Annotated in this window: 57 protein-coding genes (1 of these 57 only partly in view); 31 read left to right on the top strand and 26 right to left on the bottom strand. The window is 38.9% G+C overall.

Annotation, left to right across the window (positions count from 1 at the left end; translation table 11 throughout):
- The 4 genes in view from IEX65_RS14020 to IEX65_RS14035 are tightly spaced (at most 31 nt apart) and all read left to right on the top strand, a layout consistent with a single transcriptional unit that may run on beyond the window.
- On the top strand, positions 1 to 636 hold the 3' portion of the coding sequence (locus IEX65_RS14020; protein WP_188766710.1) for an ABC transporter ATP-binding protein. It extends 192 nt beyond the left edge of the window; only the last 636 of its 828 coding nucleotides appear in the window; the start codon falls outside the window, past its left edge; it ends in the stop codon at positions 634 to 636.
- Between the two features lie 31 nt (positions 637 to 667).
- Positions 668 to 1,489, top strand: a complete 822-nt coding sequence (locus tag IEX65_RS14025) for a hypothetical protein (protein WP_188766711.1) — start codon at positions 668 to 670, stop codon at positions 1,487 to 1,489.
- Between the two features lie 26 nt (positions 1,490 to 1,515).
- Positions 1,516 to 1,896, top strand: a complete 381-nt coding sequence (locus tag IEX65_RS14030) for a GntR family transcriptional regulator (protein ID WP_188766712.1) — start codon at positions 1,516 to 1,518, stop codon at positions 1,894 to 1,896.
- A 22-nt stretch (positions 1,897 to 1,918) separates the two neighbouring features.
- Entirely contained in the window at positions 1,919 to 2,422 is a 504-nt protein-coding gene (locus tag IEX65_RS14035) for a hypothetical protein (protein ID WP_188766713.1), read from the top strand.
- A 94-nt stretch (positions 2,423 to 2,516) separates the two neighbouring features.
- Here IEX65_RS14035 and IEX65_RS14040 read toward each other — a convergent pair whose 3' ends face one another.
- The 4 genes from IEX65_RS14040 to IEX65_RS14055 form a co-directional block, all read right to left on the bottom strand.
- Positions 2,517 to 2,675, bottom strand: coding sequence for a hypothetical protein (locus IEX65_RS14040; protein WP_188766714.1), 159 nt, complete (start codon positions 2,673 to 2,675; stop codon positions 2,517 to 2,519).
- Between the two features lie 51 nt (positions 2,676 to 2,726).
- Entirely contained in the window at positions 2,727 to 3,638 is a 912-nt protein-coding gene (locus tag IEX65_RS14045) for a DUF4349 domain-containing protein (RefSeq protein ID WP_188766715.1), read from the bottom strand.
- Between the two features lie 110 nt (positions 3,639 to 3,748).
- Positions 3,749 to 4,240, bottom strand: a complete 492-nt coding sequence (locus tag IEX65_RS14050) for an NUDIX hydrolase (RefSeq protein WP_188766716.1) — start codon at positions 4,238 to 4,240, stop codon at positions 3,749 to 3,751.
- Positions 4,241 to 4,296: 56 nt separating this feature from the next.
- Positions 4,297 to 6,798 carry a bifunctional YncE family protein/alkaline phosphatase family protein gene (locus tag IEX65_RS14055; protein WP_188766717.1) on the bottom strand — a complete coding sequence of 834 codons (2,502 nt, stop codon included), beginning with the start codon at positions 6,796 to 6,798 and terminating at the stop codon, positions 4,297 to 4,299.
- 146 nt (positions 6,799 to 6,944) lie between these two features.
- On the opposite strand from IEX65_RS14055, the gene IEX65_RS14060 reads away from it, so the two are divergent.
- The 4 genes from IEX65_RS14060 (at position 6,945) to IEX65_RS14075 (ending at position 9,772) form a co-directional block, all read left to right on the top strand.
- Complete coding sequence (locus IEX65_RS14060) at positions 6,945 to 7,265, top strand: hypothetical protein (RefSeq protein WP_188766718.1); 321 nt, start codon at positions 6,945 to 6,947, stop codon at positions 7,263 to 7,265.
- 19 nt (positions 7,266 to 7,284) lie between these two features.
- Entirely contained in the window at positions 7,285 to 8,001 is a 717-nt protein-coding gene (locus IEX65_RS14065) for a helix-turn-helix transcriptional regulator (protein WP_188766719.1), read from the top strand.
- Between the two features lie 64 nt (positions 8,002 to 8,065).
- Positions 8,066 to 8,575 (top strand): DinB family protein, encoded by a 510-nt coding sequence (locus IEX65_RS14070; protein WP_188766720.1) that lies wholly within the window; start codon positions 8,066 to 8,068, stop codon positions 8,573 to 8,575.
- Between the two features lie 126 nt (positions 8,576 to 8,701).
- A complete protein-coding gene (locus tag IEX65_RS14075) occupies positions 8,702 to 9,772 on the top strand; it encodes a winged helix DNA-binding domain-containing protein (protein ID WP_188766721.1) in 1,071 nt (356 codons plus the stop codon).
- A gap of 238 nt (positions 9,773 to 10,010) precedes the next feature.
- On the opposite strand, the gene IEX65_RS14080 is transcribed toward IEX65_RS14075, so the two are convergent.
- From IEX65_RS14080 to IEX65_RS14105, 6 genes are all read right to left on the bottom strand, one after another.
- Positions 10,011 to 11,450, bottom strand: a complete 1,440-nt coding sequence (locus IEX65_RS14080; protein ID WP_188766722.1) for a TolC family protein — start codon at positions 11,448 to 11,450, stop codon at positions 10,011 to 10,013.
- The gene (locus IEX65_RS14085) at positions 11,437 to 14,595 is read right to left on the bottom strand and encodes an efflux RND transporter permease subunit (protein WP_188766723.1); all 3,159 of its coding nucleotides are present in this window, start codon (positions 14,593 to 14,595) and stop codon (positions 11,437 to 11,439) included. The genes IEX65_RS14080 and IEX65_RS14085 overlap by 14 nt, the downstream gene beginning before the upstream one ends.
- 14 nt (positions 14,596 to 14,609) lie before the next feature.
- Entirely contained in the window at positions 14,610 to 15,743 is a 1,134-nt protein-coding gene (locus IEX65_RS14090; RefSeq protein ID WP_229250678.1) for an efflux RND transporter periplasmic adaptor subunit, read from the bottom strand.
- A gap of 202 nt (positions 15,744 to 15,945) precedes the next feature.
- Positions 15,946 to 16,260 (bottom strand): hypothetical protein, encoded by a 315-nt coding sequence (locus tag IEX65_RS14095; protein WP_188766725.1) that lies wholly within the window; start codon positions 16,258 to 16,260, stop codon positions 15,946 to 15,948.
- A 297-nt stretch (positions 16,261 to 16,557) separates the two neighbouring features.
- On the bottom strand, positions 16,558 to 17,343 hold the full coding sequence (locus IEX65_RS14100) for a S1/P1 nuclease (RefSeq protein ID WP_188766726.1): 786 nt from the start codon (positions 17,341 to 17,343) through the stop codon (positions 16,558 to 16,560).
- A 147-nt stretch (positions 17,344 to 17,490) separates the two neighbouring features.
- Positions 17,491 to 18,867 (bottom strand): Gfo/Idh/MocA family protein, encoded by a 1,377-nt coding sequence (locus IEX65_RS14105; protein WP_188766727.1) that lies wholly within the window; start codon positions 18,865 to 18,867, stop codon positions 17,491 to 17,493.
- Between the two features lie 306 nt (positions 18,868 to 19,173).
- Between IEX65_RS14105 and IEX65_RS14110 the strand changes: the two genes are divergently transcribed.
- From IEX65_RS14110 to IEX65_RS14130, 5 genes are all read left to right on the top strand, one after another.
- Entirely contained in the window at positions 19,174 to 20,304 is a 1,131-nt protein-coding gene (locus IEX65_RS14110) for a glycoside hydrolase family 88/105 protein (RefSeq protein WP_188766728.1), read from the top strand.
- Between the two features lie 100 nt (positions 20,305 to 20,404).
- Entirely contained in the window at positions 20,405 to 23,254 is a 2,850-nt protein-coding gene (locus tag IEX65_RS14115) for a glycosyl hydrolase (protein WP_188766729.1), read from the top strand.
- A 50-nt stretch (positions 23,255 to 23,304) separates the two neighbouring features.
- Positions 23,305 to 24,162 (top strand): DUF5829 family protein, encoded by an 858-nt coding sequence (locus IEX65_RS14120; RefSeq protein WP_188766730.1) that lies wholly within the window; start codon positions 23,305 to 23,307, stop codon positions 24,160 to 24,162.
- 93 nt (positions 24,163 to 24,255) lie between these two features.
- A complete protein-coding gene (locus IEX65_RS14125; RefSeq protein ID WP_188766731.1) occupies positions 24,256 to 24,930 on the top strand; it encodes a response regulator transcription factor in 675 nt (224 codons plus the stop codon).
- A 115-nt stretch (positions 24,931 to 25,045) separates the two neighbouring features.
- Positions 25,046 to 26,419, top strand: coding sequence for a sensor histidine kinase (locus tag IEX65_RS14130; RefSeq protein ID WP_188766732.1), 1,374 nt, complete (start codon positions 25,046 to 25,048; stop codon positions 26,417 to 26,419).
- A 4-nt stretch (positions 26,420 to 26,423) separates the two neighbouring features.
- Here the strand turns inward: IEX65_RS14130 and IEX65_RS14135 are convergent, their stop codons facing one another.
- Together IEX65_RS14135 and IEX65_RS14140 are read right to left on the bottom strand one after the other, a co-directional pair.
- Positions 26,424 to 26,825, bottom strand: a complete 402-nt coding sequence (locus IEX65_RS14135; RefSeq protein ID WP_188766733.1) for a putative toxin-antitoxin system toxin component, PIN family — start codon at positions 26,823 to 26,825, stop codon at positions 26,424 to 26,426.
- 2 nt (positions 26,826 to 26,827) lie between these two features.
- Complete coding sequence (locus IEX65_RS14140) at positions 26,828 to 27,037, bottom strand: DUF8507 family protein (protein ID WP_188766929.1); 210 nt, start codon at positions 27,035 to 27,037, stop codon at positions 26,828 to 26,830.
- Between the two features lie 174 nt (positions 27,038 to 27,211).
- Here IEX65_RS14140 and IEX65_RS14145 point away from each other — a divergent pair, with 174 nt between their 5' ends.
- A complete protein-coding gene (locus IEX65_RS14145; protein ID WP_188766734.1) occupies positions 27,212 to 28,168 on the top strand; it encodes a DUF8428 domain-containing protein in 957 nt (318 codons plus the stop codon).
- Between the two features lie 120 nt (positions 28,169 to 28,288).
- Complete coding sequence (locus tag IEX65_RS14150) at positions 28,289 to 29,443, top strand: endonuclease/exonuclease/phosphatase family protein (protein WP_229250680.1); 1,155 nt, start codon at positions 28,289 to 28,291, stop codon at positions 29,441 to 29,443.
- 87 nt (positions 29,444 to 29,530) lie between these two features.
- On the opposite strand, the gene IEX65_RS14155 is transcribed toward IEX65_RS14150, so the two are convergent.
- The 4 genes from IEX65_RS14155 to IEX65_RS14170 form a co-directional block, all read right to left on the bottom strand.
- Complete coding sequence (locus IEX65_RS14155) at positions 29,531 to 30,670, bottom strand: DUF4097 family beta strand repeat-containing protein (RefSeq protein WP_188766735.1); 1,140 nt, start codon at positions 30,668 to 30,670, stop codon at positions 29,531 to 29,533.
- Positions 30,645 to 31,214 carry a hypothetical protein gene (locus tag IEX65_RS14160; protein ID WP_188766736.1) on the bottom strand — a complete coding sequence of 190 codons (570 nt, stop codon included), beginning with the start codon at positions 31,212 to 31,214 and terminating at the stop codon, positions 30,645 to 30,647. The genes IEX65_RS14155 and IEX65_RS14160 overlap by 26 nt, the downstream gene beginning before the upstream one ends.
- A gap of 53 nt (positions 31,215 to 31,267) precedes the next feature.
- Complete coding sequence (locus tag IEX65_RS14165; RefSeq protein ID WP_188766922.1) at positions 31,268 to 31,834, bottom strand: RNA polymerase sigma factor; 567 nt, start codon at positions 31,832 to 31,834, stop codon at positions 31,268 to 31,270.
- 367 nt (positions 31,835 to 32,201) lie between these two features.
- On the bottom strand, positions 32,202 to 32,828 hold the full coding sequence (locus tag IEX65_RS14170; protein ID WP_229250682.1) for a hypothetical protein: 627 nt from the start codon (positions 32,826 to 32,828) through the stop codon (positions 32,202 to 32,204).
- Between the two features lie 362 nt (positions 32,829 to 33,190).
- Here IEX65_RS14170 and IEX65_RS14175 point away from each other — a divergent pair, with 362 nt between their 5' ends.
- Entirely contained in the window at positions 33,191 to 33,910 is a 720-nt protein-coding gene (locus tag IEX65_RS14175) for a GNAT family N-acetyltransferase (protein ID WP_188766737.1), read from the top strand.
- A 143-nt stretch (positions 33,911 to 34,053) separates the two neighbouring features.
- Complete coding sequence (locus IEX65_RS14180) at positions 34,054 to 34,935, top strand: DMT family transporter (protein ID WP_188766738.1); 882 nt, start codon at positions 34,054 to 34,056, stop codon at positions 34,933 to 34,935.
- A 103-nt stretch (positions 34,936 to 35,038) separates the two neighbouring features.
- Here the strand turns inward: IEX65_RS14180 and IEX65_RS14185 are convergent, their stop codons facing one another.
- Positions 35,039 to 35,284, bottom strand: a complete 246-nt coding sequence (locus tag IEX65_RS14185) for a type B 50S ribosomal protein L31 (protein WP_188766739.1) — start codon at positions 35,282 to 35,284, stop codon at positions 35,039 to 35,041.
- A gap of 267 nt (positions 35,285 to 35,551) precedes the next feature.
- Between IEX65_RS14185 and IEX65_RS14190 the strand changes: the two genes are divergently transcribed.
- The 4 genes from IEX65_RS14190 (at position 35,552) to IEX65_RS14205 (ending at position 39,287) form a co-directional block, all read left to right on the top strand.
- Positions 35,552 to 36,139, top strand: a complete 588-nt coding sequence (locus IEX65_RS14190) for an RNA polymerase sigma factor (RefSeq protein ID WP_188766740.1) — start codon at positions 35,552 to 35,554, stop codon at positions 36,137 to 36,139.
- Entirely contained in the window at positions 36,117 to 36,977 is an 861-nt protein-coding gene (locus IEX65_RS14195) for a hypothetical protein (protein ID WP_188766741.1), read from the top strand. Before IEX65_RS14190 ends, IEX65_RS14195 begins: the two co-directional genes overlap by 23 nt.
- A 68-nt stretch (positions 36,978 to 37,045) precedes the next feature.
- Positions 37,046 to 38,101 (top strand): hypothetical protein, encoded by a 1,056-nt coding sequence (locus IEX65_RS14200; protein WP_188766742.1) that lies wholly within the window; start codon positions 37,046 to 37,048, stop codon positions 38,099 to 38,101.
- 76 nt (positions 38,102 to 38,177) lie between these two features.
- A complete protein-coding gene (locus IEX65_RS14205) occupies positions 38,178 to 39,287 on the top strand; it encodes a glycoside hydrolase family 18 protein (RefSeq protein ID WP_188766743.1) in 1,110 nt (369 codons plus the stop codon).
- A gap of 94 nt (positions 39,288 to 39,381) precedes the next feature.
- On the opposite strand, the gene IEX65_RS14210 is transcribed toward IEX65_RS14205, so the two are convergent.
- Positions 39,382 to 40,581 (bottom strand): PQQ-dependent sugar dehydrogenase, encoded by a 1,200-nt coding sequence (locus IEX65_RS14210; RefSeq protein WP_188766744.1) that lies wholly within the window; start codon positions 40,579 to 40,581, stop codon positions 39,382 to 39,384.
- 35 nt (positions 40,582 to 40,616) lie between these two features.
- Entirely contained in the window at positions 40,617 to 41,612 is a 996-nt protein-coding gene (mgrA, locus tag IEX65_RS14215; protein ID WP_188766745.1) for an L-glyceraldehyde 3-phosphate reductase, read from the bottom strand.
- A gap of 208 nt (positions 41,613 to 41,820) precedes the next feature.
- Here mgrA and IEX65_RS14220 point away from each other — a divergent pair, with 208 nt between their 5' ends.
- A complete protein-coding gene (locus IEX65_RS14220) occupies positions 41,821 to 42,402 on the top strand; it encodes a Crp/Fnr family transcriptional regulator (protein ID WP_188766746.1) in 582 nt (193 codons plus the stop codon).
- A gap of 87 nt (positions 42,403 to 42,489) precedes the next feature.
- On the opposite strand, the gene IEX65_RS14225 is transcribed toward IEX65_RS14220, so the two are convergent.
- Together IEX65_RS14225 and IEX65_RS14230 are read right to left on the bottom strand one after the other, a co-directional pair.
- Positions 42,490 to 43,473 (bottom strand): pyruvate dehydrogenase complex E1 component subunit beta, encoded by a 984-nt coding sequence (locus IEX65_RS14225; protein ID WP_188766747.1) that lies wholly within the window; start codon positions 43,471 to 43,473, stop codon positions 42,490 to 42,492.
- 268 nt (positions 43,474 to 43,741) lie between these two features.
- Positions 43,742 to 44,302 carry a hypothetical protein gene (locus tag IEX65_RS14230; RefSeq protein WP_188766748.1) on the bottom strand — a complete coding sequence of 187 codons (561 nt, stop codon included), beginning with the start codon at positions 44,300 to 44,302 and terminating at the stop codon, positions 43,742 to 43,744.
- A gap of 252 nt (positions 44,303 to 44,554) precedes the next feature.
- Between IEX65_RS14230 and IEX65_RS14235 the strand changes: the two genes are divergently transcribed.
- Positions 44,555 to 44,998 (top strand): NUDIX domain-containing protein, encoded by a 444-nt coding sequence (locus tag IEX65_RS14235; RefSeq protein WP_188766749.1) that lies wholly within the window; start codon positions 44,555 to 44,557, stop codon positions 44,996 to 44,998.
- An 87-nt stretch (positions 44,999 to 45,085) separates the two neighbouring features.
- On the opposite strand, the gene IEX65_RS14240 is transcribed toward IEX65_RS14235, so the two are convergent.
- Positions 45,086 to 46,270 carry an MFS transporter gene (locus IEX65_RS14240; protein WP_188766750.1) on the bottom strand — a complete coding sequence of 395 codons (1,185 nt, stop codon included), beginning with the start codon at positions 46,268 to 46,270 and terminating at the stop codon, positions 45,086 to 45,088.
- A gap of 324 nt (positions 46,271 to 46,594) precedes the next feature.
- Here IEX65_RS14240 and IEX65_RS14245 point away from each other — a divergent pair, with 324 nt between their 5' ends.
- The 7 genes from IEX65_RS14245 (at position 46,595) to IEX65_RS14275 (ending at position 52,023) form a co-directional block, all read left to right on the top strand.
- Positions 46,595 to 47,533, top strand: a complete 939-nt coding sequence (locus IEX65_RS14245; protein ID WP_188766751.1) for a hypothetical protein — start codon at positions 46,595 to 46,597, stop codon at positions 47,531 to 47,533.
- Between the two features lie 164 nt (positions 47,534 to 47,697).
- Complete coding sequence (locus IEX65_RS14250) at positions 47,698 to 47,988, top strand: YciI family protein (RefSeq protein ID WP_188766752.1); 291 nt, start codon at positions 47,698 to 47,700, stop codon at positions 47,986 to 47,988.
- Between the two features lie 34 nt (positions 47,989 to 48,022).
- Positions 48,023 to 48,490 carry a GNAT family N-acetyltransferase gene (locus IEX65_RS14255; protein WP_188766753.1) on the top strand — a complete coding sequence of 156 codons (468 nt, stop codon included), beginning with the start codon at positions 48,023 to 48,025 and terminating at the stop codon, positions 48,488 to 48,490.
- Complete coding sequence (locus IEX65_RS14260; protein ID WP_188766754.1) at positions 48,487 to 48,945, top strand: hypothetical protein; 459 nt, start codon at positions 48,487 to 48,489, stop codon at positions 48,943 to 48,945. The genes IEX65_RS14255 and IEX65_RS14260 overlap by 4 nt, the downstream gene beginning before the upstream one ends.
- A 12-nt stretch (positions 48,946 to 48,957) precedes the next feature.
- Positions 48,958 to 50,055 carry a DUF695 domain-containing protein gene (locus IEX65_RS14265; protein WP_188766755.1) on the top strand — a complete coding sequence of 366 codons (1,098 nt, stop codon included), beginning with the start codon at positions 48,958 to 48,960 and terminating at the stop codon, positions 50,053 to 50,055.
- Positions 50,056 to 50,061: 6 nt separating this feature from the next.
- Positions 50,062 to 50,691 (top strand): LysE family translocator, encoded by a 630-nt coding sequence (locus tag IEX65_RS14270; protein WP_188766756.1) that lies wholly within the window; start codon positions 50,062 to 50,064, stop codon positions 50,689 to 50,691.
- 66 nt (positions 50,692 to 50,757) lie between these two features.
- Entirely contained in the window at positions 50,758 to 52,023 is a 1,266-nt protein-coding gene (locus tag IEX65_RS14275) for a Xaa-Pro dipeptidase (RefSeq protein ID WP_188766757.1), read from the top strand.
- Positions 52,024 to 52,105: 82 nt separating this feature from the next.
- Here the strand turns inward: IEX65_RS14275 and IEX65_RS14280 are convergent, their stop codons facing one another.
- The 3 genes from IEX65_RS14280 to IEX65_RS14290 all read right to left on the bottom strand — a co-directional run bounded on the left by IEX65_RS14280 (position 52,106) and on the right by IEX65_RS14290 (position 55,387).
- On the bottom strand, positions 52,106 to 53,092 hold the full coding sequence (locus IEX65_RS14280; protein ID WP_188766758.1) for a 2-hydroxyacid dehydrogenase: 987 nt from the start codon (positions 53,090 to 53,092) through the stop codon (positions 52,106 to 52,108).
- Between the two features lie 48 nt (positions 53,093 to 53,140).
- Positions 53,141 to 54,007, bottom strand: a complete 867-nt coding sequence (locus tag IEX65_RS14285) for a PorV/PorQ family protein (RefSeq protein ID WP_188766759.1) — start codon at positions 54,005 to 54,007, stop codon at positions 53,141 to 53,143.
- A 117-nt stretch (positions 54,008 to 54,124) separates the two neighbouring features.
- Positions 54,125 to 55,387 carry a DUF8457 domain-containing protein gene (locus tag IEX65_RS14290; RefSeq protein ID WP_188766760.1) on the bottom strand — a complete coding sequence of 421 codons (1,263 nt, stop codon included), beginning with the start codon at positions 55,385 to 55,387 and terminating at the stop codon, positions 54,125 to 54,127.
- Between the two features lie 144 nt (positions 55,388 to 55,531).
- Between IEX65_RS14290 and IEX65_RS14295 the strand changes: the two genes are divergently transcribed.
- Positions 55,532 to 56,107, top strand: coding sequence for a thymidine kinase (locus IEX65_RS14295; protein ID WP_188766761.1), 576 nt, complete (start codon positions 55,532 to 55,534; stop codon positions 56,105 to 56,107).
- 48 nt (positions 56,108 to 56,155) lie between these two features.
- Here the strand turns inward: IEX65_RS14295 and IEX65_RS14300 are convergent, their stop codons facing one another.
- Positions 56,156 to 57,634 (bottom strand): xylulokinase, encoded by a 1,479-nt coding sequence (locus IEX65_RS14300; protein ID WP_188766762.1) that lies wholly within the window; start codon positions 57,632 to 57,634, stop codon positions 56,156 to 56,158.
- Positions 57,635 to 57,671 lie beyond the last annotated feature (37 nt).

The following is a 57,671-nucleotide window of genomic DNA, read 5'->3' on the forward strand; positions in this document are numbered from 1 at the left end:
AATCCACAGAAACGACAGCCTTCGTTTTTACAAAATGTCTATTTTATTTCAGAAGATGTAGCCCTTCCTTCTATTTCTATTCACACTTACTTAGAACTTTACGCTCCGTTTTACCCGAAATTCAATGAAAATCAGTTTTATGAGTATTTGAAAGAATTTGAGGTACCGAGCGACCAAAAACTTAATAAAATGTCGTTTGGGCAACAGAAAAAAGCCGTCATTGCATTTGGTTTGGCTTGCAATACGCAGGTTTTAATCATGGACGAACCAACGAATGGTTTGGATATTCCTTCAAAAAGTCAGTTTAGGAAATTGGTTGCGGCAGCTCTGACCGAAGAACGATTGTTTATTATTTCTACGCACCAAGTACGTGATTTGGATAATCTGATTGACCAAATCATTATCATTGATGAAAGTGAGGTTTTGCTCAAGGCATCTATCATAAGTATTAATGAGAAACTGTGTTTTAAAACAGTTGCCGAACTCGACGAAAACGTACTTTATGCCGAAGATTCTCTGAAAGGAAAAACGGTAGTGGCGGCGAATGTAATGGGTGAAGACAGTAAAATAAACATAGAGCATTTATTTAATGCTGTGATTGCCAACCCGAATCGGGTGAAGGAAATTTTCAATTAAACTACTTGATTACTAAATCATTACAAACAACATGAATAATACTTTTAACTTTCGTCGATTTGGTCTTTTACTCCGAAAAACAATTTATGAAAAAGGATTGGTCTTAGGTGGATTTTTTGTTCTTTCAGTAGTATTGATAATCTTCTCATACAGTTCGTCTGGTACATTGAGACAAAGTGCATTTGCACAGAGTATGGGATTCACGATTGGGTTATTTGGTGTTACTATATTTGTAAATATTTTACTTAATAATTTTTCAAAAAAATCTACTGCTGCGTCTTATCTCTCGCTACCCAGTTCGCATTTCGAGAAATGGCTTGTAGTTTTTGTTAGTACATTTTTGATATTCTTACCAATGTTTTTGATTATATTAAAGGTAATTGATACACTATTTATTGATTATTACCGAGAATTGGCTATTACAAAGTATCATTATTCAGCCGCACAGTTAGAAACATCCTTAACATATCTGACTTACGCCTTTGAGGAAAAAGACAACCTTAGTCGTATGTCATTTGGGTCTTTTTTGCCTACTTTTTTTGGGTTGAGCGGAGTATCGGTAGTTGGAAGCTTATATTTCAATCAGAAATCCTACATCAAATCTGCTTTAGTATTTTTGGGTTTAGCAGTTATTTTGAGTCTTTCTGTGAATATGCTTTTTGGAACCGTTATTGGTGAAAAAACAGCTATTATGAATTTCACTAAAGCCTTTATCACTACCCAAAAAGAGAAGCATTACACGGTCAGTGCCAGCGAATCAGTTCAAAGCCTTATTAAATATTTTATGATGATTTTCATTCCTGCTGCTTTGTGGTTGATTGGATTAGTTCGGCTTAGTGACAAGGAAGTATAACAAACTGATTTTCAATTATTTACAACATGGATTTTAGAGATAAACAAGCAATATATTTGCAGATTGGGGAGTATATTTTTGAGCAAATATTGCTTAAAAAATATCCGATGGGCGAGAAAATTCCATCAATCAGAGATTTGGCGGTGGCTTTGGAGGTAAATCCGAATACGGTTCAGCGAACATATGATTTTTTGCAACAAAAAGAAATTATTCAAATGAAAAGAGGGATTGGCTATTTTGTGGCCGATGATGCAGAAGATAAAATTTTGCGGTTTCGGAGAGAGCAATTCATCGAAACCGAACTACCAAATGTCTTTCGGAATTTGCATTTATTAAAGATTGATTTTGAAGATTTAAAAGCTCAATATCAGCAATATATTCAAGATAATTTTAATACAAATATTTAATAATCAACAACTTATTATCAACATGAAGCTCAGCACTAAATTACTATTAGGCCTTTCGGGAGTTTTTCTGATGATGATGCTCATTAGTGCATTTTCGGTAAAATCAGAATTTGAGAAAATTAATCAAAACGACGTTTATTGGGATTTTCAAAAGGTTTCCGACAAGGCATTTAAGCATATAAAAATCATTGGTCAAAAAGATGCTACTGGCAAAGTAAATATCATCGAAAATAAGGATTTTGCGGTAAATGTCTCAAAAAAATGGACCGATGACGTCAAAGTTAGTTTTGAAGGAGATACTGTGGTCGTAAGATTTCTGTTGAATCCTGCTAAAAAAAGAATTGAAGAATATCCAATTTATGAAAATATTGTAACGATTCTTTGCCCAGATTTGAGTTCAATAAAGGGCGAATTGACCAATATTAAAATTGACAGCTTGAACCAAGATAAGCTAAAAATTGAAGCTAATAAAATCACTTCAATTGATATTAGAAAACTTAGTAGTCAGCACTTAGTATTAGCTTAGATGCAAACTCTAACTGTGATTTTCGTAATGATATACTTTATAAACTCGAAAACTTAGAAGCAAATGTAGCATCAAGTGGAGTTCTGAAAATGCGTCAGGTATATCCAAATAATTTTGTACTCAATACTTCTGAAAAGTCAATTATCGAGATGAACGGAACGGCTTTGAAGGCAATAAAAAAGTAATAGATTTCGGTGGGTGAGCGTATCGGACAGCCGAAGTTGTCGAACCCCACCGAAAATCTCAAAATCATTGCCTTACAGCGTTGGCTGCCCAGTCTGCTCAGTCAACGATTTTAATACTTTTATGAAACCTTTAGTGTTTTTCTTCTTACAAAATAATAAACGACTCCGCCAACTGTCCAAAGTGGCCAAAACTTCATGAGAAATACTAATAAATCTTCTAAAACCAACCAGCCATCTTTTAGAGAATCTCCGACTTGAAGGAAAATATTGGGGTGATATGGCTCTATATTTTTTATATCGGGAATGGCGGTCTTTTGAATGGATTCGGCTTGGTAGATTTGAAGATTTACAACGCTGAAATTCACTCGGTCTTCTATGCTTTGTTGGTCAACTTTATAATTATCGGCTTGGTTTTCGTAGTTTAAGACTTCTTTCTCAGCTTCAGATGCTATCGTGATATTTCCTTTTTTCTTGTCGATATTAGCTTTATTTCTATCCGAAAAGCTTTCTAAACGTTTGGCTTTCATAGAATTAGCCAACAATAATAACGAGGCATCATCAGTTTTTAATTCGCAGTTGTCCCAATAATCTACCATTTGGAATATATCTCTTAGTAAGCTATCGAGTTGCTGGTTAGGCACTCTGATGGTGAGTTCATTACAAACTATAAATCTTTCAACCTTTGCCAACGAATCGGCACTTATCTGAACCTTTTTACTTTTGGTTGGCTCACTTTTCAAGCTCATACTGCTCACATAACCGCCGTATTTATTGGTAAGGTCGTGGATTCTTTGAGTAGTTTGCTTGACGTCTTTCACCCTAAACTTGCTTTCGGCGGTGCGAATAAATTTTTTATTTTTGAGAGCTTCGTTTTTGGTAAGGTTTGAGTTATCGGGAATAATTGAAGAAGAGTCGGCCATCATTTCTGATGCAATGTTGGCACTTTCTTTTTCAGTACCGTTGGTACATGAAATCGAAAAAATACTTGTTGAAAACAAAAAAAGAGCGATGTAAACAAAAGATGGTTTCATAGTTAGACTGTGTTTTAGTTTCACAGAAAACGTATGAAGCCATCTTGTTATTTTATAATTTTAAGAATATTTTAAGCTTATTTTAAGAATATTTTAAATTAACTTGTTCTTTATGTACCAAACACCAAAATATCTTCGATTTCTTCGTGCATAGTGAGTAAATTTAGGTCGGCATCATAATCAGCACTAAAAGCAAAGGTTTTGTTTTGGAGCAGATATTGATAGATAAACCAGTCGGTTTTGGGAGTAGGCACATCAAGTACTTGCTCGAACGCAATCCATTCTAAATCTCCCTCGTTGCACGGTGGCGGTGGAATGAAATCAATTTCGGCCAGATAAACATAACTTGTCCAATTATACTTAGCAGGTGAGCTTTCAGTGAGCATTCCACAAAACTTCATTTTCTCTACTTTGATACCCGTTTCTTCGTAAGTTTCTCGCAATGCTGCTTTATAAGGACTTTCGTAAGGGTCGATTTTTCCTCCTACTGGTGTATATGTTTCTTTATTAGGTTCTTTTAGTCGCTTGAGTAACAAAAAATTATTGCCATTTTTCAGTACACAAATTACGGCGGTACGTTTTAAACCTTCGGGAACTGTCATAAAAAATCAATAACTATTTTTGAATTTTACACTTTTGCGATTTTGTTTAAACCTTATCAATTGTCGTCGTCATCATCTTCTTCACCTTCTTCCTCCTCATCATCGCCTTTACCCAGTCTTACGAACGCACTGCGTTTTGGGGCTGGCATTTTACTGTTGAGTCCTTTAACTGTTTGCCAAACTATTTGACTAAACTCTAAGTCATTAATGGCATCGGGTTGAGCTAAATTAAGCTGTCCCGAACGAATTGAGTTGCGATTGATAGCTACGTTTTTTGCATTAATATCCACCTGTGGTTCGGCGGCCACAAATGGTGAAACATTGACATTTTTACTAAAACAACGATACATCGGTCGAGCCGCAGCATCGTACTGGCTCATAGGTTTTATGCCTAAAATTAACTCAATCGTGCGGAGCATCGACGAAGTGGAGTACATTGTATGGTCAACGAAGCCACGTTTTACAAAACCACCTGCTACATAAGCTGTCGAGCGGTGAGCATCTATGTGGTCGGGGCCATTTTGGGCATCATCTTCTAAGATAAAAACCACCGATTCTTTCCAAATTTTTGATTTAGAGAGGTGTTCAACGAATTTTCCCACAGCCAAATCATTGTCAGCCACCGCCGCAAATGGCGAATAAGCTCCCACTCTTGCACCCGAAGTGTGGTCATTGCCCAAACGAACGGTATTTAGTCGTGGCAAAGCGTTGATATTGAGCAAGGAATCGAAATCGGCTTCCCATTCTTTTTCACGTTTGATGTCTTGGTACGCTAAATTATATCCTCTAAATTTTTTACATACATTATCTCCCGATGCCAAAGCAGGTACATTTTTGCTTGCTTCGGCAAACTCACCATAAGTTCGGTAAGTCACTCCTGCCCGCTTGGCGTGGTCCCAAATAAAACCATTTTTAGGATGAGCAATATCTCGGCTTCCTTCGTAGTCATAGCTACCTCCTCTTCCACCGTAACTTATTACCCACGTTTTTTCTACGTAATCGTTGGCATAGGCAGCCATCGACCAATTATGACCATCGGCACTTACCTCGGCATCGACGTAGAAATTATCCAAAAGCACAAAGTCTTTTACCAATTTATGTTGGTTAGGTGTAACTTTTTCAGGAAAAATACACAAGTTAGGGTCGCCTTTTCCAGTTTTTACATCACCCAAAACTTGGTCGTAAGTCCGATTTTCTTTAACTATATAAAACACATATTTGATGGGCGAAGCCTCACCAACTTTCATAGGAATCGGATTTCCAGCTTCGCCCTCGGCCAATAATTCTTTTTGCTTGCTATAAGGTGAGTTTTCGTAAACCAATTGCGAGTATGCCGCTAAAGTTCGTTCATCGGGCATTTCGATAATTGAAAGAGTTCCTTTAAATAGTCCACCAATATATTCGGTTTCGTCACGATTGGCTTCAAAATTAGGGCCTTTGTATTGCGGAGCTTTCGATAAATTCGGATTTGGCCCTTTTGGATTGGGCAACGAACTCATGCCTTTTCCGTTTGTAACGTAGATTTTATTACCAATAACCTTTACAGATGTTGGATACCAGCCCGTTGGAATAAAACCCAACGAACGGCTTTTTCCTTTTTCGGTTACATCAAAAACTGCCAAACAATTATTATCAGCATTGGCTATGAAAAGTTTGGTTTCATCATCGCTCAAAGCTACGCCATTTGGTGTCGTACCCAGAGGTGAATCGGGATAAATCGAAGCTGATAATGTTTCAATTTTGCGACTCGAAGCGGTTTCGATGACAGAAACTGTATTGTCATTGCCATGCGAAGTGAATAGATACTTTCCGTCTTTGGTCAATAAAATATCGTTGGGGTTTTTATCTACTTCAATTTGTGTAGTAATCGTTTGTTTTTGCGTATCAAAAACTGCAATTTTTGCTCCACCCCAAAGCGAAATATAGAGTTGTTTTTTATCGGGTGAAAGCACACAGGTATAGGCTTCGTTAGGCAGTTCGATTTGTTTAATAACCTTACGTTCTTTGGTATCGCAGATATAAAGAGCGTTGTTTTCTTTCGTGACAACGTAGAGTAAGTTTTTGTCAGAATCAACGCACAGTCCAGTAGGCGAAATTTTGTTTGGCCAAGGTTTACCCAAAACTATGGCAGAATCTTTTGTTAAAGTCTGATTTTTGGTTGAATAGATAACTATTTTATTGTCGTTTCCGCCCGAAGCATAGAGATTTTGTTCGTCGTTGCTAAATGCCAAACCGACCCACGACTTGGCAATTTCTTCGTCGTCTAAGATGGTTTCGGTGGCAAGGTCAATTAAAGCAACGCTTTGTTTACTTTGACCGTTATTGGTGATTGCCAAATACTTTTTTGAGGGAGAAACTACCATGTTTAGTGGCAAATCGTGGTTTAATTCGATGGTTTTGCCAACGGGAGTAAGCGACCAGCCATTGGGTAAATTAATACGTTTAGCAGCGAGCTGTTTAATGATGGCCGACTCGACATTTTGTGATGAAGAAGAGGGTTTCTTACACGCATAAAGCAAGCCGAAACCAAGGAATAGGAAAAGGGCGATTTTTTTCATAGTTTTTTGATAAGGTAGATGATACAAATTAATAGCTTTTTTTGTGATTCTAAGTTGATTTACTCGTAAAGATTTCGTTATGCTTTTCGTAATCGCATTTATGTAACTACCTTTATATCTGAATTTAGGATAAAATAGAATCAAGGATGTCGAAAGAAGAACGTATCGAGCAGTTAGAGGCCTACAAACTCAAAGAAAGATTTATTTTGGATGACTGGGAAGACCGAGAAATAGAAATGCCTATTCCAGAAATAGTGCAGTTGATGCGATTGGAAGTAATAAAGTTTGCGAATTTTCTGATTGCTCAACTAAAAGCTGATGTAAGTAATTTACAAACCCAAACGCAGCTATATTTCAATGCTTGGGACAATGAGTTTTATGACCAAGACCAAACCGAATTTATTGTCGAGGTCGAATACGAAGCCATGCGAATTGCGGGTGTTGATGGTGATAAGATGATGATTTAGCAATATTTACAGGAATCTGATGGAAGATAATAACCTTCAAAGGCTTTCACGGCTAACTGCCATACTGACGACTCTACAAACCAAGCGTTTGATAACAGCTACTGAGTTATCCCGAAAATTTGGGGTGAGTGTTCGTACAATTTACCGAGACATTCGAGCTTTGGATGCCTCGGGCGTTCCGATTTTTACCGAAGAAGGTAAAGGTTATTCGCTCGTGGAGGGCTACCGTTTACCACCCGTTTCTTTTTCTGAGAGCGAAGCCAACGCCTTGATAACGGCCGAACATTTGGTTTTAAACAATCAAGATAAATCATTTATTGAAAATTATTCGAGTGCCGTTGCCAAAATTAAAGCCATTCTCAGATACGACACCAAAGACAAAGTAGAATTACTCTCAAATCGTGTGCATATCTGGCAAAGTTCGCCCGAACAAGCCAAAAGTCAGCACCTTGCTACACTACAACTTGCCCTTACGCACTTCAACTTGGTCAAGATTACCTATCAGACCGTAAATAATGAAGAAACAACGCAACGAATTATTGAACCTTTTGCCACCTATTGCCTCGGAAAAGACAACTGGTTGTTGCTTGCGTGGTGTCGCCTACGTGAAGATTTTAGAAATTTTAGAATTGATAAAATACGCCAATTGGAGGTATTAAATGAGAAATTTCAGCCTCATCCGATGACCCTTGATGAATATTATGAAAAATTTGTTCAGCCACAAATCAACCCCTGACATAGGGCTGTCATAGACCACTCCGACCTTTGTACCATTCTTTTAAATCTAAACTTTTTTAATCATGGAGAATGTACAAGAATTAGCCGTAGTAACTACCTCAGAAGCACTTTTAGAACACTGGCAAGGACACCGCCGTTTGACAAGAAAAGTTATTGAAGCCTTTCCTGAAAAAGATTTTTTCAATTTCTCGGTTGGAGGAATGCGAACATTTGCATTTTTGGCAATGGAAATCGTTGACCTCACCGAACACGGTATCAAAGGCCTTGCAACGGGGATTTACCCTAACATAAGTGAGCTTCCACATCACGGAAAAAATCCAGCTTTAATTCCCACAACAAAAGCAGATTTCTTGAAAAAATGGGACGAAGTAACAGCGATTCTAAATGAATATTGGGAACAAATTCCCGAAGAACGTTTTCAGGAAATAAATGTGGCTTTCGGGGCTTATGAGAACAAAAATATTGATACGATTTTGTATTTTATTGATAATGAGATTCATCATCGAGCTCAAGGAACGGTCTATCTACGAGCATTAGGTATTGAGCCACCAATGTTTTGGGATAGAAGCTAATAAACAAATGGGGCATATCATTCGCAGGTATGCCCCTTCTTTTTATATTTCAAAAATAATCTATACTTTGAGCAAAAAACGCTCTCGTTGAATTTATTTAGTGCCAAAACCATCAACCTTTCAACTATGAATCTTCCTGCCATTCGTCTTTCTCAACAAAAAATCAAGCGTCAAGACTTATCAACTCCGCAAGAAGTTGTGGCCTATATGGGAGCAATGCAAGCTCAAGATTTAGAGATGTCAAAATGGGCAGTCGGGCTTCGTTTGTCAAATTCGACTAAAACCCTCATCGAAAATGCGTTGAATGATGGGTCGTTAGTTCGTACGCACATTCTTCGCCCTACTTGGCACATTGTTTCTGGGCAAGATGTACGCTGGATGATGGCACTTACTGGCAAAAATATCAAAACATTGGCAGCTACGTATGAGCGTAAGTTGGGAATGGATGCTGCATTATTCACCAAAGCCAATGATTTGATAGTGAAAGCATTGGAGGGTGGCAAAAGCCTAACTCGTCAAGAAGTCATGAAAGAATTAGAAAAGAGAGGCATAAAAACAGATTCCAGTCGAGCCGTGCATTTTATGATGAATGCCGAAACCGATGCCATTGTTTGCAATGGTACACCCAAAGGAAAAGAAATAACTTATGCTCTACTTGACGAAAAAGTACCCAAAGGATTGATACTGAACAAAGAAGAAAGCCTTTTTACCTTAGCTCAACGTTATTTTAGAAGCCATTCACCTACTACTTTACAAGATTTTCATTGGTGGTCAGGCTTATCAATGACCGACGCACGAGCGGGATTGCAGAACATCCAAAGCGATTTAGAGCAAATGGAGTATGAGGGGAAATCATACTTTATACACAAAGAAATCGAAGTTTTGAACTTAGACGATTCAATATTTATGCTGCCTGCTTTTGATGAATACTGCGTTAGTTATAAAGACCGAAGTACTATTTTTGATAAACATTTGCAAGGGCAAGCCATAACGAGCAACGGAATTTTTAAGCCAATCATTGTTGTAAATGGTAAAGTCGAGGGTATTTGGAAGCGAACTATTCAGAAAAATAAGGTTTTAATCGAACCTACTTTTTTTGATGCTTCTAAAAAATTTGATGTTGAGAAATTGCAGTCAGCCGCTCAAGGTTTTGGCGATTTTTTGGAATTGGAGGTTGAGGTTAAAAAAACTTGGTAGAATATAATTACTTCATTGCCGTCTGCTTTAGCTGACGGATTTTTGAATATAAACAAAATTGACTTTAGTCAAACTCAAATGGTTCGACTAAAGTCTAATCTGATTATCTATAAGTATCCGTCAGCTAAAGCAGACGGCAATGAATTTTTTCCAATACAATTTTCAAAGCACCATTTTCAAATAGTACTGCTGAACCATCAAAAATCAACAATTCGCAATCGCTACTCTTCAATCAAAATCACCGCCAACCGCCACCAAGCGATTTATAAAGACCGATAACTGCTCCGTATTGGCGTTTTTTGAGGTTAATTAATTCAATTTGTGACTGCAAAGCATTTTTTTGTGCCGTAATTACCTCCAAATATGTAGCTCTTCCTGAGCGAAATAACTCTGAAGAATTATTGATAGATTGCCTCAAAACATCTACTTCTTGGGTTTTAAGGTCGTACATATCATTGGTATTTTGAATCAAATTTAACTGATTATAGACTTCCGTGAAGCTATTAACAATCGTTTTCTGATAGTTGGTGTAGGCCATTTTTTGGTCGGCCTTGGCTGCCATTAAGTCAGAAATAATTTGACGACGGTTGAGCAACGGAGCAGTCAATCCACCAAAAGTATTCATCGCAAAAGATGATGGATTAAGGAACAAAAGTGCTTTAAATGCCTGTAAACCAACCGCTCCAGTAATATTGAGCGATGGATAAAAAGCCGCTTTTGCTGTAAACAAATTGGCATTGGTTGATAGTAACTCGTATTCGGCTTGCTTAATATCTGGTCGATTTTCGAGCAGTCTTGATGGCACGCCTGAAGTAAGTTTTGGCGGAATCACATTTGCCCAAATCACCTTCGGACGAGCAATTGGCTGGGGATAACGCCCCACCAAAAAATTGATTTTACTTTCGGCATCAATGATTTCTTGTTTCACATCAATTTTTAAGGCTTTTGAACTCAGCAATTGGGCATTTAATAAATCGACACCCAATTGGTTGGCTTGCCCTGCCTGTTTCAAAATCCTTGTTAATTCAACGGCTCTCTCTTGCAAAACAATATTTTCTTCCAAGAAATCTAATTCATTATCGAGAATCAACAATTCATAATAAGCCGAAGCAATTTGAGCCACTAATTCGCTCACTACTAAGCTTTTACCCGATTCACTGGCCAGTAATTTAGCGGCAGCCGATGCTTTCTGACTTTTCAATTTTCCCCAAATATCAATTTCCCACGAAGATTGTACGCCCAAATAAAAATCAGGCACAATTGGCTGCGGTATTTTCTGTTTATCGGTAATATTTGGTGAAAAATTAGTATCGTAGTTTCCAACACCATCGAATGTATATTTACCAAATTTTTGTTGTCCGATAGCAAAATTTCCTGCTAAATCTGGCTTTCCGAGTCCTTGCGTAAATCTTACGCCTGCACGAGCCATTTCGATTTTTTGCAAGGCCATTTGCAAATCAAAATTATTATTGATGGCCGAGTCAATGAGCGTAATAAGAACTGAATCTTTAAAAAATACACGAGCCACTGGCAAACCCACCTGCAAACTATCCGATTGCTGAGTAAACTTCTGAGGCATAGCCAACATTGGACGATTTTGGGGTATTTCTTTCTTTACTTTACACGCTCCCAACAAACCAACGATGGCCAGCAAACAAACATTTCTATATTTCAACATACGCTTCTTCGATAACTTTTTTAGTTTTTTTCTTTCGTTTTCCACTACCAATTCCCGCAAAAATGACGTACAAGCCTGGAATAATAATTACCCCGAACACTGTTCCGAACAACATTCCGCCTGCGGCAGCCGTACCAATTGTTTTGTTTCCGATTGCTCCTGCACCCGATGCCACCATGAGCGGAATCAAACCCGCAATAAATGCAAAGGATGTCATCAAGATTGGTCGGAAACGTGCTACTGCACCGCCAACGGCTGCTTCGAGTACACTTTTACCTTGTTTTTGTTGAAGAATGGCAAATTCTACAATCAAAATGGCATTTTTACCCAACAAACCGATGAGCATGACCATCGCCACTTGGGCGTAAATATTGTTTTCTAAACCAAAAGTATATAAGAAAAACAACGAGCCGAAAATGCCGACTGGCAAGGATAAAATAACAGGCAGCGGCAAAAAGAAACTTTCGTATTGAGCAGAAAGTAATAGATAAACGAATAACAAACAGATAGCAAAAATATACACCACTTGGTTGCCCGAAAGTACCTCTTCACGAGTCATACCCGACCATTCGTAAGCGTAGCCACGTGGTAAAGAAGTTTTGGCAACTTCTTCAACAGCTCTAATGGCATCGCCCGAACTGTATCCTGCTGCTGCTTCGCCATTGAGCATGGCTGACACGTACATATTATAGCGAGTTAATTGCTCGGGGCCGTACACACGCTCGATGCGACTAAAGATAGCATAAGGTACCATTTCGCCATTTTTGTTTTTGATACGCAGCTTCATAATATCATCGGGCAAGGCTCTGTATTTAGGGTCAGCCTGAATCATTACTTTGTACATTTGTCCAAACAAGATGAAGTTTGTGGCATAAAAACTACCAATCAACGACTGCAAATTACTCATGGCAGCATCAACCGAAATCCCTTTTTTGGCAGCCATATCTTGGTCGATATGAATCATGTATTGCGGAAAATTTGGGTTGAAACTCGAAAAAACATCTTTGATTTCGGGACGTTTTTTTAATTCTCCGATAAATTTCTCGGCAACTTCGGCCGTTTTTTGGAGATTTCCCGAACCAGTTTTATCCAATAATCTAACCTCAAAACCACTGGCATTACCAAAACCCGGTACGGCTGGCGGTGGGAAAAACTGAATTTCGGCATCTTTTATATGCTTCGTTTTTTCGATTAGTTGCTCAATAATATCGTTGGCGGTTGCTTTACGTTTGTCCCAAGGTTTGAGATTAATCGTACTCATACCAAACGAAGCCCCCACTCCATCGGTCATCATACTAAAACCCGACAAACTCGAAATCGACTCAACTTCGGTGATGGTTTGGGCAATTTTATCTACTTCGTTCATTACTTCTTCCGTACGCTCAAGTGTTGCTCCTACTGGCGTTGTCACGTTGGCGTAGATTGTTCCTTGGTCTTCGGTCGGGATAAAACTGGTTGGCAAAACACTACCAACGCCCCAAGTAGCCACACAGAATCCACCCAGCACCAAGACAGTCACCAAACGGCGATTGGCAATTAAGCGAAGTAAACTGCCGTATCGGTCAGACAGTTTATCGTAGCTATTATTGAATTTATGGAAGAAACGAGTCAAGAAATTCTCTTTTTGATGCTCTCCGTGGGTGTTTTTGAGCATAATTGCACATAAAGCAGGCGTTAGCGTAAGGGCATTTACGCCAGAAATAACAATCGAAATGGCCATCGTGACCGAAAACTGTCGATAGAAAACACCAACTGGCCCCGATAGAAACGCCACTGGCACAAACACCGCCGACATTACGAGTGTAATGGCCACAATTGCCCCACTGATTTCATCCATTGATTCGATGGTTGCTTCACGGGCATTGAGGTGTTTTTCTTGCATTTTGGCATGAACCGCCTCCACGACCACAATGGCGTTATCGACCACGATACCGATTGCCAAAACCAAAGCAAAAAGTGTGAGTAAGTTGATAGAAAAGCCAAAAAGTTGCATAAAAGCGAACGTTCCGACCAATGAAACTGGCACAGCCAACACAGGAATGAGCGTTGAGCGAAAATCTTGTAAGAATAAAAACACTACGATTGCTACCAAAAGGAAGGCTTCGATGAGCGTTCGGATAACTTCTTGAATAGAAGCATCTAAGAATCTCGAAACGTCATAACTAACTGTGTAGGTCATTCCCGGTGGGAAAGTTGTTTCTTTTAGATAGGCCAAACGGTCTTTTATATTCTGAATTACCTCGCTGGCATTTGAACCTGGGCGTTGTTTCAATACGATTGCGGCAGAAGGTTTACCATTTTCTTTTGAAAGTACATCATAATCGAGCGAGCCAAATTCTAAATCGGCTACGTCTTTCAAACGCAACATTTCGCCACTTTCGGTTGCTTTAATTACTACGTTTTCGTATTGCTCTTTGGTTGTCATTTTACCAGTATATCGCAATACGTATTGCATCGACTGAGCCTGACGACCCGAACTTTCGCCCACTTTTCCTGGAGCGGCTTCTACGTTTTGTTCTTTGAGGGCTTTTACAATATCATCAGCTGAAATCTGATACGCATCCATACGAGCGGGTTTGAGCCACACACGCATGGCGTATTCACGAGAACCCATAATATCGGCAAAACCAACGCCATCAATACGCTTTAGTTCGGCCAAAACATTAATATCGGCAAAATTGTAGATAAATTTCTCGTCAACAGTTGGGTCGTTGCTGATGAGGTTGATGTACATGAGCATCGAATTCACCTCTTTTTCTGTCGAAACCCCTGCTTTGATTACCTCTTCGGGTAATTCATCGAGAACGGTCGTTACACGGTTTTGCACGTTTACGGCCGCTACGTCGGGGTCAGTTCCTACCTCAAAATATACTTGAATGATACTCGTACCGTCGTTGCCTGAGGTGGAAGTCATGTAGGTCATGTTTGGCACACCATTGATGGCACGCTCAAGCGGAGTTACTACGGCTTTGGCACAAACCTCGGAGTTTGCACCTGTATATTTGGTCGTAACGGTTACGGCTGGCGGAGCAATATCGGGATATTGTGTGATAGGTAGGCCAGTCATGGCCAAAACGCCCAAAATCACGATAAACAAAGATATGACCAGCGATAACACTGGCCTATTAATGAAATTTGTAAACATAGTTTTCGGTGGGCTTATTCGGGTGTGTTGACGTAAGTTAATTCCTTAGAAATCTCATTCATTTCCACAAATTGTGGTTTTACGGTCATTCCATCTTTGATGTTCTGAACACCCTCATAAATGATTTTATCGTCTTCGTCCAAGCCCGATTCTACGATGTAATAATGCGGCATTCGGTGCTTTGAAGTAATGGCTTTGGTTTTTACTTGGTTTTTATTGTCAAGTACATAGACATACATACGGTCTTGAATCTCGAACGTAGCTTTTTGAGGAATAATCAAGGCATTTTTGTAGTTTTTCAGTAATCTGACCTTGCCACTTGCTCCATGTTTCAATACTTTTTCGGGATTATTGAATCTGGCTCTAAAAGCGATATTTCCTGTACTTTGGTCGATTTCCCCTTCGGTAGTTTCGATTTTTCCTTTGAATGGATGCTCTTCGCCATTGGCCAAAATTAAAGTAACATTGCTCGAATTATGGGCATTTTCTTTGAAGTTTGTTACATAATTGAGGTATTCCTTCTCCGAAACATCGAAATAGGCAAATACTTCGCCGTTGTTTGAGATGTTAGTTAGGAGCGTTCCGTCTTCAATCAAAGAGCCAATTTTGTTGGGAATTCGGTTTACGATTCCGCTAAATGGTGCTTTGATTTGTGTATAACTCAACTGAATTTTGGCGAAAGATTCGTTGGCTTTTGCCTCTTCAACTTTGGCTTTCATCATCTCAACTTTATTTTCGGCAGCCTTCAATTCGGTAGTTGAAACAACGTTTTTCTCGACTAATCTTTTCACATTACCGAGTTCGATTTCAGCCGCTTTGAGTTCAGTACTAATACTTTTTACAATCGCCCCAGCTTTGGCAATTTCTTCATTAAGTTCGGGGTTATGAATCGTAAAGAGCAATTGTCCTTGTTTCACATATTTTCCTTCGTCGATGAATATTTTATCGAGATAGCCTTTTATTCTGGCCCTGATTTCTACGTTCTGAACGGCGTTGATTTCGGCCACATAATCAGTTGACAGCGTGGTGTCAATTTTGATGGGAGAAGTTACTGGGTAATTCTCGGCAACTTGCGTTTGTTTGGTTTCTTCATTGGCACAAGACGATACAATAATTACCGTACAAATACCTAATAGTGCGTGTTTCATTTTCATTCTTTGGTCAATTATAAAGCTTAGATAATCAATGGAGTATTTTGAAATTAAAGGATTTTAATCTGACCCACAAAGTTTTCTTTGAAAGTCAAAAATCATTATTAAAATCGTACAACAAATCAACTTAAACCAAATTAAATTTGGCAAAAGCACTTGTTTTCAAAATAATAGGAGCAAAAAGTGGCAGTAGTTAAAATTACTTAGGGGGTGGAGTATTATGCCCTAAGTATATTTCGTAAGTATTTTGTAGGTAAGAGAAATGATGCAAGGTTAAACCTAAATAAGAAAAATCGAATATCGAAATTCGCTCGAATACACTATCTTCTACTTGTTCGATATTAGTTTCGCCTAAGTCGATTATACCACCGCCATCATCAAGGAGTTCTATGTCTGAATTTGTGCAAACAATACCATCTTTAGAAAACATATCGCACAATGTTGTATAACTACTCGATAAAAGGGTAGTTAATAACATCAGGAAATACATTTTAGAAAGAATTTGTTTACTCATCAAACTCAATATTTTTTTGTTTAGCAAATATAACTTAAACGAGTTATAGTTTAGAATTGTTCGTATCGAAAAGGATACCAACTAACAGATTTTGTCGATGAAAATATTAAAAAATATAGCCTGAAAGCTCATTCTGAGGGGTTTTGGTAGTGGAATTAGAATTTTATTAGAAAACACATTTTTGGTTTTCTACCAGACAGATTTTTCATTTTTTCTTGAATTTACACCAGCATCAAGCATAAAAAAAGCTCTTACTTCTTAGAAAATAAGAGCCTCGTTGTAAAGAAAAAAATAATATTATTTAAAAACCTCATTGAGCAAACCTGCCAATCTTACACCACCTTTGAGAAGTTGTTGATTGAGCATTTCAACGTTATCGAAGTTATAACGGAAACTTAGGCGTGGCTCTGGTTGTTTAATTCCTGCATAAAGCTGCTCGGCCAACTGATACGACTCAAAAAACCATTCGGTCATGGGTTGTTTTTGCCATTCACGACGTTGAGCTTTGCTTACGTGGTTGATGTTTGTAGCATATTCGGTGAAGCTAAGCTTCTGAAATTCAATGAGTTTATCGTCCCAGAGAGCGTGTAGGTTTGTAGCATCAGCAAACCAAAAAGCTTTGATTCGGTTTCCACCCAAATCTTCGGCACGGCTCACGTGCATGGGTTGGTGAATATCGCCCGCAATGTGAATCAATAAGCGAAGATAAAGGCGTTTTTGTTCGAGGCTAACTTTCTTATTTTTGAGTTCGGCAATCAAAAAATTGAGCTTTGTATAAGCATCAGTTTTGGTGTCTTCCTGCAAATATTTGGTAAATTCGGCATTATTCAAACCCGATTTGATATTGACGTAATGCCAAGAATCGAGGTATTTATACGAAGTATCAGACTTGATAAAATCGGCCCAGTTGCTCGAAATAGCAACCGATTCTGTACCTAAAATCTTACGAATATTACGTTTTGCTTTACACGAAAGATACGAACTGGCAATTTGCCCCACTACTCGATGCCCTGTTTGCCCCCAAGAAAATCCTTTTAGAGATATTGCAAGCAATAAAAGCAGTATAGATGTTTTTTTAATCATTATGGTAATAGTTTGTTTGAAATTTTATGCAAATTAAATAATAAACCACGGAGTTTCACTTTGTTCAAACATAGAGTTGCACAAAAACTTTGTGTAACTCTGTGGAAAACTCCGTGAAACTCCGTGGTTAAAACATAAATAAAATGCTTATTTTTTCTTAACCTTCATCGCTACTGGGTCCCAGTTGATGATTTTCTTATCGAAATAACTCAAATTACAAGCCAACGCTGGTGCTGCGGCACGGAAACCAAAAACAGGGTCTTGAGCGGTTTCTTGACTTCCTTTACGCACATTATCAAAGAAGTTTTTGAAGTGTTGTGCGTGTGGGTCATCTTCTTTCGGCGTTTCAAACTTAATCTCTTGCACTGGAGGAGCCACACGGTCGGCCTCCGAGTATTTTGCATCGTATTCTTTCTTATACTCAGCTTGCATTTCGTTCGAGAATGTAGCGTAGCTTTCGCCCGCTCCATAACCCGGTGCTTTTGGCAATTTACGCTTCGTGAGTGTTAGGCCTTGTGCATTCCACAAAATTTCGCCTTCTGTACCCACAATACGAGTTACGTTTTTGATTGCTCCTGCATTAGCAAAGTTTACACGCAACACCGCTTGGAATTTCTTGTGCTTTTCGGTATCAGGATAATCAAGTACCGTAACCATTACGTCAGGCACATCACGGCCATCTTTCCAGTAGCTCAATTCGCCCGAAGCAAAGATTCTCTCAGGCCCGATTGCACCCGTTGCAAAGTGCATACCCGTAATGAGGTGAACGAATAAATCGCCCGCTACGCCCGTGCCATAATCACGGTAGTTTCTCCAACGGAAGAAACGAGTAGCATCAAATGGGCGTTTTGGAGCATCGCCCAAGAATGTATCCCAATCAATAGTTTTTGGTGAAGCATCTGGTGGAATCGAGTATGTCCACGCACCCAAAGCATTATATCGGTCATAAGTTGCTTCTATAAAATTCAAATCGCCGATAGCTCCTGTACTCATCAATCTACGAGCCTCAGCATAAGCCGCACCACTACTTGGCTGGCTTCCAACTTGCACGGTTTTGCCAGTTTTTCTCCAAGTATCAATCATTGCGTGGCCTTCGTCGATGTGCTGCACCATTGGTTTTTGGCAATATACGTTTTTGCCAGCTTTCATGGCGGCAATGCTGATGTGGTCGTGCCAGTGGTCGGGTGTTGCCACAATTACGGCATCAATATCTTTGCGGTCTAAAATTTGGCGGTAATCACGAGTCGTGAAAAGGTCTTTGTTGAAAGCCTCTTTGGCGTGAATCAAACGGCCATCGTATAAATCGGCGGCTGCTACAAACTCAACATCGGGATTACGAAGAGCGGCACGGGTATCGCCATGTCCCTGAATTCCGAAACCGATTGTTGCAAAACGAAGCTTATCGTTAGGACTGATTTTCTTTAAATCTTTGATAATATTAAAGGGTTTAGCGAAAGTATCGGTGGCTAGCAAAACCGATGCCGCTCCTACGCCTTTAATAAATTTTCTACGAGATGATTGCATGATGAATTGATGATAGATTTTAGGTAATACAAGCAATGGCAGTATTACAGGGTGAATATTTTTGAAGCGATGAATTTAGTGCAAAAAAAGACTTTTGTAAATGTTTTCAGCGATTTTATTTTAAAAAAATTTAATAAAGTGAATCTTTCGACAAGCACCGAGTATATATCGACCATTGACGCATAGTTCCGTGTGACCACAGGAGAGTATCGAATAGTGGATTTACTTATTTTGTCATATAATTTGTGGTATATTTACTATCAATTATCCATCTTAAAAAATCTCTATTAATCAAAAAAACTTGACATGCGACGTCGAATTTTCTCATCGCTAATTTTTTTATGCTTTATTCTTACCCAAATACAAGCACAGATACTCCCTAAAAAAGCTGAGCTTCTTAAATCACTTACCTCTGCCAACGCCTATTTTATGAACGAATGGCCCGATGTAAGCAAACCAATCTGGGCAGCCGATAAAACTCGCCCCAGCAATATCTGGACTCGTGGAGTTTATTACGAAGGACTAATGGCTCTCTATAAAATTGATAAACAAAAAAGCTACTATGATTATGCTGTTTCGTGGGGCGAAGCCCACAAATGGGGACTAAGAAACGGCACAAAAACCCGCAACGGCGACGACCAATGTTGCGGTCAAACCTACATGGATTTGTATCTGATTGACCCAAAACCTGAGCGTATCCGAGACATAAAGGCGTGCATGGACAACATGGTAAATAGCGAAAAAAAGGACGATTGGACGTGGGTCGATGCCCTTCAGATGGCAATGCCTGTTTTTGCACAGTTGGGGGTTATTTATAAAGATGACCGCTACTACGAAAAAATGTACGAAATGTATATGCACACAAAAAACGTTGAGGGAACGAAAGGAATGTATAATCCAGTCGAAAAGCTATGGTATCGAGATAAAGACTTCGACCCACCATACACTACACCAGCAGGAAAAAGTTGCTATTGGTCACGTGGCAATGGATGGGTGGTAGCAGCTTTAGTACGAGTGTTGGATATCATGCCGAAAAATGCCCCGCACCGTGCAGAATATGAAAAAACTTTCTTAGAAATGATGGAGGCTCTGCCAGCTTACCAAAGAACTGATGGTTTTTGGAATGTGAGTATTACTGACGAAACCGATTTTGGTGGAAAAGAACTCACAGGCACAGCATTATTTACTTACGGAATGGCTTGGGGCGTAAATAAAGGTTTGCTGAACAAGAAAAAATATACCCCAATCATAGCCAAAGCCATGAATGCCATGATGAAAGACTGTGTGCATCCAAACGGATTTTTAGGTTATGTGCAAGGCACAGGTAAAGAACCAAAAGACGGCCAACCACTCAGCTACGACAAAGTACCCAACTTTACTGATTTTGGGGTAGGTTGTTATTTATTGGCTGGTGCCGAGGTTTATAAAATGAAATAATTTTTTAAGTTTTTTACCACGGAGGCACAGATTACATAGATTACCACAGAAAAGCACTCCGTGTTCTCCGTGCCTCTGTGGTCATAAAAAAACAAAGAATATGCTCAATAAAACAATAGGATTAATCCTCCTCGCAAGCACAATTGCTGCTGCCCAACCCAAATGGAAGCCAATCACGCAACAATCAAAACCGTGGACGAGATGGTGGTGGGAAGGCAATGCCGTAAACCCCAAAGACCTGACCTACAACATGGAAGGCTTTCAAAAAGTAGGTCTTGGCGGAGTAGAAATTACGCCAATTTACGGAGTGAAAGGCCATGAATCAGAATTTATTGATTTTCTTTCGCCGAAATGGGTTGATATGTTTAAGCATACCCTCAAAGAAGGTACTCGCCTCGGCATAGGCATCGACTTGGCAAATGCGTCAGGTTGGCCTTTTGGTGGTCGTTGGGTTACGCCCGAAGATGCTTGTAAGGCAGTTTTTCATAAAACATATCAACTAAAAGAAGGCGAAACACTCAATGAAAATATCACTTTTGTTCAGCAACCGATTTTAAGATATGTTTTGCCTAAGAAAACCGAACTAAAAGATTTAAAATACCCCATTTCAAAAAATGATAACTTGCAAGAACTGGCCATCGACCAAGTGCGTTTCGAGCAAGCACTGCCGCTACAAACTCTAATGGCATATTCAGATAAAAATGAAGTCGTTAATTTAACAGAAAAAGTAAACAAAGAAGGTAAACTCAACTGGCAAGCCCCCGCAGGAAATTGGACACTCTACGCAGTTTTTCAAGGTTTTCATGGCAAGATGGTCGAGCGTGCTGGCCCAAGTGGCGAAGGCGATGTAATTGACCATTTTTCTTCAAAAGCCATCAAAAATTACCTTTCGACATTCGATAAGGCTTTTGCCAAAACCGATGTTTCGAGTATGCGAGCGTTCTTCAATGACTCTTATGAGGTTGATGATGCTCGTGGACAATCAGACTGGACTGAAGCTCTTTTCGATGAATTCAAAACTCGCCGTGGTTATGATTTACGGAATCATTTACCCAACCTTTTTAGCAAAGAAAAATCCGACCTCAATAGCCGAGTTTTATTCGATTACCGCAGCACAATCGGCGATTTGATTCTCGAAAAATATACTTCAGAATGGGCAAAATGGGCTCACGGACGTGGAAAAATCGTGCGAAACCAAGCACACGGCTCACCAGCAAATACATTGGATTTATATAGTGTGGTGGATATTCCCGAAATCGAAGGTACGGATTTGCTTCGTATCAAATTTGCTTCTTCGGCTGCAAACGTTATGGGCAAAAAACTCGCTTCTTCGGAGTCGGCTACTTGGGAAAACGAGCATTTCCTCTCGAATTTGTCCGATGTGAAACGTGCTTTAGACCTCTTCATGGTAGGCGGTGTCAATCACTTATTCTATCATGGCACGCCCTATACACCACAAAATGCGGCTTTTCCGGGTTGGCTGTTTTATGCGGCGGTGCATTTTACACCTCACAATCCTTTTTGGAAAGATTTCGGTAAATTGAATAATTATGTGGCTCGCTGCCAGGCTTTCCTGCAAGATAGCAAAGGCAATAACGACGTTTTATTTTATTTCCCTATCACCGACCGTCTTACCGAACAATCGCCAAAGGGTTTACTCGAACATTTCGATGGAGTTACACCAGAATTTAACGGTACAGATTTCAAAGAATTAGGTCAAAAGCTCCTCGACCGTGGTTATGGTTTTGATTTTATTTCTGACAAACAAATCTTAAATCTTCATACAGCAAACCACGCAATTCTGACTGGCGGTATTCAGTACAAAACCATTTTAATTGCTGATAGTGAGCAAATTCCACTCGAAACTTTCGAGAAACTCATCAATTTAGCCAAACAAGGAGCAACTATTATTGTGCATAAAAAACTCCCTTCGGATGTACCAGGTTTGGGTAATTTAGATACCCGTCGAGCAAAATTTAAAGCTTTGCTGGCTCAGCTACGCTTTGAAAACGTCGGCAGGGTTCAGAACCCTGCCGACGTTAAGCAAAAATTCAGTCAAGCCAAAATTGGTCAAGGTTCATTTTTAGTAGGTGACGATTTAGACGAAATGATGATTTTTGCAAAAATCTACCGAGAAACTATGATTGATAATGGCTTGCAGTTTGTCAGAAAAACTCACGCCAAAGGCAATTATTATTTCGTAAATAACAAAACCACAAAAGCATTTGACGGTTGGGTAAAATTATCGGTTGATGCAAAATCGGCTGCACTGTACAACCCAATGACTGAGGCTTTGGGTATGGCCAAATACAACGCAAAAATCAACGAAATTTATCTGCAATTGGCAGCGGGCGAATCGTGCATTATCGAAACCTACAAAACCCCAGTTTCGGGAACAGCCTATGCGTACTTCAAACCCAAAGGCGAAGCCCAAGAACTGACAGGAACATGGAAAATCAGCTTCTTGGAAGGTGGCCCCGAATTACCAAAAACTATCGAAACAAAATCGCTTGGCTCTTGGACGAAATTGGAGGGTGAGGCCTACAAAAACTTCTCTGGAACGGCATCCTATTCACTTGATTTCACAAATCCAAATACCTCATCAGCAGGCTATTGGCTCGATTTAGGCAAAGTGGCCGAAAGTGCAACGGTTACAATCAACGGAAAGTTTTTGGGAACACTCATTGGGCCGACTTACCGAGTTTTTGTGCCGAATTCATTATTAAAAGCACAAAATACATTAGTCGTAAATGTATCGAACTCAATGGCCAACCGAGTAATTGCTATCGAAAAACAAGGCGTTGTTTGGCAGAAGTTCTACAACATCAATGTTTCGGCAAGGTTGCGACCAAATTTGGGTAAGGATGGATATTTCACAACCCAAAATTGGCAACCAAGAGATTCGGGTTTGCTCGAAAAAGTAACATTGACAGCAGTTGAAAAGGAATAGATTTTCTTTCATATTTTTCTAATTTTGACGTAACTAATCATAATAGCTGCATGAAACTGCTTTTTCTGCTGTTTTTACTAACGGTATCTAATATATTATTCGCACAAAAAAGCATAGCTACTGACTGCAACACTATTTTTATTTGTGTTGACAGTTCTTCCTACGAAAAGATTTTCAAAAATTCTTTTATTAAAGATACACTGTTTGTTTGTCGAGAAAATACCAGTGCTACAAATCAAGAAACCTACACGGGTAAATATGCAATTGGCCAATCGGCAACTTTGGAGTTTTTTAAACCCACAAACTCTCCTAATATCGGAGACCAACTCGGTGATTGGGGAATAGAATTTAAGACTCGAAAACTTGGAAAGTTAACTCAATTACAGTCGATTATTAATAAAAATAAGGTCAAAGTAGATACCGCTACAACTACAATTACTGAAGATTCGGTTGCAATAGCTTGGTATAAATCAATTGGAATAAAAGAAGATAGGCATCAACTAAGCATTATTGAATATCAAAAAGAATACCTAAAACTTTTAGGGTTTAGTGAAGAAGAAATTGCTCAGCCTATGACTTACGAACAATTTAACGCGAAACTATCAAATGGTAGAAGTTACCCACGACAATTCAAGAAGATAAAGTCTATTTCAGTTGTTATCGACAAAAAACAGTTCAAAACACTACAAGATTTTTGCACATTAAATCGTTTGAGTCATAGAAATCATACATTTTCTAATGCAGAATTTAGCATCAATTATGAAATAGTCCGTGTTCCATCTAAATTTCCACTTAAAAAAATCGAAATAGCACTTTTAAACAAACAAAAAAGTAGAAGTATCAAACTTAGCGAGGCCTTAGTTTTGGAAGTAAATGCAGATACAGCCAGCCTCATATTTAATCAATAAAATAGTGATGGTATAATTTTTTTGCTACTCTGACCAAAATTGTATAACTCAAGCATTGTGTCTATATTTGACCAACCATTTCACAAAAGCACGATGAAAATATTAGTAATTGAAGACGAAGCGAAAACCGTGCAGCTCATTAAACAGGGGCTTGAAGAACAACTATGGGAAGTCGATGTAGCGTATGATGGTTTGATTGGCCTCCAACTGGCCACCCGCAATACTTACACACTCATTATATCGGATATTATTTTGCCAGGAATCAGTGGCTTAGAACTTTGCCGACAATTGCGTAGCAAAGGTGTAGCTTCTCCGATTTTACTACTTACTGCTCTCGGTACGACTGATGATAAAATTGTCGGACTCGATGCTGGAGCAGATGATTATTTGGTAAAACCATTTGAGTTTCGTGAACTAATGGCTCGAATTCGAGCATTAACCCGACGAAATATGGGTTCGATTCAGACCGCCAATCTGCTCAAAATTGCCGACCTCGAAATGGATTTAGATGCCAAGACCGTCACACGAAGTGGCAAAGAAATAGTGCTGACAGCCAAAGAATTTTCGTTACTCGAATACTTCATCCGACACCAAGGAAGAGTGATTTCTAAAGTGGAACTGGCCGAAAAAATCTGGGATATTACCTTCGATACTGGCACAAACGTGATTGAAGTTTACTTAAACTTCCTTCGTAAAAAAATCGACAAAGATTTTGAGCCAAAACTACTTCATACTCAAATTGGTATGGGCTATGTTATGAAAAAATAGTTCTGAATGCTGAGTTCTGAATGCTGAGTACTTTGGAACAACAAACAAAAACTCAGAACCGTAGCGGCGACATTTTAAGCTCAGCACTCAGAACTCTAAACTCAGAACTCTTCTCATGTTAAACATTCGCTCCCGACTTACTTACCAATTTATGGCTATCGTAACGGCCATTCTGCTGTTTTTTTCGGTGGGTGTATATTTTTTCAGTAAACTTTACCTCGAAAAACGTTTTTTCAAACGCCTACAAGACCGTGCCGTAACGACCACTACCCTACTTTTCGACCTCCAAACGGCTGATACCACAGTGTTGAAACTCGTTAATACCGCCGATAAAGAATTATTGAGCGATGAAAGTATTTATGTCTATGACGAAAATCTGAAAAAACTTGTTTTTGCAAGCCAAGAACCCTATTCGGGCTTGTTTGAAGAGCTAATTCCAAGTATTCAAAAAGAAAGTAAACCCACATATTATTACGCTGGTTTTTACCAGACTCTTGGTATTCAACTCAAAAAGGGAACAGCCAGCTATTGGGTAATTGTGAGTGCCATTGACCGAAATGGCAAAGAGGCTCTTGAAGATTTACGCAAAATTCTGACAGTGATGGTATTGATTGGGCTATTGCTTTCAGGACTTTCGGGCTGGTTTTTTGCCGATAAAGCACTCGCTCCGATGTCGGGTATTATCACGCAAGTAAACGAGATTTTCCCTGCCAATACCGAAAGGCGTGTCGAACACCCAAACCGCTCAGACGAGATTGGGCGTTTGGTTGCTACTTTCAATCAATTGCTCGACCGTATTCAAGAAGCATTTACGATGCAAAAAATGTTTATCGCCAATGTATCGCACGAATTGAAGAATCCGTTGACCAAAATTTATTCTCAAATTGATATTACGCTGCTCCAAAAACGCACACCCGAAGTTTATGAAGAAAGCCTAAAATCGCTCCAAGAAGATACCCGAACACTTACACAATTGACTAATACTTTGCTCAATTTAGCCAATACCGTTGTCAATGCCGAAGCGATTCAACGCTTACCACTACGCATAGACGAACTTTTGTGGGAAGCTAAAAGTCAACTAAAAAAATGGCACGACAATTATGTGATAAACATTGATTTTAGCGATTTCCCCGAAGACGAAGAGGCTCTGATTCTTGAAGGAAATGAGGCTTCATTAAAAGTAGCCTTGATGAATCTGATGGATAATGCCTGTAAATTTTCGGAGAATAACAGTGTTTTTGTGAGTTTTTCGGCTACTGTCAAAGAAATTAGGCTTTCGTTTATGAACAAAGGGCCTGTTATTCCGAAAGCCGATTTACCTTATATTTTCCGCCCCTTTTATAGAAGCAATGCCACAGCCAAAGCCACTAAAGGGCATGGTGTTGGCTTGGCTATTGTCTCTCAAATCGTCAAACTCCATAATGGTGATATTAGCGTAGTTTCTAATATTGATGAAACTGTTTTTACTTTGGTTTTCAGGAAATCATAGTACTTCAAAAAAAAAATAAAAACTCTCTTAAACTGATGATTTTTACACTCGGAAAGGGAATTTGTTCTAAAACGTTGTAGTGTTTATCAGATGTAACTATAAAATCTGCATTAGCTGATATTGCACTATCAACAAACTTATTATCGTCATAATCAGCCGTTATTAGTTCCCAACGATAAAAGATTTCAGTTCTAATAGAATTCGGTTGTTTCAGTATCAATTCGATAATATTGGCAGATATTTCAGCATTCATTTTCTGCTCAAATATTTCTGCATATTCATCCAATATTTCACTCGAAACCGCCAATTCAAATTTACTCTGCCGAAAAGCATCAAAAATAGGGCGATAAATTGACTTTTTGGGTAAAATTGCTAAAAAGTAGTTTGTGTCAATCACAACTCTCATAATTATTTATAGGGAGTTCTTAAATGTTCGCTGAGCCATTCTTCTACTTTTTCGTTAGCTTCCCAATCATTTTTTTCAAAAAGCTCATCAATGCCATCATCAACTTTTTTTGCAAAATAGTCTGCCAAAATTTGTCTTATCTCTAAAATCTGGCTTTCTGGTAACGGTCTTGAAAAAGTCTGTAGTATTTCAATTTGAAGATTACTTAACATATTTATGCTATTTTTTAACAAATATAATCTAAAAAATAACTTTTTATTGTCTATAATATGTTGTTTTCGACCCCTCTTCCAATTTTAAGCCAAATTTAAAGTCGATTTAATTCGCCTTTAACCTTGACATTGTTGCTTTGTACCATAAACTTAAAATCATAATCAATTAAGCAAATGGAAACAACACAATCTAACAACAACGGACTTTTGAAAGTTATCATCGGTGTGATGGCAGGCGTATTAGCTCTTTTAGGCTATTTATTCATGGGTGCAAGAAACGAAACACTCGAACTTCAAAAATCATTAACATCGAAAGTAGAACAACTTTCATCTACACAAATCAAACTTGATTCTATCTCGAAATCATTAGATGAGAAAATTCTTGAAGTACAAAGCTTAGGCGGAAACGTAGCCGAATTAGAAGCTGTTAAAGCTCAGTTGGAAAACGATAAGAAAAAATTGAAAACTGACCTTAGCTTCTCAGTTCAAAAATATGAATCGAAAATCAAAGATTACGAATCATTCTTAGTTGCCAAAGACGATGATATTCGTAAGTTGAAAGAAGAGAATGGTATGTTGGTAGCAAAAACTCAAACGCTCGAAACAGAAAAACAACAAGTTATCGTTGAAAACGCTGCCTTGAAAACTGAGAAAGAAGAATTATCTACAACTTTAACCAAAACAGTCGATGATTTCACTACTAAAAACAATGATTTGAAACGCCAAGTAACTTTGGCTTCGGCAATGAAAGCCATCAACGTACAAGTTACTGCTCTTTCATCAAAAGGTAAAGAACGTGATGGTGGTGCATACAAGGCTTCAAGAATCGACCAATTGAAAGTTTCTTTCATCATGCCTTCAAACCCGATTGCAGCCCAAAACAACAAAGATATTTATGTACGTGTACTTGATGCCAACGGTGCAGTTGTAGAAAACGGTAACGGTGGAATCGTACAAGTGGATGGCAAAGAAATCGGTTATAGCTTCAAGCAAAGCGTACCGTTTGAAAACAACGACCAACGTGTTGACTTAGTATCGGGCAAAGGAGCTAATTATACTAAAGGAAAATACAGCGTTGAACTTTACTCAGAAGGCTTCAAAATTGGTAAAGGAGCATTTGAAGTAAAATAAGTAGCCCTTTCAATTTAGTTTTATATCAAAGACGGTCTGTGTTCTTCGAAACACATTCCGTCTTTATTATTTCTTACCTAACTCACTGTTGTACAATTATTTACTTAACAATCCGCGATTATGAAACTAAACGATTTAAAAATATTTCTTTGGGATGTGGTGTCGATTTGTGCTGAAATATTCTTTCAAATAGCAAGTTTCATTTTTAAGATTTTCCGCCAATATCCACTTTCTTATACTGCATTACTCTACTTATTCGTCACGATGGCATTCTGCTATTATCCAATATTCGACCATTGGAGTGCAGGGTTTATCATGATGAGCCTGCCACTGGCTGTCTTATCTGGACTTACGGCAGCGTGTTATTTACTCGTAAAAAAACAAAAAATCGTAGCCGCAACGGGTTTCATTTGGCTTTTACTAACCTTTCCGCTCATCAAACGTATGGTCGGAATCAATAGCAACGAAATAAAACTCGAAGATGTTTCCGCCTTAAAAGTCTTGAGTTTCAATGGCGAGTGTTTTGATGAAAAACATAAAACAGACGAGCATTGGGCAAAACTACAGGCCGATATTGCTTGCTTTCAGGAATACTCGCCCAATAAAGATATTGAGTCGCAGTACGCAAATAATGTAGTTAAACTCACCAAATTCGACCAAAAAGGATTGATTGGTTTAGCGATGTTTTCAAGGTATCCGATTCTGAAACAATACAGTAAAGTTTGGGATAGAAAAAACCAACCAAATATCAATGGATATTTATGTGCCGATATTGCTTATAAAAATGATACAGTAAGGGTAGTAAACGTACATCTTTGGTCAATGGGTGTGCGTATAAATTTAGCTTTTGATGCTCTTAAAAAAGGGCATATAAAAACCTTTGGTGTAGAACTGGCCGATAGTTTCCGTCGTTTAAAAGAAGGTTTTGAAAAGCGTGACGAACAAATGCGTGAGGTAGAATCTTATGTTTCTGGAAGTAAATATCCTGTCATTATTTGCGGCGATTTCAACGAAACGCCTTTTGGCTATTCTTACGGAAAACTCAAGCTAAGTTTCAAAAACGCCTTTGAAGAAGCTGGACAAGGCCTCGGTTTTACGCTGAATCGCCAGCCATACTTTGCTCGAATCGACCAACAATTTGTGAGCCAAGACTGGCACGTAGAATCATATAAAACTATTTCAAGTGTCAATTTCTCAGACCATTTTCCAGTAATGGCCAAATATGTTTTGAAGAAATCGTTGATAGAAACTCCCGCTTTAGTTGCCATCAAGTAAAACAAGTCTCTCGACTTGTTCATCAATAAAAAAGCAGTACAAATAAAATCTGTACTGCTTTTACTTAAAACACCTTTTCAAAAAAACTTATTTAAACTTCACACTACTGAAATTTCCGTTTACCACAATCTTGCAATCAGCCGAACCTTTACCGATTTTACCAGTATAATATTTCACTGGATTGAAATGATGGTTTTCTTTCTTCGCATCAGCATCAGAGTTGGTCGTAAATGAAATGCCACGTTCGTTAGGATAACTGAAATCCCCGTAGTTAGCTTTTACCTCAAAATCATACGAAACATTATTACTCAATACCAAATTTACGGGCGAATAACTGGCATTTAGGTTCAATTCTTTCACATTCTTGCCCAGCTCGCCTAATTTAAAACCTCCCGAAAACTCCAATTTTAGGTTTGATGATTCATTAATAGTACCAATCATTCCGCTCGAATACGAGATTTTTGCGTTCAATTTCCCTACCTCTTTAATATCAATATCACCAAAGCTATTATTGAAAATCAAATCATCGGCACGCTCCATTTTTATTCCCGAATAAGAAGCCTTCAATTTCCCTCCAGTCATCGACCGAATCGTTGAACCTTTACTAAACGACAGATTAATATCTGACTGCGGATTAGAAATATCTTCGGCAATCAATTTTCCATAACTTTGATTAACCATCAAAACCGATGCAAACGATGGCAGAAAAGTATTACCGAATGAATTTTTCACCTTCAATACATTTCCTTTGGGCATAAATACCTTATAATCAATCTTCAAAGAGTTCTTTTCATTGCTTCCCCCTTTCCAATTCCACGTATTATTATTGTAATTACCTTCTTCACGGTCAATTGTGGTTTTGATACTCACCGTACCATCAGCCTTTTTGCCTTGTACATCAACCGTACTAATAAAATTAGCGGCTCGCTCCTCCGAAGTTGCATTTGCTACAATCGAAATCTCAACTTTAATCTCATCTTTATTCCAAAAACTCACGTTTATGTCTCCAAACTGATTTTCGAGCGATACTTTATCACTGGCCGAGAGTGCATACGAAAACGTAATATTTTTGCGGCGTTCAATCCATTCGGGCGTTGAGCATTGTACTGAGTCACCATTATTGGCGAAAGAAGTAAGTGTTAAGAGTGAAAAAAACACTCCCATTAGCCCCCCTAAATTCCGAGAATTAGGAGAAGCTGACTTATACCATTGTGTTTGTCTTTTCATTTTTTGCTTCTTTAATTTTCTGAATAATCTGTAATTGCTGATTCAATAATTCAATCTGCATGCTAAGATTCTGAATCATTGCTTTTAACAATTCCTCTTGATTAGGATTTTTGGGTAATTCTTTTCTGAGGTTTTGATAATTTTGGTCCAAAACTGTCAGTTCCGTGTCGAACTGGTGATAAAGTTCTGGGTCTTCTTTTTCTATTGTTTTTAATTCTTCACGCTTTGCTTCGACCAACGACGTAAACTGCGTCAGTTCTTTTGCATACGTCGGACTCAAAGCCATAATATCTGGATTCTGCGATGCTGGTTTGGCATAATTATACGCCAAGTAGCCCATCATCAAAAACATCACAAATCCAGCCACCATTCCCAAGGCAAATTTTGGTTTACTGCCAATCCAATTTTGCAAACTCACGAGTTTACCTGCTGGCTTGGCATGAACATTCTTTGCCTCTATCTTTTTCCATAAGTCAGCCGACGGCTCATAGTCGTCAAATGCCTCACGGTTATCTCTTACAAATCTTTCTAAACGATTTTTCATATCCGTCTGCTCTCAAAGGGGAGCTTTATATTACTGTGACTAAAAGCCCCCCTTTAGGGGCGGGGGGCTATTATTTCCAACAGCCTCTTCTTTGCACGCATGTATTGCGTACGAGAAGTAGATTCGTTGATACCTAAAATCTTACCTATTTCTTCGTGGTCGTAGCCTTCAAACAAATACAATGATAATACTACTCTAAAACCTTCGGGTAGCTGTTCCATTCCTCGTTTGATGCGTTCAACCTCAAATTTGACGTCGTCTTCATTTACTGAACTTTCCTGTACATCGGCGATGTCTTGCTCATCGCCGTCAAACTCTTCGATATCCACAAACTGCACCTTTCTGGCACGAATCTGATTGATGGCTTTATTGACAACAATCTGCTTTAACCAAATCCCAAATGTCGATTCCTGACGAAAATCTCCAATCTTGGCAAAAGCATCAATAAAAGCCTCTTGCAATACATCTTCGGCCTCGCCTACATGGTTGAGTATTCGCATACAGATACTAAACATAGCCTTTGAGTAATGCTTATACAGCTCATACTGTGCTTTACTCTCGCCACGCTTGCATCGCTCGACCAAGTCGAAATGCTTGTTAATGAATATAGTATTTGTCAGAAAAGTTTAGTGTTTTAAGTTACAATCAAATGACGCAACCAAAAATAAAATGTTGCATGAAACGTAAAACATTTTTGAAAATTGTTTCGAAAAAGTAAGAAATCTTTGTGGAGAATCAGGTTAAACGCATTAAATCTATGTAAAAAATACCCTGAAAGGGTATTAATACATTTAGGAAAGGGCAAAGCCCTTTTCTCAGTTTATCATTCTCTAAGTTCATCTGCCCTGAAAGGGCGAAACAAGCTTCGGTAGCAATTCCTTCGCCCTTTCAGGGCAGATGAACTTGAGATATATCTGATAGGGCGATGCCCTATCTTAATTTATTGAAGCCCTTTCAGGGCAAAATATAGGAGAGTTATATAAAAACTCAAAACAACACATAAATCGAAGCCAAACTAAGCCCCAAACCAAGTAGAAACCCAGCACCAACCTGTGCGGGCGTATGAGCATTGAGAGCCAAACGTGCTGAAATGACGTATCCCGCAAGAATAATCAAGAAGAGTAAAGGAAAGAAAAGGCTATGCTCACCAAACTGCACCAATATACCGGCCAAAGCCCCAATCATACCTCCCACGCCCGCTGCATGAGCCGAAATCTGCCACCAAAGACTAATAATACCAACACACAAAATAACAGCTGCAATGCTCCACAAAACAAACCCGCACGGAAAAAGCATCGAGTTTTTTGAATAGAGAAAATATCCTAAAGCGTTGTAAATCAGAGCTGTAACAAAATAAGGCAAGCGGCGGTCTTTCAGATTTTCGAGCTTTAGGCTGCTTATCATGCCCCAGCGTTTCAGCAAATAAACAAAGTAAGCGGGTAAAGCAAATGTATAAATAAAAACAAAACCCACCACGGCCAGCTTCATGAGTGTTTCGAGTGGTTCTGCTCCCAAGGGTGCAGGAGCAAGAAAAAGTAGTGTCAGAAACAGCAAAGTAGGCATCAACAAAGGATGCAGAGCCATCGAAAGAAAATTAGCGAGTCGAGTATTCAAAGAAAATCAGTTTTTTGTTCAAAGTTATCAAAAGGAAGGTTCTGCTCAAAGCGAAGCCTTCCTTAAAAATTTTAGTATTCACGAACTAAAAATAAAAGCCCGTCGTTATTCTGATGCAAACAAAAATAATAGGTACAAATCTTGGATATTATTTCAAAACCTAACATCTTTGCATCCTGTTTTAAGAAAATGAAAATTCGTCTTCCCATAACGCCAATTCGACGATTCCGATATATCAATATCAGACAGTAATTGTTTTGCCCTTGTAGCAAAACCCCTTCTCATCAAAGTTTTCTTTTTTTTCATTTAAAAACCATTTAGGATACAGCGTCTCCGTTTGAGGGAAAGCCCAATAAATGACGATGAATAACTCAGCAATCACATCCGAAGATTTATATATTGTTCAAGTAGCTAACGAAAGTCACCACTATTTGGCCGAAACTATTTGTAATGAAATGGCAGAAAGTGCCAAAGCTCGTGGCACAGGTATAGCCAAACGCTCTCCCGATTATTTGATAGAGAAAATGAACGAAGGAAAGGCCATTGTTGCTCTAACCAATACGGGCGAATGGGTAGGCTTCTGCTATATCGAAACTTGGGAACATGGCAAGTTTGTGGCCAATTCGGGTCTTATTGTGCATCCAGAGCATCGTAAGAGTGGTATTGCTACACGAATCAAGCAAAAGGCATTTGAACTTTCACGCAAGAAATATCCCGATGCAAAAATCATTGGCCTAACGACGAGCTTGGCCGTAATGAAAATCAACTCTGATTTGGGTTACGAACCAACTACGTTCAGTGAGTTACCTGCCGATGATGCCTTCTGGAAAGGCTGTTCAAGCTGCGTAAACTACGATGTGCTTACCCGCACCAATCGCAAGCACTGCTTGTGTACAGGTATGTTGTTCGACCCCGTTGAGGCTAAAAAGAAAGAAGAGGCTGGAAATAAAAAAGAAGACGAGTGGGATTTCTTGACGGAATCACCTTTGTATGAGCGTTGGATGAGATTCAAGCAAAGAATCTTATTACGACGTGAGGAACGTCGAAAAAAAAAATTGGAGGAAGCCGAATTGATGGCGTAATTAACACCATCAAAGGTAGAATCGAATAAAATATATGATTGTTTAAAATCAGCAAAACGTGCCATGCTTCAAAGTGTGGCACGTTTTGTTTGTTTATAATCTTATCATTTAATCGTGCTATATTTGCACAAAAAAACCACTTCATGGATTCAAAACCTCTACCTAAAGATTACCTAAAACTTCATTTCATTGTCATTATACTCGGTTTTACGGCCATTTTGGGTCGACTAACGGAGGTTTCTTCGCTGGGCGTAGTGTTTTATCGCACCTTACTGGCGGCATCTGGCATGTGGATTGTGGCCCAGTTTCAGAAAAAAAACCTAAAAGTCTCGTGGAAAGAAGCCCTACCTCTACTCGGAGTCGGAGCAATTATGTCGTTTCACTGGATATGTTTTTTTGGTTCGGCTCGTGCTTCCACGGTGGCCGTGAGTTTAGTGACTTTTTCTACGACTTCGTTTTTCACGAGTATCATTGAACCAATTGTGCGTAAAACCAAAATCAGTTGGGTTGAGGTTTTTCTCGGAATTTTGGTGGTTTTAGGAATGTATTTTGTCTTTACCTTTGAAGGAAAATATATTGTAGGTATTCTGATTGGTTTGGTTGGGGCTTTATTGGCAACCATTTTTTCGGTAATCAATGCTCAATTTGCCCAAAAGTACGATGCTCAAATCGTTACTTTCTACGAAATGGTCGGAGCATTTGGTGCTACATGGATTTACATTCCGATTATTATTTTTGCCTTACCGAATGAACATTTTCAGCTTACACCTACTCACTATGATTGGCTTTGGGTTGGAATTTTGGGCTTAGTTTGTACGGTTTATCCGTATATCGAAATGATGCACTTGCTCAAAAAAATCTCGGCATTTACGCTCAATCTTTCCATCAATATGGAGCCAATCTATGGCATCATTATGGCCTATTTTATCTTTGGCGAAAGCGAAAAAATGACTTCGGGCTTTTATATTGGTGGGGCTTTGATTTTACTATCAGTAGTATTGCACCCATTTTTGAAGAAGAAGTAACACAACTTTCAAAGTTGTGATGGCACAATTTTCCAAATTGTGCTACAAAAAAGTCTTTCAAAAATAAATTTTGAAAGACTTTTTATCTGATACCAGAAGAAAATTATTTCTTTCCGTAACGTTTGTTGAATTTATCAACACGACCTGCTGTATCAAGCAATACGTTTTTACCAGTGTAGAATGGGTGTGAGTCAGAGCTAACCTCCACTTTGTAAACTGGGTATTCGTTACCATCTTCCCAAACGATACTTTCTTTGGTATTGGCACATGATTTTGTCAAAAATTTGAAACCTGTTGACAAATCCCAGAAAACAACTGGTCTATAATTTGGATGAATATCTTTTTTCATTACTTTATTTATTGAAATTCCTATTACTTTTCTAAAACGGACTGCAAAATTAGAGATTTCAATCGAAAAAACAAAAACTATACAATTATTTTAGTCGTTTTTTATGATAAATTTCCTTCAAACCATATAAGTATCACTTTTCATAGCTCAAAACCTTGAAAATACTTACAGCCAAATAGTTAAGACCGAAAAAATATTTTTACCTTCATACAACTTTAAGGGCATCTTCTGCATTTACATCATAAGAAACGTCTGTTACGAAACCACTTGATAGCAACCTCGACCATCGAAAGCTTACGAAGCAAAAACCCCATTGCCCAAAAGAATATTTTTGAGCATTATGGAAGCTTTTTGTATCGGGTGGCGTATCGCTACGTGCGTGACCGCATGACAGCCGAAGATTTGGTGGTTGATTCTTTCCTCAAGATTTTTGAAGGAGCTGCTAATTTTAGGTTCGATAATTTGCGGTCGTTTGAGGCTTGGATGAAAAGAATTGTGATTAACGAGTCGTTGATGCTACTCCGCAAACAGGCAAATTTTAATCTGATGCCCGAAAGCGAAGCCATAGAAGTGCCAGTTGATGATAATATCTTAGATTCGATTTCGAGCGATGAAATTCATCAACTCATCGCCGAGCTACCCGATGGGTATCGCACAGTTTTTAATCTTTTTGCTATCGAAGGCTATTCGCACAAAGAAATTGCCGAACAGCTAAATATCAACGAAGGAACATCAAAATCGCAGCTAAACCACGCTCGAAAATTATTACAGAAGAAAATTCTTTATAGGCAAACTGCTAAGCAAAGTAGCACGAGCCAAACGAATAAAAATCATGAAGACAGAGGAGTTTTATAAGAAAATTCAAGAAAAAGTCGGTGAAACTGAAATGGAATTTGAAAGAGAATTTCTTTTCGGGAAATCATCGTTTCAAGAATCTCCATTCGGAGAATCGCAGTTTCTTGAATGGAACAAACAAGATGTATGGCAACGCATCGAACAAAAACAAACGAAGCGTAAAAAGCCATTTGTGTGGTGGCAAGCCGTAGCAGCAAGCGTAGTTTTGCTGGGTGGATTAGGTATGTATTTTTATAATAATGAAACCGCAGTAACAGCTCATAATGAAGTAATTAAAGAACAAATTCCTACTATTTCAACACAACCAACCTTAAACCCTACTACTGAATCTACACAACTGATGGCCAATAACGGCAACCATAAAAATAATGTGGTAAGAGCAATGGCTATGAGCAAACAACAAACAACTCAACCACTTGAAACAAGCCCTGACAACGAAAATGGTGTGACCGATGAGCCAACTGTGGCCGCCAACGAAACTCAAAATAATGTTTCATCGAGCGAAACTGAATCGAATATAGCACAGCAAACGCCAGCCAACGATAATTATAGATTTGTGCCGTATCAAGGTTTTGTTGAGAAACGAGTTGCACCACAACGCCGTGAGCGAGTAGCGATTTTGGAAATCCCTGATGATGAAGAAGACTATAATCAAGCTCCAAGAAAAGAGAAAAAAAATGGTTTGGTGGCTCGTTTGAGCAGGAAATTGGGTAAAAAAGGTACAGAACCCAACGAAGAATTGCCTGCCGTGAATAGTGGCAAACCCAACAAAGTTTGGGCTTTTGTGAAAGAAAGTTTCAAGAATGAAACAATGGCCGCTGACTCGACAAATAGATAATAGGCGAACCTTCATAACAACTGGGGTTCGACTATTTTGTTTTTCTGACTCTTCACTCCCACTTCTAAATGAATAAACTGCTCACATTGCTATTCTCGTGTTTGACGACGCTCTCTTTTGCTAAAGAAATCACTGACATTGACTCAATAGTGGTGAATATTGGCAAACGCAAGCGAATTGTACTTTGGGGACAAACCAAAGAAGACCTAAAAGCTCTCGAAAAGTACGATTTAAATAGAATTGTGGTGCAGATGAATCAGGATTTGGACGAAATGCCATCGAACGTTCGTCGAAGTTTCCGACAAGATTACGAAGGGAACAGCTACACCAAAGAAATGACCACCCAACGCCAACTGGAAGGGATGACTTCGTGGCAACGCCTCAAACGCAATACTTACCTCAATCTCTCGGTGGGACTAAACTCAGCTAACTATCTATCCGTCAGCACCGTTACGTACAATCCGTTTAAGATGACGGAGCAAATTTTTCGTCAAAACTTCCTTACTTCACCGAGTTTGAGCGTGGCTTTGATGCGTCAAGAAAGTTTTATTCGTACTGGCCATAAAGAAATTGTACTTCGCTATGGCTTTGATGTAAGCTGGTATCATTTGCGGAGCATCAGCACCAAACGCAACGCTTATTTGCTTCGCCTCAATAGCCTTGATAATACAAAATATGATACAGTGGCAGTTTTCAAACCAGCCCGCAATGGCGATAATTACTACACCGTTGACCGCCTAAACGCCACCGCTTTACCCAAAGAAATAACGCCTTATACCAACAATCAGTCGTTGTTTTATACTGATTTTAAGATAATTCCGACCATCAATTTCTACGGACAAAACAATCAAAAAACCTTCAATTTTGGCATTGGAGCTTATATCGGAATGTTGCTGAGAGGCAGCAGAAACTACGCCGAAATAAAAGCTCTCAATCGGCAAGAAACAAAAGTGAGCATCAAAAACCCAGAGAACCCGTACCGCTATGGAATCATTCTGAATATGGGCTATGGTGTAGTGAATCTTTTTGTGGAAGCTGATATAAAAAATGTTTTCTTGAATAAATTAGAACGAAGCTCGGCCACTCAGAATATTACGACCGTTGGTTTGAGATTTGGGAGGTGAAAAAACCTTTTTCAATCGTATCTTTGAAAAATCTTTTTAAATAAATCCATTTTAAAGTTTTTTCTAAGCACTCTTCATGAAATCACAAACTAAAACCCTCCTACTTACTTGTTTCTGTTTTTTTATTTTTGTGGCAAGCACATTCGCCCAACCTAAAAAACAAAAAGAAATTGCCGTCATTGGTTATTATGCTGGCAATAGTCAAGACATCGACCAATATCAAGTCGATAAACTCACGCACATTATTTTCTCATTTCTGCACTTAAAAGGAAACGTACTGGCAGTTGATAATAAAAAAGACAGCCTGACTATCAAGCGTTTAGTAGAATTGAAAAAGAAAAATCCGAGACTCAAAGTTATACTTTCGTTGGGCGGTTGGGAAGGTTGCTATACTTGTTCGGGCGTGTTTTCTACCCAAAAGGCACGAGAAGAATTTGCAGTTTCGGTCAAAAAACTTTTTGTAAGTTTCAATGCCGATGGACTGGATTTAGATTGGGAATATCCTGCCATTGCAGGCCCTCCTGGACATCCGTTTATGCCCGAAGATAAACAAAATTTTACGGCACTCATCAAAACTCTCCGAACTACTTTCGGTAAAAAGTACGAATTAAGTTTTGCAGCGGGTGGTTTTGCCAAATACATTGAAGAATCGGTTGAATGGGAGAAAGTTACGCCCCTACTCGACCGAATCAATCTGATGAGCTATGATTTAGTGCATGGATACAGCGAAATAAGCGGCCATCACACGGGTTTATATTCTACACCACAACTAAAAGAGTCGGTTGACAATGGTGTAAAAATGCTCATTGCCAAAGGTGTGCCTGCCAATAAAATTGCGATTGGAGCGGCCATGTATGGTCGAGTATTTAAGCTAAGTGCCACTGAAAACAACGGACTTTATCAACCTTGTAAGTTTGAACGAGGGATTTCTTATAATGGTTTAGAAAAGTATTTAGCCGAACACAAAACCTACAAAAAATACTGGGATTCCACGGCTCAAGCTCCGTATTTGTTTTCGGAAGAAGACAAATTGTTTTTCTCTTACGATGACCCCGAGTCAATGAAACTCAAAACCGAGTACGTAATCAAGAATAAACTAAACGGCATTATGTTTTGGCAATTACGTGAAGACAAACCACAAAACGGCTTACTCGAAGTGATTGATAAAACGCTGAAGGTGAAGTAGATTTTGATTTACGAATGGTCTAATATAAAAAAGTATCTCGGTGCCTTCGACTTCGCTCAGGCACCGAGATACTTTTTTGTCAGTTAACTATTACTTATTTCTTAGCAATTCTATAAAGGCGACCTTGGTCGGTAACGGCGTATAATGCACCGTCTTTTCCTTGTGTTACATCACGGAAACGTTGGAATTCTTCGGTCAATAATCTTTCTTCGCCCACAACTCGGTTGTTTTCGATAATCAAACGAGCAATGTGCATTCCGCTCAAACAGCCTACAAAAAGGTTGTTTTTCCATTCTGGAATCATATCTCCGCTATAAAAAGTCATTCCACTTGGCGAAACTGATGGGTCCCAATAATAAACAGGTTGTTCCATACCTTCTTTTTGTTGAATAACCGGGTCACCGATTTGTTTACCACTATACTCAATTCCGTAAGTAATCGTTGGCCAACCGTAGTTTTTACCCGCCTGTACGTGGTTGATTTCGTCGCCACCTCTTGGGCCAAACTCATTCGAGAATAATTCGCCAGTTACTGGGTGGAAAGTCAAACCTTGCACGTTTCTATGTCCGTAAGAATATAATTCTGGTTTTGCTCCTTCTTTTCCTATAAATGGATTTCCTGCAACTGGTTTTCCATCGGTTGTGATGTGTAGAATCTTTCCGAGGCTTGAATTTAATTCCTGTGCTTGTGGGCGAGTAACTCTATCCGAACGCTCACCTGTACTCACGAAAAGATTTCCGTTTTTATCAAAGATAATTCTTCCACCGTAGTGCAAATTACCTTTGTGGGCAGGAGTTGCTCGGTAAATAACTGTTGCACCTTCAATTTTGGTTTCATCAGCCGAAAGTTTTCCTTTTGCTACTGATGTGAGGGTTCCGCCTTCAACGTTTTCAGAGAACGTCCAATAAATCATACGGTTTTTCTGAAAATTCGGGTCGATTGTAATGCCCAATAAACCGCCTTGACCATCAGCATTTACGGCTGGAGCACCAGTAATTGGCTTACTCAATTCGCCAGTTGTTTTTGCGATTCTCATCACACCGCTTTTTTCGGTGATAATTAATCGGCCATCAGGTAAACTTTTTACGCCCCACGGAGACGTAAGGCCTTCAGTAAGAACTTTAAATCCATACGGAGTTTGGGTTTTAACGGCTCCAATACGAGTTTGACCTTGAAAAGCCGATGGATAAGTAGAGTTCGGAGCTTTTGTCTCTACCGAAGTGCTGGCACTTTGAGCACACGAAGCATACGCCAGCGTACTGAAAGCCAAAGAAAATAAAATATGTTTTTGCATTTATTTGTTGATTTTTACGATAAAACTACTACTTTTTAAGCCAAAATACTATTAATTTCTTGTAATTCTGCTTCGTCGAAAGAAGTGTTTTTTAGACATTCCAACGAATCTGTCAATTGCTGAGGCTTGCTCACACCCAAAATAACCGACGTAATGCGTGGGTCTTTCAATACCCAAGATAAGGCCATTTGTGCCAAGTTTTGTCCACGTTTTTCGGCCAACTCATTGAGTTTAATTACTTTATTTACATTTTCTTCTGTAATTCTGTTTTCTTCAATTGCACCATTGCCACGCCCCGAAGCGGCTCTCGAATCGGCAGGAATTCCTTTGATGTATTTGTTTGATAATAAACCTTGTGCTAATGGCGAAAATGCTACACAACCCGCACCGTTTGCTTCCAAAACATCAAGCAAGCCACCTTCTACCCAACGGTCAAACATCGAATATTTCGCTTGGTGAATGATACACGGCGTGCCTAATTCTTTCAAAATTTTAGCGGCTTTTTCGGTATCAGCGGCACTGTAATTAGAGATTCCTGCATACAGGGCTTTTCCTTGACGAACAATTAGGTCAAGTGCAGCCATTGTTTCTTCGAGTGGTGTTTCGGGGTCTGGACGATGATGGTAAAAAATATCCACGTAATCTAAACCCATTCGTTTTAGGCTTTGGTCTAAGCTCGAAACCAAATACTTTTTAGAACCCCACTCGCCGTATGGGCCTTCCCACATATAAAAGCCTGCTTTAGTCGTAATCACTAATTCGTCTCTGTACGGTTTCAAATCTTTTTTCAAGACTTGCCCGAAAGTTTCTTCGGCCGAACCCGCTGGTGGGCCATAATTATTGGCTAAGTCGATGTGCGTAACGCCACTATCAAAAGCCAATTTTAAGATTGCACGAGCATTTTCGAAGTTATCAATGCCTCCGAAATTATGCCAAAGACCCAACGAAAGTGCTGGAAGTTTTAATCCGCTTTTACCACAACGACGATACTCCATGTCTTGGTATCGCTGCGGTGATGCTGTGTAATTCATAGAATTTGTAGGTTTTGTTTAATTAGAAACAATTTGCAAAAGCAAAATACTGAACTTAGAATCTTTATTTCAAGTTTTAGACATACGATAAGGATTTTTCATGCAATAATCACCATCGTAAATCATAGTGCAAAGTTGGGATTTCTTCTCAGAAAAAGCATTGAACTGGAACAAGAAATAAAAATTTATAAGAATTTAGGTCGAATTCATGCACGAAAGCATCCAAAACTATATTTCAAGATTTGTGAGTCTTACGCCCGAAGAATTATCGGTTGTGAAAAATTGTATGCAGTTGCGAGAATTTCCTAAAAAAACGGTGCTTCTCAATGCTGGAGATGTCTGCAATTTTGAGGCGTATGTATTGAAAGGTTGTATTAGAGAATATTTTATTGACCACAAAGGACAAGAATTAACACTCGAATTTGCGGTGGAAGACTGGTGGGTAAGCGATATTACGAGTTTTGAAAACCAAACTCCGAGCATTATGTATATCGAAACGCTCGAAGATTGTGAACTTTTGGTACTTTCTCGTGCATCAAAAGACGAATTGCTGGCTCGTGTTCCGAAACTCGAACGGATGTTTAGATTAATGATTCAGCGACATCTGAGTGTACTTCAAAAACGCCTGTTTCGGACAGTTTCCTACACGGCAATGGATAAATTTGAGGAATTTCTGAAACGCTACCCTTCGCTTCCACAGCGAGTGCCGCAGCATTATATTGCTTCTTACTTGGGCATCACACCCGAATTTTTGAGCAAATTACGGAAACGACAAATGAAAGGAGAATAAATGGTAGGGGTGTATCGCATACGCCCAAGACAAACAAAAAAGCACTGCCCGAAACCGAACAATGCTTTTTCTGTATCTATTACAATATTATTTTTTATACATCACTTGCTTAACTGCATCTACCGTACGTTTTACGTTTGGTAATGTTGCTTCGATGAGTGTTGGAGCGTAGTGAAGCGGAATATCCATGTTGTTTACACGAATCACTGGAGCATCCAAATAATCAAACGCATAACGTTGTAAGTGATAAGTGATTTCTGATGAAATAGCTGCCAAAGGCCACGCTTCTTCAACTACCACACAACGGTTTGTTTTCTTTACTGAATTGATAACAGTTGCATAATCAATCGGACGAACGGTGCGTAGGTCAATCAATTCAACTTTGATACCATCTTTTTCTAATTCGGCAATGGCAGGAAGAACAACTCTTGGAATCATTTTTCCGAACGAAACGATTGTTACGTCAGAGCCTTCTTTTACTATATTTGCTTTGCCGAGTGGAAGAATATATTCGCCTTCTGGCACTTCACCTTTATCGCCATACATTTGCTCCGACTCCATGAAGATAGTCGGGTCGTTATCACGAATCGAGGCTTTCAATAAACCTTTTGCATCATAAGGATTGCTTGGTACTACTACTTTCAAACCTGGTGTGTTGGCAAACCAGTTTTCAAAATTTTGTGAGTGTTGAGCTCCTAACTGACCTGCATTTCCGGTCGGGCCACGAAATACAATCGGACAAGAGTATTGACCAGCCGACATTGCCATAAATTTGGCCGCCGAGTTGATAATTTGGTCGATAGCAACCAAAGAAAAGTTGAAAGTCATGAATTCGACAATCGGGCGTAATCCATTTACGGCAGCCCCAACTCCAATTCCACCGAAACCTAATTCGGCAATAGGTGTGTCGATAACTCGTTTTGAACCGAATTCATCTAACATCCCTTGACTTACTTTATAAGCACCGTTGTATTCGGCTACTTCTTCACCCATCAAGAAAACGTTTTCGTCACGACGCATTTCTTCTGATAAGGCTTCACGTAGGGCTTCTCTAAATTGTATTTCTCTCATTTTCGCTTAGAATTTTGCATTTTTGCGGACGTAAAATTAGTGCATCTGCCCCGAAACTCAAAACAATCTTGTGTAATATTCAATATTTTAAAAAGTGTTTAGCTGTTAGCTATTAGCTGTTAGCTTTTCATATTTCATAACTACCTGACTATAAATTCACTACAATCAATAATTTTGGACAATATATATAGAAAAACTTGATACTTCAATAAAAAAGAAAAGCGTCAGTTTTTCAACCGACGCTTCATCTTTCACTTGTAAATAGTCATTATTTCACATCATTAGCACTAATTGCATTTCCTTGTAAAGGCGGAATACCACCCAGCGGCATTCCGCTCACAGGCTTGAACATATCGAGGTCATAAAACAAGTAAGCCAATTTTATAACCCCACGGGCATAAGGCTTGAGTGCTCCATCTTTTGTTTTTTCAAAGACCTCTTTTACTTGTATCAAATATGTATCTTCGTTTCTGGCCAGTGCCGCCAAATACGCTATCGAACCATTCCCAAAAATTGTCTGATTAGCAACTTTCTTACCGTCTCTTAATAAAGATACATCAAACTCTTGTACAACAAGTTCTTTCTTTTCTTTTCGGTCTTTTTCATAAAACGGAAAAGTTTTCAGCGATAGCTCAGTATCTTTACGCCCAAAAGCTAAGTTTGAGGGAGCAATCTTGCCGTTAATCAAACACTGTACTTTGATGATTTTCTTTTTTTCTTCTTGCGGTGTCTCTGCTACGTCGGTGGCACTCTGGGCGAAGGCTACGGTTGATGTTAGGCCCAAAGCGATAGCCATCACCTTGAGTCTGAGTTTGGAAAAGTTTGTCATTTTACAGCAATTTTTTTAGTTGAAACTAAAAAGTTGAACATTTGTGTTTTGATGTTTTGTAAGCAAAAGTTTTGTTATTAAGCGGTATCAAAAGGCGTGCCAAACCGTTTTTTTGAAAATTATTGCTTATTATGCTCCATAAATTCATTGGAACTTATTCATAAGAACTAAAGCATTGAATATCAAGCTAAACAGTTTAATATACCACTCTCAAATCAGTAGATATTTTTATTTTTAAAGGGAATATTTGTTATGCCAATCAATATACGTCCAGCAATTTTAATCTTTGAGAATCAGCAAGTACTGACTATGCAGTATAATTATGGTGGGCAAGAAGTGTATAATTTACCAGGAGGAAACTTAGAATTAGGCGAACACCTAAGCGATGCACTGGCTCGTGAAATGCAAGAAGAACTGGGCATTGAGGTTGCAGTTGGAGAAATGATTTTGGTCGGGGAAGTTTATTTTGAAGACCGTAAAAAGCACACATTGCATATACTTTTTGAAGGAAAAATTACGTCAGGAATTCCGACCATCAACCCCAATGAGACTTCGGCCTTAGCCATCAAATGGCTTGCTGTAAATGATTTAGAGAAAGTAAATCTGTATCCAAACCTCTCAAAGCAAATTCAAGAGTATTTCGCAGGGAAACTGAGCAATAAGTATATTGGGAAAATTGACCAGCAGTGGTTTTAAGATAGTCCACGGTCAACAGCCGACAGTCAACAAAAGTAAATCCGAAATTTATGCACAGTCAATGGCCCGAAGTTTTCTACTAATTAATCACGCACTCGCTTTCATTGCTCGAATCTTTGGTGAATAAAGATAAAGTAAAGCTATCACCGTAAAACTTCCCATTGCAGCAAAAGCTATCGGGAAACGGCTGGCGTCGTTGCCATAAATCCAAGCGGAAAGGAATGCACCTAAACCAATACCTGCTTCGAGCGAAATATACATCGTTGCCAATGCTCGGCCTCGGTTTTCTTCTTCGCACAAATCGACTGTCCACGCCTGTGTGATGGGCGAGATAACTCCCAAAGCCAAACCAAAAAGAATAGCCGAACCCACAAAAGTGTAAATATTACTGGCAAAAACAGGTAGCATCATTCCGACAATCAGCACCATACAGGCCCAACGAAGCACCGATATTCTACCATTTCGGTCGGAGAATTTTCCTGCCACAACCCTAATAAACAACGATGAAAGTGTATATATCAGGAAGAAAATACCTTTATTTTTGAGTCCAACAGTTTTGGTCAAATCGGGTGCGAGTGTCACAATTGCACCATAGCTAAACGAGGTCAAGAAAACTACAATAGCCGCTGGCAAAACCATTCGGTCGAACATATCATCACGACTGATTTTTAGCGAATTGAGTGTAAACTTTTCTTGCTTTTCTTTCGGCAATGTTTCTTTCATATTATACAAAATCGCAATCGAGATAAGAGCAAACATCGACGACACATAAAACAACACATTGAGCGAGAAAGTAGCGGCAATCCAACTACCCAAAGCAGGGCCAAAAGCCATACCGAGGCTCCCCATAAGACCGTGCATTCCCATCGCCTCACCTCTTCGATGCACAGGCACAATATCAGCAATGTATGCGGCTGTTCCAGTAGGTTTGAATCCCGTAGAAAAACCATGCACCAAACGCAAAAATAGAAAAGGATAAACCGTAGTAACCAACGGGTAGAAAAAACCACAAACAAAACAAACCAACGACCCAAAAGCCATCACAGGCACACGGCCGATTCGGTCGGTAAGGCGACCACTAAAAGGGCGAGAAAAACCTGCCGTGAGCGTAAATAAACTAATGATTAAACCTTTATATTCTTCGCCGCCCAAGCTCGTCAGGTAGTCGGGCAGCTCAGGTATGAGCATATTAAAACTACAAAAGAACACCAACGAACTAATACAAAGCAGCCAAAATTGAAGAGAAAATATACTATCAGATTGTTTTTTCATAGAATCAAAAGCCACAACAGCCTCAATGAAGTTTTCTAAAATACACAGGCTTTTTACCCTTTTTAGAAGAATTTTTCTGCAAAAATAAGGTCAAAAACTCGAAACAGAAAGGTATTTTGTGGATAAAAGCATTTAAGCACAGGTTTCGCCCAAGAAAATATTTTTCATTTTTATTTAAACCCTGTGCAACCTTTTGTATCAAATGATACGTCAATTATTTCGGAGTCTCCAAATTTTGTCCATTTAAGTTTGCTATTCAATTTTTATGAAAAGATGTGTACACAATAATTTTTTATGTATTACTCTTAAACTAACAAAATCAAAATGAAAACCAATTTTTTCAAAATTACAGCTTTGAGTCTTGCTTTGGGAGCGGCAATGATTGCTTGTGATAAGACAACTAACACCGTAACGTCAAGCGACCAACTGGCCAATGCAGTGGTAGATAATCAGACCGCCAACGAACAGTCAGAAGCAGCCTATGAATTAGCAGATGATGTAACTTTTATGCCGTTTGGTGGTAGAAATTTCAGAGAAACTGGCGAAACTCTCGACAAAGGAAACGGATTTTTTCCGATGCTTGGTATGGGTTGGAACAAACCTTGGAAAGGAAAAGACGGAAATTGTGCAACAGTAACAAAAACAGTTGCCAACAATGTAATCACAATCGTATATGACTATACGGCAGTTTCGGGCGGTGTTTGTGGCACAACTCCAGTTAGTGGAAAAATGACAATCACAATGCCTGTAAAACCAGATTCGACATTCTCTGGCACTTTGGTCAGAACAGTAACTTATGATAACTTAAAGCGTGATTCGCTTACCGTAAATGGTTCGCACACTATCACTACAACCGTAGTAAGTGGCAAAGCAACAGCCAGCGAAAAATTGGCAAAAATGACAATTTTGAACTCAAATTCGGGTAAAACAATCACTTATACGAGTACACGCTCAAGAAAAGTGGATAACAAAGGTACTTCTGACCGCAGCGATGACGAATCATCGGTAACAGGTTCGACAACGGGTAGCTCAAGCGATGGAACTAAGTTCTCAAGCAATATTACAAAAGCCCTTGTTACTAAAAACTCCTGTTCTTCTTCAAAAGGATTCCCTGTGAGTGGAACAGAAGAAATTGTAGCAGCTGATGGCACTAAAAAAGTAGTTGATTATGGCGATGGTACTTGCGATTTGAAATATACAGAAACTACCAACGGTGTGACTGTAGAAAAAGAAAGAACAAGAGGCGGAAAAGGCAAGAAGTAATCAATGGTTTAATTATAGAATTTTTCAATTTTTCATAGAATAATAGAAAAAGGTTAGTAACACGTTTAAATAATTCGGAAAGCGTTGCCAAAATTTTGGCAACGCTTTTTTTTATTCATCACCCAAAAGCGTTTTCTTTGTATAATTACCTAAAAGAAAAACCAATGAAACAATATGTAGTAGTGGCCCAAGATGGCCGTGATGAACAAGCACTCGACCGCCGTATGGCTGCCCGCCCTGTGCATTTAGCAGGGGCAAAAGCCCTAAAAGCCAATAATAATTTTATAGTAGGTGGAGCCATGCTCGACGATAACGAAAAAATGATTGGCTCAGTGATGATTTTACAGTTTGAAAACGACGAAAAAATGCAAGAATGGTACGATAACGAGCCATATATCAAAGAAGGTGTTTGGAAATTCGTAGAAGTAATGCCTTTCAGAGTAGCCGATATTTAAGTTTGAGCCAGACTACGGCTTAAATAAAATACTTATGACACAAATTATCAGAACCACCAACGAAAACCCAGATTTTGCTCCATTAGTTACTTTGCTTGACGCTCATTTGTGGGAGCAATACCCCGAAACACAAGCAGAGTATGATACTTACAACGTAATTGAGCAAAATAACACGGTAGTGATTGTTTATCTTGATAATCAAGCAGTTGGCTGCGGGTGTTTCAAAAAAATAGACATCGAAACTGCCGAACTCAAGCGAATGTTTGTAAAACCCGAAGCTCGTGGTAAGGGTATCGCTCAGTTGATTATCAAAGAATTAGAGCAATGGGCAAGCGAACTGGGCTTTAAAGCCATGCTTTTAGAAACACTCTATAAGCAGACTTCGGCCATTGCTTTATACCAAAAACAAGGCTATCAAGTTATCGAAAATTACGGGCCTTATGTTGGTCTCGACAAAAGTATTTGTATGAAAAAAATTATTCAACCCTCATCTAAAATATGAAAATCAGCTTATTACCTATTTTTTGTCTGTTTGTTGTGGCTTGCCAATCGAATAAGCCCGAAACCACTCAACAAAAATCATTACCGATTGAAGGCACATGGAAACTCCTGTCGGGAACTATCATCGAAAACGGAGATACAACCGTGACGTCTTACACTGAAAATGTATCGTTTATTAAAATCATCAACGACTCTCATTTTGCTTTCTTGAAACACGCCTTGCCCAATAATAATGATTCCACTGCTTTCGATGCTGGTGGCGGTAGCTATACTTTGCAAGACAGCACCTATACTGAACGCTTGGAATATTACAAAGCCAAAGCATGGGAAAATAACGATTTTAAGTTTACGGTAAGCATCAAAAACGATACACTCATTCAAACTGGCATCGAGAAAGTTGAAAAAGCTGGGGTAAATAGATTGAATATTGAAAAATACGTTAGATTGAAAAAATAAATTCATACAAAAATGAGCTTTTTAAAGAAAATCTTTGGAAAAAAAGAAGAACCCATCACATCGTACGAAGATTTTTGGAACTGGTTTCAAAAACATGAAAAGACATTCTTTAAAGTTGTCAAAGAACACGGCGATATTGAGCAAGATTTTTTTGATAAACTTTCGCCTAAACTAAACTCTATCAAAGAAGGTATTCTATTAGTAACTGGAATGTTCGATGATAATACTGTCGAGTTAATTATGACTCCTGATGGAATAATTAAGAACATTGTTTTTGTTGAAGAACTCGTTCAGTCTGCTCCTAAAATAGGTGGTTGGCAGTTTACAGCATTGAAGCCTGTTTCAGATATAAAGGATGTCAACATAAGGATGGCTGAGTATGATTTTAATGCTCAAAATATAAGCTTTTACTGTAATGATTATGCTGACTTCCCAGATGAGATTGATATAACAATTGTTCATGATGATTTTAATGAAGAAGATAAAACAACCATTACAAATGGTACATTTATATTTATTGATAACTATCTGGGAGAGTTAAATTTTATAACAACAATTGATGAAATTCGAGTTACAGGCAAAGAAAATAATGGTAAAGATTTAATTCCCATTGAAAAACTAAAAGATTTTTTAGTTTGGAGGCAAAAAGAGTTCATCGAAAAATATGATGGAATTAGATACAATACAGAAAATGATGATTACTCAATGCTTGAAGCAACACTTCAAAATGGGAATCCTCTCTTAGCAATAATAAATACGGATTTGCTCAGTTGGCAAAGTAAAGCCTCACATCCTTGGATTATGATTGTTGAAATAAAATATGACGGAGAAAATATTAAAGGAATGCCTAATGAACATGATTACAAATTATTAAATGACATAGAAAATGAAATTTTAGAAGAATTAAAAGACTATGAGGGATATCTAAACATTGGCAGACAAACAGCAGATGGATGTAGAGAAATTTATTTTGCTTGTAGAGATTTCAGAAAACCCTCTAAGGTGTTATACCAAATTCAAAATAATTATTTAGAAAAAATAGATTTAAGTTTTGAAATTTATAAAGACAAGTACTGGCAAACTTTCAATCGTTTTATTCCAAAGTATTAAACTTCTATGCCCGATTTACAAAACTTCCTACTTTTCGCTTTAGCGGCATTAATGCTCAATATCACACCCGGGAATGACATGATTTTTGTTATTTCTCGAAGCCTGAGTTATGGTACAAAAGCGGGCATTTATGCTGCATTGGGCATTGGATTAGGTTGTTTTGTACATATTTTTGCTTCGGTGGTGGGGCTTTCGGTCATTATTCAACAATCAGAGATTCTGTTTAATATAATCAGATATGCAGGGGCAGCATATCTGATTTTTATCGGTATCAAGAGTTTTATAGAAAAACCTTCCACGATGATTTTTAACCAAAGTCAAAACGATAAAAACACCAATCTCAAAATTCTTCGACAAGGCACAATTACGAATGTGCTAAACCCAAAAGTTTCATTGTTTTTCTTGGCTTTTTTACCACAATTTATCAACCCACAAGCCGAAAACGTTTCAACGCAAATTCTACTGTTAGGACTTTGGTTTAATTTTTCAGGAACGGTAGTAAATGTATTAATCGCACTACTTTTCAGTAAAATCATTGCTAAACTGAGCAATTTTCAGCAATTTTGGAAGATTCAGAACAAGATTTCAGGGGCAGTTTTGGTGGCTTTAGGTTTGCAAATTGCCCTTAAAAAATAATAAATCGAGCAAATTATTAGCTTATAAAACTTACCTCAAAGTCATAACATTTATACTTCAAAACAAATGAAAAAACTTCTTTTTTTACTTTTTATCACTACGCTAAGTTTCGCCCAAACCGAAACCATAACAGCCATCAAAGCAGGTAAATTATTCGATAGCGAGCGTGGAATATTCGTTGATAATCAAACCATTATCATTAAAAACAATATCATTTCCGAGGTAGGCTCAAACCTAAAGATTCCTGCTAACGCTACTGTCATTGATTTAAGTAAACAAACAATTTTGCCAGGCCTCATTGACTGCCATACACACATCACGAGTCAGCCCGAAAACTACATGGAAGACCTATTCCGTAAATCTCCAATTGATATAGCAGTAACGGCACATATTTATGCCAAGCGTACGCTCGAAGCGGGCTTCACCACTTGCCGTGATGTAGGTTCAATCGAGTATGTTGATATTGCCCTTCGCAATGCCATCAATGCTGGTAAAATCGTAGGCCCTCGCCTCTATGTTGCTGGTCCTTATATTGGTGCCACGGGAAGCCACGGCGACATGAATGGTTTCTCTCCTTATGTAAAAATCCATCAAATTGGTTCGGTGGCCGATGGGGTCGATGAAATCAGAAAGCAAGTTCGCACAAACATCAAATACGGAGCCGATTTAATCAAATTTGGTGCGACGGCTGGGGTTTTGACCGAAGAAGAATCAGTCGGTGCCCCACAATACTCACAAGAAGAAATGAATGTAATGGTAGAAGAAGCCACCATGTGGGGCAAGAAAGTAGCGGCTCATGCTCACGGAACTGAGGGAATTAAAAGAGCAGTAAAAGCAGGCGTGGCATCTATCGAACACGGAAGTTTTATTGATGATGAAGGAATTCAGTTAATGAAACAAAAAGGCACGTATTTGGTAGCTGATATTTATAACGACGACTATATTTTGGCAGAATATGCAAAACTGGGTTTCCCACAAAAAATCATCGAAAAAGAGCGTTTAGTAGGTCGTACACAACGGGAAAACTTCCAAAAAGCCGCCAAAGCAGGCGTAAAAATAGCCTATGGGACTGATTCGGGTGTGTATCCACATGGCGATAATGCAAAGCAGTTTTTCTATATGGTAAAATACGGGCTTACGCCAGCTCAAGCCATTCAAGCAGCCACTATCAATGCCGCCGATTTGATTGGAGCAAAAGATAAAATCGGTTCGATTTCGGCAGGAAAATTTGCAGATATTATTGCCGTAGATGGTAATCCAGAGCAAGACATTACAGTAATTGAGAAAAAACTTACTTTCATTATGAAAGATGGAGTAGTTTATAAAAAATAGTTTTGTAGGACAGGTATTCAACCTTTCAATGGTAAGTACAACATTGTTTATTCTTGATTGATTGAAAGTTTGAAAACCTATCCTACAACTCAACTTCATTTCCTGATTTTTGCCCTTTTTCAAAAGCTGTAATGTTATTGAGTGTTATGATAGCTATTTGAGTTAATGCTTCTTCGGTCAAAAAACCTTGATGCGAGGTGATTAACACATTCGGAAATGTCATTAATCGAGCCAAGGTATCATCAACCAAAATTTCTTCCGAAAGGTCATTGAAGAAAATATTACTTTCTTGTTCGTAAACATCAAGGCCTAAATAACCCAATTTTTTACTTTTTAGCCCTTCTACTACTGCTTGTGTGTCAATCAACGCTCCACGACTTGTGTTGATGAGCATTGTACCAGTTTTCATTTGAACAATAGAAGTTTCGTTAATCAAATGAAGGGTTTTATCCGTAAGCGGGCAATGCAGCGAAATAATATCTGATTGCTGTAAAACTTCATCGAGTGATGTATATTTTACGCCAGAATCTATCAAACTTTGATTCGGGAAAATATCGTAAGCCACAACCTTACAGCCAAAACCTTGCATGATACGTGCAAAAGCGTCGCCGATTTTTCCTGTACCAATCACGCCAACGGTTTTGTGATAGAGGTCGAAACCAATGAGTTTTTCGAGCGAAAAATTGCCTTCACGTACACGATTATAGGCTTTATGAGTTTTACGATTAAGTGCCATTATTAACGCAACGGCGTGTTCAGCAACTGCATGAGGCGAATAGGCAGGTACACGCACGATAACAATGTTTGATTTGTGGGCGGCTTCTAAATCAACATTATTGAAGCCTGCACAACGCAAAGCAATGAGTTTGATGCCGAGTTTTGCCAGTTTTTCGATGACTGAAGCATTTACTTTATCGTTCACAAAAACACAGATGCCATCGAAGCCTTCTGTCAAACGAACGGATATTTCGCTCAAAGCCACATCATAAAATGTAAGTTCGTGAGTTTGATTATGCTTTTCAAAGAAATCTTTGTCGTAAGGTTTTGTGCTAAAAAAGGCAATTTTCATGAAGAAAGATGTGTTTTGTGAATAATTATTTGGTGAAGATACAAATAATTATTGATTGCTACTTTTACCAATTTGATAGCTAATTGATAAATGATTTGAAAATCCCAGAGCCGAGTGGCTACTAAGGGCATAGTCGAAAATGAACTGTTTTGACTGAAAGCCAAATCCAAAATGTGCATTGTTGAGTTTGGAGGTCAGCCCCGTACGAAGATAAAAATTTTTGACGATTTGATACTCAATACCCGCCTTGATGAGTGTTGGTAATTCAGTGTTTTTTTCAGCTTCGGCTACTAACAGAATTTGTTTGGTTGGGGTAAACGCAACCCCTAAACGTAAAACGGTTGGAATTAACTGCGATGCAAATAGTTTTGCACCAGTGAGATTGTAGGCATGAAAACCCATCTGTACTTTAGAGCTAAATTTGGTCATTACCCCAAACTCGGTCAGTAAGGTATTTTTATAAGCAAAGTTCTCGATAGCTGCTTGAAAATAACTTACTTTTAGTCCCAAAGAAACCCGATTCATGCTTTTTCCGACGGCCAAACCCAGTTTTTGTTCATTATAAAGTTTATCACCAAAACGCTCAACACCCAGTCCGACATTTGCCAATTTTGTATTATAATTACCTGATAATGATAGTGTTTGTAAGCCAGCAATGTTGTAGCGTGCGTGATAAGAAGTGCTTACGTAGTTTTCTTGCAAAAATCCTAAACCAGCGGGGTTGTTGAAAACCGAATTTCGGTCGGCCAAGGCAACGGTTGCATTACCAATTCCCCAACTTTTTGCTCCGATAGGAAAAGGGTCGCCAGATGCGAAAATCGAATTGGTTTTCAAAAGAAATATCATTCCGCAGAAAATCAATGTTTTCCACATTTTGATAAGTTTTTGATAATACACAGCAATTGATTTTGACATTTCTCTAAATTTTGGGCAAAATAGAGAAATCTAAAGAATTTGTCAAATAAAAAAGCCATGAGGTCTGTACCGTATGTCTGACCTCATGGCTTTTACAAGGGTACAAACCCTTGAATATCAATTAAATCTACGTTTTACTATATCAATAAATTCTTCGGCTTCTGCACCAGTTATATCCCACATGTAGCGAGGTACATATTTTTTCAAAATCAATTCTTTGGCTTCGCTAAAATCTTTACAAAGCTCGAGTTCTTCGAGTGCGTGCGAGAAAGCCTGAATATTTCCACCAAAAAGATTATTCGTAAACAAAAAGCGTTGGTTCAACGAAATTGCTCCCGTAATGCCTTCGATGCGTGAATTTTGGTGATAATCCAGCACCGATTTGCTCGATTGTGCTTGGTCATTAACTGATTTCTGGTCGCTGGCCAGTTTTTCATTAAGTCTAATATCTTCGGGTTCTTTAGGAGCTAAACGCTCGGCCGCTGCTTCGCTGATTCTCGGTGTGAGCGATTCTACTTTTTGTTCATAAATAGGCGTTGGCTCTGGTCTTTGTGTCACAACTGGAGCAACCTCAACTGGGCGTTCGACAACAACCGTAGGAGCTGGCTCAACCACACGCTCAATAACAGGAGCAGGAGTTTCTATAACTCTTTCTACCACTGGTTGTAGCTCGTATCGTGCTTGTGCTACTTCTTGTCTTGGTTGTGCCACAGGGGCTACAAAATCAAAAAATGAAGCATTGGCATCTGCTACTTTTGGTGCTTCTTTACTCGGAACTAATTCTTCTGGAATCGGCACGATTTCGGCCAACTGAGCTAAATACTGGTCTGGTTTTTCGAGTGTAAGAGGCGTTTCTTCGAGCCAAGTCATGGCCTGATTCGCAAATACAAACTCTTGTCCGTTGAGTTTTTCGGCCAATTTTGGCAAAATATCTTTATTAATCAAAATATATTTTGTGAGCGGACGAATATTTTCTTGACTGAATTTGAAGCTCGGTAAATCCCGCATCAATTCTTTATAAAAAGTTTGTGGCTCTAAGATAAGTACTAAAGTTTCGCCCACCGAATCGACCAAAAGAGGCTCGAAATGCTCTCTTTTTACCGAAATATGTTGCGAAACTGTATTCATGAAGGTTTTGAGTGCTTGTTGAACTTCCGAAGCACCAAAATCAAAATACGGACTGCGAAGACGTTGTGTTTCAGCCTGCCACTTGTCGAATAATGCCTTGATTGTCAGCATATTGACTTGCTGAATAGTACTTAAAGAAAGAATTTGCTTTCCTGTAATACTACTATACTGGGCAAAAAAATCATCACATACCTTGGCCGCAAAAGCCTTACTATACCGTTCGACGGCGGACAAATTCAATTTGTTCGACATTAGTAAATTCGTTTTTTTTGTATTTTATTAGTGGTTGGCTATAATTTAGGCTTAATGAACATAGTGAGCATAGCCTTATTTTCATGACAAAATTAACGCAACTTTGTTGCCAGTTTTTATTAGAACGAAAAAAATAATTAAATAATGTTTATCGAACCAAAAAGAGGGAGAATTCACGAACAAAAAACTGGCTGGATTGAAGTGGTTTGTGGCTCAATGTTTTCGGGAAAAACCGAAGAATTGATTCGCCGACTAAAACGTGCAAAAATAGCAAAGCAAAAAGTAGAGATTTTCAAACCAGCGATTGATGTGCGTTATCATGAAATTGATATTGTATCGCATAACCAAACTGCGATTCGTTCTACGCCCGTACATACCTCAGAAGAGATTTTGTTGATGACTTCCGACTGTGAGGTTGTGGGGATTGACGAAGCTCAATTTTTTGATGAAGGAATTGTGGAAGTAGTCAATAAATTGGCCGAAAATGGTAAGCGAGTAATCATTGCGGGGTTAGATATGGACTCTCGTGGTATTCCGTTCGGCCCAATGCCAGCTTTAATGTCGATTGCCGAATACGTAACTAAAGTTCACGCTATATGCGTAGTTTGTGGCGATATTGCCAATTATTCATACCGAAAAGTACCAAACGAGCAGCAAGTAATGCTTGGAGAATTAGATTCGTATGAAGCTCGCTGCCGAAAATGTTTTCATGCGGGATAATACAAACTGTGACACACTTTTGAAGTGTGCCACAGTTACTCGGAAAAATCATTTCTCCAAAATCGACTTCCAACCTTCATAAACTGCTTGATATTCAGCTACTTGAGCAGCATTTGGCTCGATAACTTTCAACTTAGTAAGTTTGCTCATGGCTTCTTTTGGCGAACTATAAATTCCTACACCAAAACCCGCTCCGAGAGCTGCACCCTTCGCTCCGTCAGTATCATATAACTCAACTGGCGTGTTAGTTACATTCACCAAGGCATTACTGAAAATATCGCTCAAAAACATATTGGCGTTTCCTGCACGAATCACCTTTGGCACCACGCCGTTGGTTTGCATGATTTCAAAACCATAATGCAACGAAAACGCAATTCCTTCTTGTGCCGCACGGAAAATATGGCTTCTTGAATGAATATTAAAATCAAGATTTTGGAAAGAAGCTCCCAAAATTCGGTTGTTAAGCATGCGTTCTGCACCATTTCCGAAAGGCATCACCAACAAGCCGTTGCTACCAATCGGAGCTGTTGCTGCCAGTTGATTCATTTCGGCATAATTCAAGTTTCCACCAAAATTTTCTTTTGCCCAACGGTTCAAAATACCTGTTCCGTTGATACAAAGTAAAATTCCGATGCGTGAATTACCATTTAATTGGTGGTTTACGTGAGCAAATGAATTAATGCGAGATTGTGGGTCATACGAAACTTGGTCGCTTACGGCATAAACCACGCCTGAAGTTCCAGCCGTTGCTGCAATTTCGCCAGGGTCTAAAACATCCAACGAAAGAGCGTTATTTGGTTGGTCACCCGCTTTGTAGGTTACAGGAATTCCTGCTTTTATGCCCAAGAGACTCGCAATTTCGCTCGTTACCTCACCATGATTGCTAAAAACGGGCTTTATTGTTGGAATCAAGCTTTCTTCAAAACCATAATAATCCATCACATCTGCCGAAACTTCATTGGCTTGGAAATCCCAGAAAATACCTTCCGAAAGTCCAGAATTTGAAGTCGTGATGGCATCAGTGAGCATCATGGCAATGTAATCGCCTGGCAACATGATTTTGTCGCATTGCTCATAAATATGTGGCTCATTGGCTTTTACCCAAGCGAGCTTCGAGGCCGTGAAATTTCCAGGTGAATTGAGCAAATGATTTAAGCAAACGTCTTCACCAATATCCGAAAACGCTTTTGCACCAATCTCAACGGCACGGCTATCGCACCAAATGATTGACGGACGCAACACTTTTTTATTTTTATCGACCATCACCAAGCCGTGCATTTGGTAGGCGATACCAATCGCACCGATATTTTGTGGGGCGAAAGCACCCGAAGCATTTACACGCTTGATAGCTTCGATGCTATTATTCCACCACATTTCGGGGTCTTGTTCGGCCCAACCAGCTTGCGGAGACGAAATACTCGCCTCAACATCGGGGTATTGTGCCGAAGCGATAACTTGTTGTGTATCAGCATCTACAACCGATGCTTTGATAGATGATGTGCCAATGTCAATGCCGAGTAATAACATGCGATAGGTTGAAATAATGTTTTTAATTGTCAAAGTT

Source organism: Emticicia aquatilis (assembly GCF_014644295.1).
In the GTDB taxonomy this organism is placed as follows: domain Bacteria; phylum Bacteroidota; class Bacteroidia; order Cytophagales; family Spirosomataceae; genus Emticicia; species Emticicia aquatilis.

What these genes read in the sequence shown, in the direction of transcription:
- IEX65_RS14140 (WP_188766929.1), bottom strand. Translation starts at nt 27,037, where the DNA reads ATGTTAAGTAATCTTCAAATTGAAATACTACAGACTTTTTCAAGACCG.
- IEX65_RS14285 (WP_188766759.1), bottom strand. Translation starts at nt 54,007, where the DNA reads ATGTCAAAATCAATTGCTGTGTATTATCAAAAACTTATCAAAATGTGG.
- IEX65_RS14195 (WP_188766741.1), top strand. Translation starts at nt 36,117, where the DNA reads ATGAAGACAGAGGAGTTTTATAAGAAAATTCAAGAAAAAGTCGGTGAA.
- IEX65_RS14205 (WP_188766743.1), top strand. Translation starts at nt 38,178, where the DNA reads ATGAAATCACAAACTAAAACCCTCCTACTTACTTGTTTCTGTTTTTTT.
- IEX65_RS14100 (WP_188766726.1), bottom strand. Translation starts at nt 17,343, where the DNA reads ATGATTAAAAAAACATCTATACTGCTTTTATTGCTTGCAATATCTCTA.
- IEX65_RS14210 (WP_188766744.1), bottom strand. Translation starts at nt 40,581, where the DNA reads ATGCAAAAACATATTTTATTTTCTTTGGCTTTCAGTACGCTGGCGTAT.
- IEX65_RS14060 (WP_188766718.1), top strand. Translation starts at nt 6,945, where the DNA reads ATGTCGAAAGAAGAACGTATCGAGCAGTTAGAGGCCTACAAACTCAAA.
- IEX65_RS14160 (WP_188766736.1), bottom strand. Translation starts at nt 31,214, where the DNA reads ATGAAAAATCGTTTAGAAAGATTTGTAAGAGATAACCGTGAGGCATTT.
- IEX65_RS14120 (WP_188766730.1), top strand. Translation starts at nt 23,305, where the DNA reads ATGAAACTGCTTTTTCTGCTGTTTTTACTAACGGTATCTAATATATTA.
- IEX65_RS14050 (WP_188766716.1), bottom strand. Translation starts at nt 4,240, where the DNA reads ATGACAGTTCCCGAAGGTTTAAAACGTACCGCCGTAATTTGTGTACTG.
- IEX65_RS14275 (WP_188766757.1), top strand. Translation starts at nt 50,758, where the DNA reads ATGAAAAAACTTCTTTTTTTACTTTTTATCACTACGCTAAGTTTCGCC.
- IEX65_RS14045 (WP_188766715.1), bottom strand. Translation starts at nt 3,638, where the DNA reads ATGAAACCATCTTTTGTTTACATCGCTCTTTTTTTGTTTTCAACAAGT.
- IEX65_RS14090 (WP_229250678.1), bottom strand. Translation starts at nt 15,743, where the DNA reads ATGAAACACGCACTATTAGGTATTTGTACGGTAATTATTGTATCGTCT.
- IEX65_RS14145 (WP_188766734.1), top strand. Translation starts at nt 27,212, where the DNA reads ATGGAAACAACACAATCTAACAACAACGGACTTTTGAAAGTTATCATC.
- mgrA (WP_188766745.1), bottom strand. Translation starts at nt 41,612, where the DNA reads ATGAATTACACAGCATCACCGCAGCGATACCAAGACATGGAGTATCGT.
- IEX65_RS14065 (WP_188766719.1), top strand. Translation starts at nt 7,285, where the DNA reads ATGGAAGATAATAACCTTCAAAGGCTTTCACGGCTAACTGCCATACTG.
- IEX65_RS14230 (WP_188766748.1), bottom strand. Translation starts at nt 44,302, where the DNA reads ATGACAAACTTTTCCAAACTCAGACTCAAGGTGATGGCTATCGCTTTG.
- IEX65_RS14070 (WP_188766720.1), top strand. Translation starts at nt 8,066, where the DNA reads ATGGAGAATGTACAAGAATTAGCCGTAGTAACTACCTCAGAAGCACTT.
- IEX65_RS14075 (WP_188766721.1), top strand. Translation starts at nt 8,702, where the DNA reads ATGAATCTTCCTGCCATTCGTCTTTCTCAACAAAAAATCAAGCGTCAA.
- IEX65_RS14255 (WP_188766753.1), top strand. Translation starts at nt 48,023, where the DNA reads ATGACACAAATTATCAGAACCACCAACGAAAACCCAGATTTTGCTCCA.
- IEX65_RS14130 (WP_188766732.1), top strand. Translation starts at nt 25,046, where the DNA reads ATGTTAAACATTCGCTCCCGACTTACTTACCAATTTATGGCTATCGTA.
- IEX65_RS14085 (WP_188766723.1), bottom strand. Translation starts at nt 14,595, where the DNA reads ATGTTTACAAATTTCATTAATAGGCCAGTGTTATCGCTGGTCATATCT.
- IEX65_RS14095 (WP_188766725.1), bottom strand. Translation starts at nt 16,260, where the DNA reads ATGAGTAAACAAATTCTTTCTAAAATGTATTTCCTGATGTTATTAACT.
- IEX65_RS14260 (WP_188766754.1), top strand. Translation starts at nt 48,487, where the DNA reads ATGAAAATCAGCTTATTACCTATTTTTTGTCTGTTTGTTGTGGCTTGC.
- IEX65_RS14055 (WP_188766717.1), bottom strand. Translation starts at nt 6,798, where the DNA reads ATGAAAAAAATCGCCCTTTTCCTATTCCTTGGTTTCGGCTTGCTTTAT.
- IEX65_RS14115 (WP_188766729.1), top strand. Translation starts at nt 20,405, where the DNA reads ATGCTCAATAAAACAATAGGATTAATCCTCCTCGCAAGCACAATTGCT.
- IEX65_RS14180 (WP_188766738.1), top strand. Translation starts at nt 34,054, where the DNA reads ATGGATTCAAAACCTCTACCTAAAGATTACCTAAAACTTCATTTCATT.
- IEX65_RS14270 (WP_188766756.1), top strand. Translation starts at nt 50,062, where the DNA reads ATGCCCGATTTACAAAACTTCCTACTTTTCGCTTTAGCGGCATTAATG.
- IEX65_RS14200 (WP_188766742.1), top strand. Translation starts at nt 37,046, where the DNA reads ATGAATAAACTGCTCACATTGCTATTCTCGTGTTTGACGACGCTCTCT.
- IEX65_RS14080 (WP_188766722.1), bottom strand. Translation starts at nt 11,450, where the DNA reads ATGTTGAAATATAGAAATGTTTGTTTGCTGGCCATCGTTGGTTTGTTG.
- IEX65_RS14025 (WP_188766711.1), top strand. Translation starts at nt 668, where the DNA reads ATGAATAATACTTTTAACTTTCGTCGATTTGGTCTTTTACTCCGAAAA.
- IEX65_RS14290 (WP_188766760.1), bottom strand. Translation starts at nt 55,387, where the DNA reads ATGTCGAACAAATTGAATTTGTCCGCCGTCGAACGGTATAGTAAGGCT.
- IEX65_RS14235 (WP_188766749.1), top strand. Translation starts at nt 44,555, where the DNA reads ATGCCAATCAATATACGTCCAGCAATTTTAATCTTTGAGAATCAGCAA.
- IEX65_RS14040 (WP_188766714.1), bottom strand. Translation starts at nt 2,675, where the DNA reads ATGATTTTGAGATTTTCGGTGGGGTTCGACAACTTCGGCTGTCCGATA.
- IEX65_RS14110 (WP_188766728.1), top strand. Translation starts at nt 19,174, where the DNA reads ATGCGACGTCGAATTTTCTCATCGCTAATTTTTTTATGCTTTATTCTT.
- IEX65_RS14250 (WP_188766752.1), top strand. Translation starts at nt 47,698, where the DNA reads ATGAAACAATATGTAGTAGTGGCCCAAGATGGCCGTGATGAACAAGCA.
- IEX65_RS14185 (WP_188766739.1), bottom strand. Translation starts at nt 35,284, where the DNA reads ATGAAAAAAGATATTCATCCAAATTATAGACCAGTTGTTTTCTGGGAT.
- IEX65_RS14295 (WP_188766761.1), top strand. Translation starts at nt 55,532, where the DNA reads ATGTTTATCGAACCAAAAAGAGGGAGAATTCACGAACAAAAAACTGGC.
- IEX65_RS14155 (WP_188766735.1), bottom strand. Translation starts at nt 30,670, where the DNA reads ATGAAAAGACAAACACAATGGTATAAGTCAGCTTCTCCTAATTCTCGG.
- IEX65_RS14035 (WP_188766713.1), top strand. Translation starts at nt 1,919, where the DNA reads ATGAAGCTCAGCACTAAATTACTATTAGGCCTTTCGGGAGTTTTTCTG.
- IEX65_RS14265 (WP_188766755.1), top strand. Translation starts at nt 48,958, where the DNA reads ATGAGCTTTTTAAAGAAAATCTTTGGAAAAAAAGAAGAACCCATCACA.
- IEX65_RS14220 (WP_188766746.1), top strand. Translation starts at nt 41,821, where the DNA reads ATGCACGAAAGCATCCAAAACTATATTTCAAGATTTGTGAGTCTTACG.
- IEX65_RS14175 (WP_188766737.1), top strand. Translation starts at nt 33,191, where the DNA reads ATGAATAACTCAGCAATCACATCCGAAGATTTATATATTGTTCAAGTA.
- IEX65_RS14225 (WP_188766747.1), bottom strand. Translation starts at nt 43,473, where the DNA reads ATGAGAGAAATACAATTTAGAGAAGCCCTACGTGAAGCCTTATCAGAA.
- IEX65_RS14245 (WP_188766751.1), top strand. Translation starts at nt 46,595, where the DNA reads ATGAAAACCAATTTTTTCAAAATTACAGCTTTGAGTCTTGCTTTGGGA.
- IEX65_RS14030 (WP_188766712.1), top strand. Translation starts at nt 1,516, where the DNA reads ATGGATTTTAGAGATAAACAAGCAATATATTTGCAGATTGGGGAGTAT.
- IEX65_RS14105 (WP_188766727.1), bottom strand. Translation starts at nt 18,867, where the DNA reads ATGCAATCATCTCGTAGAAAATTTATTAAAGGCGTAGGAGCGGCATCG.
- IEX65_RS14150 (WP_229250680.1), top strand. Translation starts at nt 28,289, where the DNA reads ATGAAACTAAACGATTTAAAAATATTTCTTTGGGATGTGGTGTCGATT.
- IEX65_RS14300 (WP_188766762.1), bottom strand. Translation starts at nt 57,634, where the DNA reads ATGTTATTACTCGGCATTGACATTGGCACATCATCTATCAAAGCATCG.
- IEX65_RS14280 (WP_188766758.1), bottom strand. Translation starts at nt 53,092, where the DNA reads ATGAAAATTGCCTTTTTTAGCACAAAACCTTACGACAAAGATTTCTTT.
- IEX65_RS14135 (WP_188766733.1), bottom strand. Translation starts at nt 26,825, where the DNA reads ATGAGAGTTGTGATTGACACAAACTACTTTTTAGCAATTTTACCCAAA.
- IEX65_RS14240 (WP_188766750.1), bottom strand. Translation starts at nt 46,270, where the DNA reads ATGAAAAAACAATCTGATAGTATATTTTCTCTTCAATTTTGGCTGCTT.
- IEX65_RS14125 (WP_188766731.1), top strand. Translation starts at nt 24,256, where the DNA reads ATGAAAATATTAGTAATTGAAGACGAAGCGAAAACCGTGCAGCTCATT.